Annotated in this window: 53 protein-coding genes (2 of these 53 only partly in view); 33 read left to right on the forward strand and 20 right to left on the reverse strand. The window is 37.4% G+C overall.

Annotated features, from left to right (window positions below; translation table 11 throughout):
* From DI076_RS10885 to DI076_RS10900, 4 genes are all read left to right on the forward strand, one after another.
* Window positions 1–456: the end of a SpoIIE family protein phosphatase gene (locus DI076_RS10885; RefSeq protein ID WP_108959895.1), read on the forward strand. 1,344 nt of this gene lie to the left of the window's left edge; the window shows 456 of its 1,800 coding nt (coding positions 1,345–1,800); the start codon falls outside the window, past its left edge; its stop codon occupies window positions 454–456.
* A gap of 102 nt (window positions 457–558) precedes the next feature.
* Window positions 559–1,944, forward strand: a complete 1,386-nt coding sequence (locus DI076_RS10890; protein ID WP_108959896.1) for an MFS transporter — start codon at window positions 559–561, stop codon at window positions 1,942–1,944.
* Window positions 1,945–1,960: 16 nt separating this feature from the next.
* Complete coding sequence (locus tag DI076_RS10895) at window positions 1,961–3,526, forward strand: adenylate/guanylate cyclase domain-containing protein (protein WP_108959897.1); 1,566 nt, start codon at window positions 1,961–1,963, stop codon at window positions 3,524–3,526.
* Between the two features lie 61 nt (window positions 3,527–3,587).
* The gene (locus DI076_RS10900; protein ID WP_245918385.1) at window positions 3,588–3,863 is read left to right on the forward strand and encodes a hypothetical protein; all 276 of its coding nucleotides are present in this window, start codon (window positions 3,588–3,590) and stop codon (window positions 3,861–3,863) included.
* Between the two features lie 10 nt (window positions 3,864–3,873).
* Here DI076_RS10900 and DI076_RS10905 read toward each other — a convergent pair whose 3' ends face one another.
* Entirely contained in the window at window positions 3,874–4,359 is a 486-nt protein-coding gene (locus DI076_RS10905) for a DUF4468 domain-containing protein (protein ID WP_108959899.1), read from the reverse strand.
* Between the two features lie 261 nt (window positions 4,360–4,620).
* Between DI076_RS10905 and DI076_RS10915 the strand changes: the two genes are divergently transcribed.
* Window positions 4,621–4,911 (forward strand): hypothetical protein, encoded by a 291-nt coding sequence (locus tag DI076_RS10915; protein ID WP_108959901.1) that lies wholly within the window; start codon window positions 4,621–4,623, stop codon window positions 4,909–4,911.
* A gap of 1 nt (window position 4,912) precedes the next feature.
* Window positions 4,913–5,635: a lysophospholipid acyltransferase family protein gene (locus tag DI076_RS10920; RefSeq protein WP_108959902.1), complete on the forward strand. Its 723-nt coding sequence runs from the start codon at window positions 4,913–4,915 to the stop codon at window positions 5,633–5,635.
* A gap of 36 nt (window positions 5,636–5,671) precedes the next feature.
* On the opposite strand, the gene dapF is transcribed toward DI076_RS10920, so the two are convergent.
* Entirely contained in the window at window positions 5,672–6,514 is an 843-nt protein-coding gene (dapF, locus tag DI076_RS10925) for a diaminopimelate epimerase (protein ID WP_108959903.1), read from the reverse strand.
* Between the two features lie 110 nt (window positions 6,515–6,624).
* Here dapF and DI076_RS10930 point away from each other — a divergent pair, with 110 nt between their 5' ends.
* Window positions 6,625–7,476 carry a class I SAM-dependent methyltransferase gene (locus DI076_RS10930; protein WP_108959904.1) on the forward strand — a complete coding sequence of 284 codons (852 nt, stop codon included), beginning with the start codon at window positions 6,625–6,627 and terminating at the stop codon, window positions 7,474–7,476.
* On the opposite strand, the gene DI076_RS10935 is transcribed toward DI076_RS10930, so the two are convergent.
* Window positions 7,450–8,253 (reverse strand): HAD family hydrolase, encoded by an 804-nt coding sequence (locus tag DI076_RS10935; RefSeq protein ID WP_108959905.1) that lies wholly within the window; start codon window positions 8,251–8,253, stop codon window positions 7,450–7,452. The genes DI076_RS10930 and DI076_RS10935 overlap by 27 nt on opposite strands.
* 93 nt (window positions 8,254–8,346) lie before the next feature.
* Here DI076_RS10935 and DI076_RS10940 point away from each other — a divergent pair, with 93 nt between their 5' ends.
* Window positions 8,347–8,562 (forward strand): hypothetical protein, encoded by a 216-nt coding sequence (locus tag DI076_RS10940; protein ID WP_108959906.1) that lies wholly within the window; start codon window positions 8,347–8,349, stop codon window positions 8,560–8,562.
* Here the strand turns inward: DI076_RS10940 and DI076_RS10945 are convergent.
* Together DI076_RS10945 and fliD are read right to left on the reverse strand one after the other, a co-directional pair.
* A complete protein-coding gene (locus tag DI076_RS10945; RefSeq protein ID WP_108959907.1) occupies window positions 8,559–9,521 on the reverse strand; it encodes a DUF8042 domain-containing protein in 963 nt (320 codons plus the stop codon). The genes DI076_RS10940 and DI076_RS10945 overlap by 4 nt on opposite strands.
* Window positions 9,518–11,440 carry a flagellar filament capping protein FliD gene (fliD, locus tag DI076_RS10950; protein WP_108959908.1) on the reverse strand — a complete coding sequence of 641 codons (1,923 nt, stop codon included), beginning with the start codon at window positions 11,438–11,440 and terminating at the stop codon, window positions 9,518–9,520. The genes DI076_RS10945 and fliD overlap by 4 nt, the downstream gene beginning before the upstream one ends.
* Window positions 11,441–11,531: 91 nt before the next feature.
* Between fliD and ppk1 the strand changes: the two genes are divergently transcribed.
* From ppk1 to DI076_RS10990, 8 genes are all read left to right on the forward strand, one after another.
* Entirely contained in the window at window positions 11,532–13,610 is a 2,079-nt protein-coding gene (gene ppk1 / locus DI076_RS10955) for a polyphosphate kinase 1 (RefSeq protein WP_245918386.1), read from the forward strand.
* Between the two features lie 10 nt (window positions 13,611–13,620).
* On the forward strand, window positions 13,621–15,033 hold the full coding sequence (locus DI076_RS10960; RefSeq protein ID WP_108959910.1) for an FAD-binding oxidoreductase: 1,413 nt from the start codon (window positions 13,621–13,623) through the stop codon (window positions 15,031–15,033).
* Between the two features lie 110 nt (window positions 15,034–15,143).
* Window positions 15,144–15,485, forward strand: a complete 342-nt coding sequence (locus tag DI076_RS10965; protein ID WP_108959911.1) for a hypothetical protein — start codon at window positions 15,144–15,146, stop codon at window positions 15,483–15,485.
* A 257-nt stretch (window positions 15,486–15,742) separates the two neighbouring features.
* Window positions 15,743–16,120 (forward strand): hypothetical protein, encoded by a 378-nt coding sequence (locus DI076_RS10970; protein ID WP_100715714.1) that lies wholly within the window; start codon window positions 15,743–15,745, stop codon window positions 16,118–16,120.
* Between the two features lie 97 nt (window positions 16,121–16,217).
* On the forward strand, window positions 16,218–17,636 hold the full coding sequence (locus DI076_RS10975; protein WP_108959912.1) for a TolC family protein: 1,419 nt from the start codon (window positions 16,218–16,220) through the stop codon (window positions 17,634–17,636).
* A 1-nt stretch (window position 17,637) separates the two neighbouring features.
* Window positions 17,638–18,645 (forward strand): efflux RND transporter periplasmic adaptor subunit, encoded by a 1,008-nt coding sequence (locus DI076_RS10980; RefSeq protein WP_108959913.1) that lies wholly within the window; start codon window positions 17,638–17,640, stop codon window positions 18,643–18,645.
* A 1-nt stretch (window position 18,646) separates the two neighbouring features.
* Window positions 18,647–19,396, forward strand: coding sequence for a hypothetical protein (locus tag DI076_RS10985; RefSeq protein ID WP_108959914.1), 750 nt, complete (start codon window positions 18,647–18,649; stop codon window positions 19,394–19,396).
* Entirely contained in the window at window positions 19,389–22,700 is a 3,312-nt protein-coding gene (locus DI076_RS10990; RefSeq protein WP_108959915.1) for an efflux RND transporter permease subunit, read from the forward strand. The genes DI076_RS10985 and DI076_RS10990 overlap by 8 nt, the downstream gene beginning before the upstream one ends.
* Before the next feature lie 72 nt (window positions 22,701–22,772).
* On the opposite strand, the gene DI076_RS10995 is transcribed toward DI076_RS10990, so the two are convergent.
* Genes DI076_RS10995 through DI076_RS11005 form a run of 3 tightly spaced genes read right to left on the reverse strand, consistent with a single transcriptional unit; the run spans window position 22,773 to window position 25,369 of the window.
* Window positions 22,773–24,035, reverse strand: a complete 1,263-nt coding sequence (locus tag DI076_RS10995; protein WP_108959916.1) for a porin — start codon at window positions 24,033–24,035, stop codon at window positions 22,773–22,775.
* 33 nt (window positions 24,036–24,068) lie between these two features.
* Entirely contained in the window at window positions 24,069–24,470 is a 402-nt protein-coding gene (locus DI076_RS11000) for a hypothetical protein (RefSeq protein WP_108959917.1), read from the reverse strand.
* A gap of 20 nt (window positions 24,471–24,490) precedes the next feature.
* Window positions 24,491–25,369 (reverse strand): ferritin-like domain-containing protein, encoded by an 879-nt coding sequence (locus DI076_RS11005; protein WP_108959918.1) that lies wholly within the window; start codon window positions 25,367–25,369, stop codon window positions 24,491–24,493.
* A gap of 64 nt (window positions 25,370–25,433) precedes the next feature.
* On the opposite strand from DI076_RS11005, the gene DI076_RS11010 reads away from it, so the two are divergent.
* On the forward strand, window positions 25,434–25,772 hold the full coding sequence (locus DI076_RS11010; RefSeq protein ID WP_100715721.1) for an MGMT family protein: 339 nt from the start codon (window positions 25,434–25,436) through the stop codon (window positions 25,770–25,772).
* A 1-nt stretch (window position 25,773) separates the two neighbouring features.
* On the forward strand, window positions 25,774–26,574 hold the full coding sequence (gene thiD / locus DI076_RS11015) for a bifunctional hydroxymethylpyrimidine kinase/phosphomethylpyrimidine kinase (protein ID WP_108959919.1): 801 nt from the start codon (window positions 25,774–25,776) through the stop codon (window positions 26,572–26,574).
* A 16-nt stretch (window positions 26,575–26,590) separates the two neighbouring features.
* On the opposite strand, the gene DI076_RS11020 is transcribed toward thiD, so the two are convergent.
* Window positions 26,591–28,654, reverse strand: coding sequence for a sigma-54-dependent Fis family transcriptional regulator (locus DI076_RS11020; protein WP_165780327.1), 2,064 nt, complete (start codon window positions 28,652–28,654; stop codon window positions 26,591–26,593).
* Between the two features lie 302 nt (window positions 28,655–28,956).
* Here DI076_RS11020 and DI076_RS11030 point away from each other — a divergent pair, with 302 nt between their 5' ends.
* Genes DI076_RS11030 through yihA form a run of 4 tightly spaced genes read left to right on the forward strand, consistent with a single transcriptional unit; the run spans window position 28,957 to window position 32,829 of the window.
* On the forward strand, window positions 28,957–30,885 hold the full coding sequence (locus DI076_RS11030) for a SpoIIE family protein phosphatase (protein WP_108959921.1): 1,929 nt from the start codon (window positions 28,957–28,959) through the stop codon (window positions 30,883–30,885).
* On the forward strand, window positions 30,882–31,199 hold the full coding sequence (locus DI076_RS20440; protein WP_108959922.1) for a PP-loop family protein: 318 nt from the start codon (window positions 30,882–30,884) through the stop codon (window positions 31,197–31,199). The genes DI076_RS11030 and DI076_RS20440 overlap by 4 nt, the downstream gene beginning before the upstream one ends.
* Window positions 31,181–32,182, forward strand: coding sequence for a tRNA lysidine(34) synthetase (locus DI076_RS11040; protein WP_108959923.1), 1,002 nt, complete (start codon window positions 31,181–31,183; stop codon window positions 32,180–32,182). The genes DI076_RS20440 and DI076_RS11040 overlap by 19 nt, the downstream gene beginning before the upstream one ends.
* A 5-nt stretch (window positions 32,183–32,187) precedes the next feature.
* Entirely contained in the window at window positions 32,188–32,829 is a 642-nt protein-coding gene (gene yihA / locus DI076_RS11045) for a ribosome biogenesis GTP-binding protein YihA/YsxC (RefSeq protein ID WP_108959924.1), read from the forward strand.
* On the opposite strand, the gene DI076_RS11050 is transcribed toward yihA, so the two are convergent.
* The 5 genes from DI076_RS11050 to DI076_RS11070 form a co-directional block, all read right to left on the reverse strand.
* Window positions 32,799–33,518 carry an RNA-binding protein gene (locus DI076_RS11050; protein WP_108959925.1) on the reverse strand — a complete coding sequence of 240 codons (720 nt, stop codon included), beginning with the start codon at window positions 33,516–33,518 and terminating at the stop codon, window positions 32,799–32,801. The genes yihA and DI076_RS11050 overlap by 31 nt on opposite strands.
* Before the next feature lie 120 nt (window positions 33,519–33,638).
* The gene (gene lsa25, locus DI076_RS11055; protein WP_108959926.1) at window positions 33,639–34,322 is read right to left on the reverse strand and encodes a surface adhesin Lsa25; all 684 of its coding nucleotides are present in this window, start codon (window positions 34,320–34,322) and stop codon (window positions 33,639–33,641) included.
* Window positions 34,323–34,338: 16 nt separating this feature from the next.
* Entirely contained in the window at window positions 34,339–35,826 is a 1,488-nt protein-coding gene (omp85, locus tag DI076_RS11060; protein WP_108959927.1) for an Omp85 family outer membrane protein, read from the reverse strand.
* A 72-nt stretch (window positions 35,827–35,898) separates the two neighbouring features.
* The gene (locus DI076_RS11065; protein ID WP_108959928.1) at window positions 35,899–36,408 is read right to left on the reverse strand and encodes an acyl-CoA carboxylase biotin carboxyl carrier protein subunit; all 510 of its coding nucleotides are present in this window, start codon (window positions 36,406–36,408) and stop codon (window positions 35,899–35,901) included.
* Between the two features lie 9 nt (window positions 36,409–36,417).
* Window positions 36,418–37,854, reverse strand: a complete 1,437-nt coding sequence (locus DI076_RS11070; protein ID WP_108960927.1) for an acetyl-CoA carboxylase biotin carboxylase subunit — start codon at window positions 37,852–37,854, stop codon at window positions 36,418–36,420.
* Window positions 37,855–37,948: 94 nt separating this feature from the next.
* On the opposite strand from DI076_RS11070, the gene DI076_RS11075 reads away from it, so the two are divergent.
* Window positions 37,949–39,949, forward strand: coding sequence for an LTA synthase family protein (locus tag DI076_RS11075; RefSeq protein WP_108959929.1), 2,001 nt, complete (start codon window positions 37,949–37,951; stop codon window positions 39,947–39,949).
* Here the strand turns inward: DI076_RS11075 and DI076_RS11080 are convergent.
* Window positions 39,929–40,243, reverse strand: coding sequence for a 7(1) septoil knot domain-containing protein (locus DI076_RS11080; protein ID WP_108960928.1), 315 nt, complete (start codon window positions 40,241–40,243; stop codon window positions 39,929–39,931). The two genes, DI076_RS11075 and DI076_RS11080, sit on opposite strands and share 21 nt — an antisense overlap.
* A 64-nt stretch (window positions 40,244–40,307) precedes the next feature.
* On the opposite strand from DI076_RS11080, the gene DI076_RS11085 reads away from it, so the two are divergent.
* The gene (locus DI076_RS11085; protein ID WP_245918389.1) at window positions 40,308–42,662 is read left to right on the forward strand and encodes a dual specificity protein phosphatase family protein; all 2,355 of its coding nucleotides are present in this window, start codon (window positions 40,308–40,310) and stop codon (window positions 42,660–42,662) included.
* Here DI076_RS11085 and DI076_RS11090 read toward each other — a convergent pair.
* Entirely contained in the window at window positions 42,659–43,462 is an 804-nt protein-coding gene (locus DI076_RS11090; RefSeq protein ID WP_108959931.1) for a lysophospholipid acyltransferase family protein, read from the reverse strand. The genes DI076_RS11085 and DI076_RS11090 overlap by 4 nt on opposite strands.
* 97 nt (window positions 43,463–43,559) lie before the next feature.
* A complete protein-coding gene (locus DI076_RS11095; RefSeq protein WP_245918390.1) occupies window positions 43,560–44,663 on the reverse strand; it encodes an LIC11274 family protein in 1,104 nt (367 codons plus the stop codon).
* A gap of 151 nt (window positions 44,664–44,814) precedes the next feature.
* On the opposite strand from DI076_RS11095, the gene DI076_RS11100 reads away from it, so the two are divergent.
* From DI076_RS11100 to DI076_RS11135, 8 genes are all read left to right on the forward strand, one after another.
* On the forward strand, window positions 44,815–45,693 hold the full coding sequence (locus tag DI076_RS11100; protein WP_108959933.1) for a DUF2225 domain-containing protein: 879 nt from the start codon (window positions 44,815–44,817) through the stop codon (window positions 45,691–45,693).
* 4 nt (window positions 45,694–45,697) lie between these two features.
* Window positions 45,698–46,492, forward strand: coding sequence for a tRNA pseudouridine(38-40) synthase TruA (truA, locus tag DI076_RS11105; RefSeq protein WP_108959934.1), 795 nt, complete (start codon window positions 45,698–45,700; stop codon window positions 46,490–46,492).
* Entirely contained in the window at window positions 46,464–47,102 is a 639-nt protein-coding gene (locus DI076_RS11110) for a hypothetical protein (protein WP_100715737.1), read from the forward strand. The genes truA and DI076_RS11110 overlap by 29 nt, the downstream gene beginning before the upstream one ends.
* The gene (locus tag DI076_RS11115; RefSeq protein WP_108959935.1) at window positions 47,102–48,409 is read left to right on the forward strand and encodes an LIC11270 family surface protein; all 1,308 of its coding nucleotides are present in this window, start codon (window positions 47,102–47,104) and stop codon (window positions 48,407–48,409) included. Before DI076_RS11110 ends, DI076_RS11115 begins: the two co-directional genes overlap by 1 nt.
* A gap of 77 nt (window positions 48,410–48,486) precedes the next feature.
* Complete coding sequence (locus DI076_RS11120) at window positions 48,487–50,340, forward strand: adenylate/guanylate cyclase domain-containing protein (protein WP_108959936.1); 1,854 nt, start codon at window positions 48,487–48,489, stop codon at window positions 50,338–50,340.
* Complete coding sequence (locus tag DI076_RS11125) at window positions 50,337–52,238, forward strand: FecR domain-containing protein (protein WP_108959937.1); 1,902 nt, start codon at window positions 50,337–50,339, stop codon at window positions 52,236–52,238. Before DI076_RS11120 ends, DI076_RS11125 begins: the two co-directional genes overlap by 4 nt.
* Window positions 52,235–53,344, forward strand: coding sequence for a hypothetical protein (locus DI076_RS11130; protein WP_108959938.1), 1,110 nt, complete (start codon window positions 52,235–52,237; stop codon window positions 53,342–53,344). The genes DI076_RS11125 and DI076_RS11130 overlap by 4 nt, the downstream gene beginning before the upstream one ends.
* A 51-nt stretch (window positions 53,345–53,395) precedes the next feature.
* A complete protein-coding gene (locus DI076_RS11135) occupies window positions 53,396–53,992 on the forward strand; it encodes a hypothetical protein (protein ID WP_108960930.1) in 597 nt (198 codons plus the stop codon).
* Here the strand turns inward: DI076_RS11135 and DI076_RS11140 are convergent.
* From DI076_RS11140 to DI076_RS11150, 3 genes are read right to left on the reverse strand one after another with little or no spacing between them, the layout of a single operon-like run.
* Entirely contained in the window at window positions 53,965–55,062 is a 1,098-nt protein-coding gene (locus DI076_RS11140) for a DUF1574 domain-containing protein (RefSeq protein ID WP_108960929.1), read from the reverse strand. The genes DI076_RS11135 and DI076_RS11140 overlap by 28 nt on opposite strands.
* A gap of 9 nt (window positions 55,063–55,071) precedes the next feature.
* Window positions 55,072–56,550 carry an MBOAT family O-acyltransferase gene (locus DI076_RS11145; RefSeq protein ID WP_108959939.1) on the reverse strand — a complete coding sequence of 493 codons (1,479 nt, stop codon included), beginning with the start codon at window positions 56,548–56,550 and terminating at the stop codon, window positions 55,072–55,074.
* A gap of 1 nt (window position 56,551) precedes the next feature.
* Window positions 56,552–57,052 (reverse strand): NYN domain-containing protein, encoded by a 501-nt coding sequence (locus tag DI076_RS11150; protein WP_282432603.1) that lies wholly within the window; start codon window positions 57,050–57,052, stop codon window positions 56,552–56,554.
* 51 nt (window positions 57,053–57,103) lie between these two features.
* Between DI076_RS11150 and DI076_RS11155 the strand changes: the two genes are divergently transcribed.
* A protein-coding gene (locus tag DI076_RS11155) for an SDR family NAD(P)-dependent oxidoreductase (RefSeq protein WP_108959941.1) crosses the window boundary here: on the forward strand, window positions 57,104–57,671 show its 5' portion. 185 nt of this gene lie beyond the right edge of the window; only the first 568 of its 753 coding nucleotides appear in the window; it begins with the start codon at window positions 57,104–57,106; the stop codon falls past the right edge of the window.

A 57,671-nucleotide genomic window follows, 5' to 3' on the forward strand; every position in this document is an offset into this window, starting at 1 on the left:
TCCAATTTACAAGAACTCCAATTGATTTTTGAGACATTTAATGGAACCATGTTAGTTTCCTTAAGTATGGGTCTCATCGAAGAAAATACTGGAAAATTTTTTTTTCTGAATGCAGAACACCCCATGATTGTACTACTGCGAAATGGAAAAGCCAACTTTTTATATCCCATTGTATCCTATCGCAAACTAGGCACCCTGGGAGCCCTCCCCATAAAAGAAGTCAATGAATTCCAACTCCAGCCCCATGATATTCTCTTCATTGGATCAGATGGAAAAGATGACCTTCTCACGAAAAATGAAGAAGGAGAGTGGGAAGTGCTCTCAGAAGATGAAAATTTCTTAGAAATCGTGGAAAACACAAAAGGAAATTTAGATTCTATCATTAGTGAAATTGATTCTATTGGCCAAGTCATCGATGACATTTCCATCATTCGAATCTCTTATAAAACAGAATGAACAAGTTTGCAAAAGATTAAAAAAGCCTTTACCCTTTACCTCTAAAAGCCAATTTATTTCCCAAAAAACTGGGTTCGGACCGTCCAATACTTGGAAACATGAATGAACCATTCTAAACTAAAACTTCCCATTAAAATGGGATATGGGTTTGCAGAGACTGGCATAACAGCCGTTCAACTTTTTACTCAAATTTATCTTCTCAAATACTATACAGAGATCGTTGGACTCAATTCCAGTTTAGCAGGAATTGCTTTGTCAATTTCAGTAATTTGGGATGCAATCAGTGACCCACTGATGGGACGGATTTCTGACCATACCATCACTCGATTCGGAAGAAGAAGGCCTTATATCTTCATTGGTGGAATTTTATTATCAATATCAGTGCTTTTACTTTTTTCTCCCCCATCCATTTCTTCCCAATTGGGTAAATTTGCATATTTACTAAGTGTTTATCTTTTAGTGAATACAGCGATGACTATCATCTCAGTACCTCATATTGCACTAGGTGGGGAATTAAGTTTTGAACGAAATGAACGGACTTCTGTGTTTGGTTGGAGGTTATTCTTTAGTAACATAGGAATGTTAATTGGAATGATTGTGCCTGCTGCCATCTTACAATCTCTAGGTGATGAAGGTGCTAAGGAAAACATCATCACCTCGCGGACTGTAGCTGGAGAAATTGTTTCTCTCGTTATCCTTGTTTCTTCTATCATCACCTTTTTAGTGACAAAGGGAAAAGATACCATCCAATCTGATAAAACGAAACAACTTCCATTCTTTGTGTCTTTTGGTTCCGTCTTAAGAAACAAAATGTTTCTCATATTATTATTTGCATTTGTCATTGCAACGATTGGTAGAACGTTTAACTCCGCAATTGCCTTGTACTATTATGAATATAGATTGGGATTAAAGGAATCCCAAGTGGTCATCAATATCTTATTGCCGTTTTTTCTTGTACTCATCTTATCCATAGGTTTTTGGGTTTGGATTTCCAAAAAGATTGGGAAAAAAATCCCTGCATTTCTTGGTGTATTTGGTTTAGGACTTCTAACGGTAATCGTGTATCCATTATTCCCTTATGGAGAACTAAGACCTCCTCTCATAGCAGCCTTCTTTGGTGGGATCTTCGCAGGATCCATTCTCATCATGGACTCCATCCTTACAGATGTTGTCGACTATGATGAATACAAAACTGGTGAAAAACGGGAAGGACTCTATTTTGGAATATGGAAGATGGGTGTAAAATTTTCCCAAGCCTTTGGAATCGCACTCACAGGTTTTTTACTCGATTTCATTGGATTTCAAAATGGACTCACAGAACAATCTACTGAAGTTGGATTTCGCTTAGCTATGATTTTTGGTCCCGGAGTTGGATTTTTCTTTATCTTGGGTTCGATTGTTTTTTTATTTTTTCCCCTTACGGATGCAAAACACATCCAAGTACAAAGAATCCTAACAAAAAGAACATTGAAAAAGATCCATCGGTAAGTTATATTTGAACCCCATGGTACCAAAACAGAGACTTCAATTCATTGCCTTCCTGTTGATTTATTTTATAGTTCCTTTTTCGGCCTGCTTATTTACATTACTTTTTGCAAATTACACGAGTAATGTTTTTTTACCAGAAAGGTTTTTAGTATTATTTGAAGCCACTGTTGCAACGCAGGACTTCACCTTGCTTGCGTTAACATGGGGACCATTTCCCATCATTACAGTCATTTTATTTTTTTATAGCCTTCCGGTTTCAAACTACCTCTTCAATAGAAATAAATGTAATTATTTATCGGAAGAAAGAGCACGCCATCGGATTGTCCACTCACCCCTCATCATCAGTTTGTTTGGTTTTATTGGTTGGGAATTATCCACATTTTTATCTGTATATCGAATTGATACTTTATTTCCTTCCTCACCTCCTCAAAGCATCATAACAGTTACTATCTTGTTTGCATTTTGGGGACTCTTTGCATTTGCTTTTTCTTATGCAACAACCAACTACTTAAACCGAAAGTTAATCATTCCTAGTGTATTTCCAGAAGGTGGACTCGGAAAATATGCGAAAGGAAAACAATTTTCTATCGTCACTAAACAAATTATCTTTTGGACCGCTTCTACATTATTCCCGATCATCTTGTTGGTATTTGGATTGTTACAAAGAACAAACCACAATATATTCCAATTACATGAGTTAGTACATACAGATGTTTTGTTTGAAGTGATTGCGATCATGTTATTTTTTTCCTTTGTTTTTTCTGTCACTTTTGCCATAAGCATACAACACCCACTCAACCAAATAGAAGAAGCAACGGAACTCATCAAAGAACAAAAGTTTGATACAAGAGTTACGATTTTTAGTTCAGATGAACTTGGACTTCTCGGTGACGCAGTCAACGAAATGGCAGAGGGACTAGCGGAAAGAGAGAGGATCAAAGATACATTTGGCAGAATTGTTGACCCACGTGTTAGAGATTATCTACTTTCCAACGAACATAGCCTTGGTGGTAAAGTTGTTGATGCCACTATTTTATTTTCAGACTTAAGAGACTTTACGAAACTTTCTGAAAAACGGACTCCCGAAGAAGTATTATATATCTTAAATCGATATTTCCAAGAAATGAGTAATGCGATCGAAGTTCACGGGGGATTTATCAATAAATTCATTGGGGATGCGATCCTTGCTGTATTTGGAACACCTATGCCCATGTTAGACCATGCAGATCGTGCCTTTCAAACTGCGTTGGAGATGCAAAGGAATTTGGAACTTCTCAACCAACAATTTATGAAGGAAGGATTAACAGAACTCAAAATGGGAATCGGCATTCATACCGGAAGTTTGCTTGCGGGTAACATTGGTTCTACCAATCGGATGGAATTTACAGTCATCGGAGATACAGTGAATACCGCATCTCGAGTCGAAGGACTTTGTAAAGGGTTACAAAAAAACCTTCTCATCACAGAAAATACGGCAAACCTCATTTCTCCATCCATCCGCTCTCAATTGCAACTTGAGGGCGAATATGAACTCAAAGGAAGAGAATCAAAGGAAAAAATTTATTCTTATCCCATCCTATAAGTTAGGATAAAATCGGAATTTAGACTTGAATCGTTTTTGAAATGAAGTCAGAATGGTGAATATGAAATTTGCCTTTGGTATACTTTTGATTGGTTTCCTTTTCTCTTCTTGTAACGAGATCAAATTGGTAAACACACAAGATGTACTAGATTTGCTAAAAGATGATGGGAGCTCCAATGCAAATTCTGCATCGAACTCTTCCTCACCCTCAAACAATTCTTCCCTTCCCAATGGGAACTCTCAAAACTTAAACTACTATGGTCTTACTGACTCACCCACGGGAACCAATACCTATGGTTCCACGGGTTCCACAGTGGGCAATCCTCTCGGTTACTAATCCCTATTCTTTATTTGATAAACTCAAAGAAATCATCAAGCAATGGTCGGAAACAGGACCTAATGGTTACCTTCGCCACCTTCTCATTTTTCGGACCATAATTGAGTATGATATCATTGGGATCACGGATGAAGGAAAAGATTTTATTGATCTGCATCTCTGCATGACCATCTTTCACCTTCACGATGTATTCAAATTCATGTTCATTGGCATCAACTTCCCCAATCCCATAGGGAACGTAACACTTAATGAGTCCAATCCCACGCAACTCTCCCAAGTCTTGGTTTTCAAATTCAATTTTGGAAAGTTCTGGGTCTAATTTGTATTCCAACCACTGTTTTGCTTTCAGAAAACTTCTCGTTTTTTGGTAGGATTTGTTGTCCCTTGCATCTTCTGTTGTACGCATTTTCGCAGAAACAATCCAAAGTTTCAAACACATAGAGTTTTGGAACAATAGGAAAAAAGCGAATAATAACAAGACTCGTTTTGGCATCATTTCTAAGCTTCTTTCCCCTCACTCGGTTCGCAAAACAAATCTTCACATAAATGGAAAATTTTCTCCTTATTCGGTTGGACCGGAAATGGAATTACGTTTTTGGGCAAAGGGGATGTGTTCTGGTTTGTTTTTTTGATCTTATGTCTCTTCGACTCGATTCTATCTCTCACTTTATTATTTTCGGAATTGGCCTCCCTCATTCTAGAGTACCCAAATAAAAATTGGATTGAATTTGTTAGGGCATCACTTTCAATCTTGAACATGCCCGATTTTGATCGTATTGATCTAATGAATTATGCCATGTATGGAAATGATTTTGATCCCCAATGGGATGAAATCCGCGCCTTTATTAAGTCCAATGCTTCTGCCCAAAAAGAATTGGAGGAAATCAAACGTACCGTGCCAAGTCCCCATGTTGGGAAAAGACGGATGCCAAATGCTCCCACGAGTGACCCAAGAGAGATGAGTGGTGAAAATCCAAACGCAGAGCCAAGAAAACCAAGTAGTGGGAATGCCACTAAATCTTGGTGGCAAAAAATTTTAGGAGATTGAAATGGAAAATACCGTAGACCAAGTCAAAAAAAACGTCGAGAACATCAAAAAGTTTGTCACTCCGTTTTTTAATTTGGCAGTCAACACAACGGTTTACGGTTACCATAATATCGTCCCAACAGGCAAACTCATCCTAACATGTAACCATAGAAGTGATATGGATCCCTTTGTGATTGGATCTGTGTTTCCTAGATTTATCTCTTGGATCGCTGCCGAATATACCACCAGGATTCCTCTCTTCAAAGACTTCGTGGAAAAAACAGGAACCATTCCGATGGCCATTGATGGAAACATTTCGATGGCAAGTATCAAAAAGGTACAACAGGTCTTCAAAAATGGGGATGTGCTTGGGATTTTTCCAGAAGGACATGATTACATGGTGCAGAATGATTTTTCTGCTCCCCTTGCTAAATTCCACTCTGGGTTTGCTGCTTTTAGTTTGCGAAACAAAGTGGACATCCTTCCCTCTGTCATCATCCCAGAAGAAGAAACCATCACTGATTACCCCATTCCACCGTTAGTGCGCGCCTTTATGGGAATGCCGAAAGAAGTCTGCGACATCAAACGAAGAGTGGTGTATAAAAAGATCAATGTGGTCTTTGGAGAAGTGATTAAGTATGAGAACTATGCTCACCTACCGCTTGACAAAGGTATGTTGGCCGTTTCAGATGAAACAAAACGGCGCATGGGTGAATTACAAAAAGTAGATTATCTCAAAAAGTAATCGAACCCCAGATGGGTTCAATCGTTTGGCAATTCCCTAGATTTCCACTTCTCCCGAAAACACTTCTTTCGCAGGACCTGTCATCATCACAGATCCATTTTCTTTCCAGTCCACATGAAGGGTACCACCTCTTAGATCGATGCGGACAGAACGTCCGGTTTTCCCATTGAGAATGGAAGCAACTGTCACAGCACATGCCCCCGTTCCGCAGGCCAAGGTTTCTCCCGTTCCCCTTTCCCAAGTCCTTTGGTAGAGATGGTCTTTTCCTCGGACTGATACAAATTCAACATTCACTCGTCTTGGGAATAGTGGATGGTTTTCAATAATGGGACCAATTTCTCTTACAGGGAAGGCATCAGCATCATCCACATAAATGACACAATGTGGGTTTCCCATACTAACAGCAGTAAAACGATATTTTTTCCCTTGGACTTCGATTTCTTGGTTGATCACAGGATCTTCCCCTGGCCAAACAATTGGCACAAGTGAAGGTTTGAGAATGGGTTCGCCCATATCCACAGTCACCATATCAACTTTCCCACTCGTTCCTGTTTTTAAATCTAAAGTGAGAACACCTTTCCCCGTTTCGATGGTTGGTTTTTGGTTTTTGGTTAGTCCATGGTCATACACAAATTTACCAACACAACGGACTCCGTTCCCACACATTTCAGAGGAACTTCCATCGGAATTGTACATGTCCATTTGGAATTCGCCAGCATTCGAATTACGGATGAAAATCACGCCATCGCCACCGATCCCAAAATTACGGTCGGATAGTTTTTGGATTTGTTCTGGTGTGAGTCGGATGTCGTTTTTCGTAGCATCAATGTATACGTAGTCGTTTCCGATCCCTTCCATTTTGGTGAAGTTGATTTTCATCTGTTCCTCTCTTATCACTCAATGATTTTTTGGTCAGTGTCCTTGGCAAGTTCTATCAAGGATTTTTAGTTTGACCCTTGTTCCCAAGGATTAGACTGACAGAATCGAACATGAAATCTTGTATCCTTTGCCAATCAACCGAGTCCAAAACTGTTTTTAATGAAAATGGAACTCCCATTTTGGAATGCCAAAATTGTGGCCATGTCTATTCTTCTTATGAACAAGAAGAACACTACGAAGGGTATTGGGACGGCGCAGAACAAACGTATGATTTGGAATGGTGGGACAACGCGCATAGAGCTGTGTATGCTGACTTCATCAAAACCTATTTAGGAGAATCCAAAGGAAATCTTTTGGATGTAGGTTGTGGGTTGGGATTTTTTGTCAAAGCTGTCCTGACAAAAAAACCAGGTTGGACTGCTGTAGGGTATGAGATATCCAAACAAGCAGTCAAGTTTGCCAACGAACAAAATGGTATGAAAACTGTGTATGCAGGCCTTGTTCAGGATTCCAAACTACCAAAAGAAAGTTTTGATATCATTACACTTTGGGATGTGATTGAACACATTCCAAAACCACACTCACTTCTCACTTATTTACATGGACTACTCAAACCTGGTGGAGTTTTATTTTTACAAACACCAAACTTCCCCATCCAATTGGCAAAAGCCAATCTTAAGGTGAAGTTAAAAGGAATGAAGGAAGGTGTGCATTACCTAGAAGCCAAAGACCATGTAAACAATTACAAAATGGCCACCTTAGCTGAACTTGGCAAACAATGTGGATTCACAAAACCAGAATACAAAGTGCTTATGCCCATCCTTTCTGTATCAGGGAGCAAAAGTAAACTGGCAGTGTATGTAAAACTTGCCTATTATTTCTTCACCAAACTTGTGTTTACGCTCAGTTTCAAAACCATCAACTGGAACAATACTTTATTTTTGACCTTGAAGAAACCTTGATCTAGCAAAGGTTAACCCTGAAACGGTATTGGATGCCCTCCAGATTTGATTTGGGCTGGTTTGGCCATCCAGATCCTTCTGAAAAGAAGTTGTTTCGTCTACACCCAAAGGATTCACCTCATCTCCCTCTCCCCACATCTCGGGAATATGGATTCCTGAGATTCCATGGGAGTTGGCTCCCAGAATATCATCTTCCCAACTATCTCCTATGAGGATACAATCCGTGGGATCTTCTCCGGCTCTTTGTAACACATATTGAAAGAACTCTTTTGATGGTTTTTCAAATCCCACTTCCTCTGAAGTGATGAGTGTAAAACGAAACGTATCAGGCAAAAATCCTCGGACCTTCAACAACTGCGTACGAAGGGTTTCATTTGTTGTGAGGTAAATGGGAAATTCCTTTGAGAGAGAAACTAACAGGGGAAATAAAAAAGTTTGGTATCTCTCTTTCTTTTTTTCTTCTGCAAAATACGAGAGAAAATGAAAAAAATACCGATCTTCCATCCATAATACACCATCTATGTCTTGCGTTTGGAACCCATTCCTTTGAGTAGACCTCATCCTCTCCCACATCAATTTAAAACATAACAATCTGAGGCGGTTTGAACTATGGTGTTTGAGTTGGGACTTCACTTGTTTTCTTGCCGCTTCATATAACTCCAAGAAACTTCCACCTAACTTACGCTCGTCCCAATCTTTGGCACATTCTGCGATTGCGTATGCATATGCTTCTTTGGATGGTAAAATGGTATTGTCTAAATCTAAAAATAAAGCCATTACGGAAAGAGAAACGGAAACATTTCCTTCTGTCAACGGTTTGGTTTGGATTTATGGCTTGTCATGTTGTGAAAGTTTGGATAAGATCGTGGGATGATTTCCTTATCGTCCATCCTCGCAACCTTATTCCTTTTACTTGGTTCCATTTTATTTGGATATGGACTCATCACCAATGGTGATCCTATGTATGCAAAATCCCTAGGTTGGAATCTCAATTTGATTTGGGGGAGTGTTGTATTTTGTGTAGGGATCTTATTTGGATTGGGGAACTGGCTTTCCAACCAAATCCCCCAAAACGAAAAAAACTAAACGGTTACTTTCTCTAACACTAAAGATAGAAACGGCACTAACGATTCAAGAATTTCAGGAAGTTCATATTCCAAAATATCACCAGCGTATACAATGTCATTTTTTTCCATTGCAGAAGCAATGTTCGAAAGAGTAGTATTCAATTGGCCAACTAAATCAGAAAGTTTTTTATCCTCAAAAGACAACTCTTGCCAATTTAACTCAGAATGACGAGTTTGGATGGAAACAAGTGCTGACATAAGTCCTGTTAAACGACCAACTGCATCATTTAAAATCTCAGATGCTAAATGATCTTTTCCTGATTGGAAGTTTTCGTTCACTAACATAAAGTCTTTGATTACTTTGTCTTTTTGGTCTACAAATTTAGAAATGATTTCGATCAGTTCGGATTCATCTAGTCGCATGACCGCAAGCCTTGTGCTTAGGTCCATCAAAAACAATTTTACATCACGAAGGTCCTCTAAAAACGATTCGATTGCTTTTGTGGAATCTAGAACGAGTGACCCGTTGTGTAAGGATTCGAGAATTTCTTCTACGTTTTTTCCTTTTCCCATTGGTTGGATGAGGTTTAGATTGAGGTTGAGAAGTTTCGTTGTCGTACGAATCATGGAAATGATCCAAGGGATCCCTTCTTTCAAATCCTCAGCTTCTTTTTCAGTTAAAGAATCCCGACCCACAAGTGTGGAACCCACTTTGTCTACGTAATTGTCTACTTCGACAAGGCTATCTTCAATGACATCCAATTCTTCACCAACATATAAATCCAATCGTTCTGTATCTTCAATGCCAACAGAGTCAAGGTCTGACCTATTTAATTCTTTTCCATTCACGGTGAAATGACGTAGGTATTTTCCATTTGATTCGATCCATTTTTGAATTTGATCGAACACTTGGCCGAGGTTGGTTTCTCCGTCCAATTTAGTATCTAACTGTTGTTCATTGATATAAATATTCATCATTCTCCACCGTTCCCTCTAAACATATTATTCTGTAAATAGTTCCCAACTGATTTGTTTTTTCCTACACCTTGTTCCATGTAGAGAAATCTTTGTTTTAATTTGGCTTCAAAACTAATGAGATGGGATTCATGTTCTTTGATTTTTTTGTTATTTCCTGCAACACTTTCTTCTAAGAGTTTTACCTTACTTGTCACTATACCAGAAGCATATTGGTTATAAGGTTTTAGAATTTCGAGAAGTCTAATCCCAACTCCCTCTTCCATCTTCGCATCATTATTCGGATCAGATGCAAACAAATCCCTAACTCCATCTGGATTTTCAGATAAAACTGCTATGAGTTTTTCTTGGTCGATTTGTAACAAACCATCTTGGATTTTTTCCCAGTTGGATCCAACGGCACCAGTAGAAATTCCAATGTCTGTCAAAACACGGAATCCATTTTCTTTAGTGGCAGGATAATACGAGTTAGCTGTTGTTTTCAAAGAAGCGATGAGGCGTAAAATGGAATTTTCACCAGCAAGAAGCCCGGATTTAGATTTATTATCCCAAAAATCACGAGAAATATCAGCAGCTTTGGAATCATCACTTTCTTTCTTATCAGAAATTTTTCCATTTTTTTCAACTGAAGTTACTTCTTTGGAGAACTTCATCAAATCATTATAAGCATCTACCCATTCTTTGATAAGGGCAGAACCTTTGGCATGGTCGACATGGATTTTTAAAGTAACAGGTTCTTCTGTCACCTTATGTACATTAAATGAAATTCCTTCTAATACATCTGCGATGCCATCATTGGTTTCTCGTGTGATCTCAACTCCATCAATTTTGATTTTGAGATCTTTGGCTTCTTGTAACACTTTCACAGGTTCCGCGGTTCCAGGTGCTTGGGGAGTTACAAGAGTTACCGATTTGATTTGGATAGGTGTTGTGGCAGAATTGGAAACAATGATCCCTGTGAGGTTTTTATCACTCGCAATATCACCTGCTTGGAAAATATATTTTAATTCTGTTTTGTTAATGGGAAGGAATTTATTACGCACACTCCCTTCCTTTTCAAAACTCATCCCCATCTCCATGACAGCAGGACCTTCCCCCACAACTTCCACTTCCAGGTAAGAACGTTCTTTGATTTCGGTAACAGCAATGGGAATTGTATATGCTGTATCTGGTTTTAGAAAAATTCCTTCTTCGGTTTGTACGATTTTTTCAGTTTCTAATTCTGATTTTTTAAATTTTGATAGGTCCCAAACTTTGGCTTTTGTGCCATCGAGGGAAAGAAGTTGTTTCGTGTCTTCTGTAGCGGCTTTATTTTCGCCAACAAGTCCAGCAAGTTTCAAAATTCCATTTGGATCTGAAAACTGAAGTTCGTTTTTTTTACCTGTTTTAACGGATGTTAATGTGATAATAGAAGAATCTTTATCAATTTTGATAATGGAAGTTTCAACTAAACTACCTGCCATATTCTTAATGGCACTCGAAAGTTCAGATAACCCTCCACCTGGGAAAGTCACTGTTTCTTTCGATTTACCAGAATACACGGTAAAACTTCCTTCAGGAAGTCGAATGTCTGTATCAATTTCAACACCAGATAACTGGTGTTTACTTGCCATTTCAATGATTTCAAGTGAGCAATTTCCTGACTTGGCAGCACGGGATGCTTCCCCAGTGATCACTCCTTCCACAGAAGAGGACACGGATTTGGTAGCAAATGGAGCTGTAAACGAAACAAGGGCTCTGGTTTTGGTTTGTAAGTTGGTCGTTAGGTTCTTGACCTCTCCCCAAATCTGAATCTGCATTTTGGCATATTCATTTTCGGTCTCCCATCGTTTGATGGGCCGGCGTTCCAATTCAACCAGTTTTTTAACGATATCGTTTGTGTTTTGCCCGGTCATCAGACCCGGCATGGTGTATGCTGGCATATCGTCCCAAATCCCTCTGAATCTAGTGTCGTCGAATTCTACAAAAGGATTAGGAATTTACAGAATTTTTTCCTTCCCAAATCCTAGAATTATGACTGCTAACCCTACAGAAAAAATAGAAATGGGGAACCAAAATATCTTTTTCGACCGCGAACTTTCCTGGATCGACTTCAATTACCGTGTACTCGAAGAATCCTTTGATAAAGAAAATCCACTCCTCGAACGCCTTAAATTTTTATGCATCACTGAATCCAATTTGGATGAGTTTTTTATGGTTCGTGTGGCGGGCCTACTCAATTTGAAAAATGCGGGAATCGAAGAAAAAAGCCTCAATGGAAAAAGAACTTCAGAAACCATCGCAGAACTTTATTCGAAAGTTGGCCAATTTGTTAAAAAACAATACGAATCTCTCGATGAGATCTTAGTCGAATTAAAACAAAACAAAATTGTGGTCGTCCAAGATCCAAGTGAACTTGCAGGTGATGACATTCAGTTTGTAAAAAATTATTACAAACGCGAAGTATCATCTATTCTCACTCCACTAGCCATCGATCCGTCTCACCCCTTCCCACATATTCTCAATCGAACGCTAAATCTTGGGATCACATTGTATTCAGATGATGACAAAAACAAAATTAAGGAACTATTTGCCATTGTCCAGGTGCCGAGTGTATTACCTAGATTTTTGCAATTACCTCCCAACCGAGAAAGTGATACAAGAAGGTATTTCCCATTAGAAGAAATCATCAAACTCCACTTAGGTGATTTGTTTTATGGAATGAATGTAAAACAAATCCATACCTTTAAGATTGTAAGAGATGCAGATATCTCAATCAATGAGGAACAAAACATTGGTGACCTTCTCACCACCATGAAAAATGAATTAAAAAACAGAATGTGGGGTGATGCTGTTCGTTTGGATGTCCACTCAGGTGCAGGCCATATCAAAGAACTACTCCGTGGTTTATTGGAACTCGAAGAATACCAAGTAATGGAGATCCCCACCTTACTTAGTTTAAACGACATGATGTTCTTCCAAAGTTTGGAAAAAACAAGCCATTTAAAGTATTCCTATCCAGTTCCAAAATCTGGTTTTGCAGCCAAAAAAAGTGAATCTATTTTTTCTGAAATTCGAAAAAATGATCACTTACTCCATCACCCATATGAAAGTTTTAAATCGATAGAAGACATGTTAAAAATTGCAAGCCAAGACCCAAAGGTTCTTGCGATTAAAATGACATTGTACCGAACTTCTGGAGATTCGCCTATCATACAATACTTAGGTGAAGCGGCCGAGAATGGAAAACAAGTAACAGTACTTGTGGAACTAAAAGCTCGATTTGATGAAGAAAGGAACATACGTTGGGCAAAAAAATTAGAAGATAGTGGAGTTCACGTTGTATATGGTGTTGTAGGTCTTAAAATCCATTGTAAGATGTTACTCATTGTTCGTAGAGAAGAAGACAAACTAAACCGTTATGTCCACCTTGGAACAGGGAACTATAATTCAACAACAGCAAGGTATTATACAGACATTAGTTTGTTCACAGCAAATCCCGAGATCACAGAAGATGTGGCCATTCTCTTTAACACAATCACAAGTTCAGGCAAAATGCCTAGGCTCTCTAAAATTTATGCGGCACCAACCTTTCTGAAAGAAGAGTTTTTACGACTCATCCAAAGAGAAACTGACAACGCAAAATCAGGAAAACAAGCTCGTGTCATTTTCAAAATGAACTCACTTGTTGACCCAGATGTGATTTTGAAACTTTATGAAGCATCCCAAGCAGGCGTAAAAATCGATTTGATTATCAGAGGAATTTGTTGTTTACGACCAGGAATTCCAGGTGTTTCCGATCGTATAAATGTTCGTTCGATTGTTGGTAGGTATTTGGAACATTCCAGAATTTATAGTTTTGAAAATGGTGGGAAACCGGAAGTTTACTTAGCTTCTGCAGATTGTATGCCAAGAAACTTCCTTCGGCGAATCGAAGTCATGTTTCCGATCTTACAAGACAAACATAAAAAACGAATCGCAAAAATACTAGAATTACTCCTACGAGACAATACACAAGCGCGAATATTGGAATCAGACGGAAGTTATACGAGACTCACTCCAGGTGATGATGATCCTGCTGTGAACTCACAAATTGATATGGTTGATATCTAAAGGAATCAAAATGGATTTTACAAAAACAAAAACAGAACTAGGAAAACTCATCGGAGAAAAAAAAGTCATCCAAAAAAACGATGGAACCATGGATGATGCCTTATTCGATTCTTATGGAACCGATCGCACAAAAGTATACCCTCCGAATTACCAAGTATTAGTATTCCCTGAATCTACAGAAGATGTAGCATCCATTGTTACTTATGCTTACCAAAATGGAATCTCGATAGTCCCATCTGGTGGAAGGACTGGTTATGCTGGTGGTGCTGTTGCAAAGGACGGGGAGATTGTGATTTCAATGTCCAAAATGAACCAAGTGATGGATTTTGATCCTTTTCTAGGCACCTTACACATCCAAGCTGGGATGATCACAAAAAACCTTCACAAAGAAGCCGAAGAAAGAGGGTTTTATTTCCCAGTAGATTTTGCCGCAACAGGATCCAGCCACATCGGCGGAAACATTGCAACAAATGCTGGTGGTGTTCGAGTTGTACGTTACGGACTCATCCGAGACTGGATTTTAGGACTAACGGTTGTTACTGGAAAAGGGGAAGTTTTTCGTTTTAACGGTGAAATTTTAAAAAACAATACAGGTTATGACCTAAAACATTTATTTATCGGTTCGGAAGGAACTCTTGGTATCATCACAGAAGCTGTTGTCAAACTCACCAAACCTCCCAAAGACATCCGTGTGATTTTCTTAGCAGTCCCAGAATACAAAAACATTTTGGAAATTTTCAAAGAAACTCATAACTTCGATTTACCTTTGTTAGCTTTTGAGTTTTTAACTGATTATTGTTTGGACAAAGTGAAAGAACACTTAGGTGTTCCAGACCCATTTCGAGCACCTAGCAAGTATTATGTGCTCATGGAATTCGAAGTAAACAACGAAACCGATGAAGAAAAACTATATTCGATTTTAGAATCCATAACAGAAAAAGAACTCATCACCGATGGATCCATTGCACAAAACTCAAGGCAAAACGAAACCTTTTGGAAGTACAGAGAAGGAATTTCGGAATCACTTTCTCTTGCTTATACAGTTCACAAAAATGATATTTCCCTTCCACTCCGTAATATGGAGGCTTTTTTAGGGGAAATGAGTGCCCTTCTCACCCAAAAATACCAAGGTTTTTCCATTGCCCTTTTTGGTCATATTGGAGATGGGAACCTTCACTTAAACATTGTGAAACCAAAAGACCTTTCGGATGAAGAATTCTTCAAACAATGCAAACAAGTGGACCCTGAGATGTTCCAACTGATCCAAAAATTCAAAGGATCCATTTCTGCAGAACATGGAATCGGTCTCCTCAAAAAAGACTATTTGGGATTTTCCCGTTCCCAAGGGGAATTGGATACCATGAAGGCGATCAAATTGGCCTTTGACCCCAAAGGGATTTTGAACCCGGGAAAAGTGCTCTAAACAGAGACAAACCACTTCGAATGGATATTTTTTTTGGTCGTTCTGCTTATTTGGTAAGCAATGGTCAAAAAAATGCTAGATTTTAATCAGAGATGGTCTAAACTGTAACTATGTTCAGAAAGATTACATACATCATGGGAGTCACTCTCCTAACAATCTCTCTGGGCAGTGCATTCCTTTCAGAAGAAAATGTTTTGGTACGCGCTCGTGGGGCAAAATCCAGCCGAGTGACAGGAAAATCCCAAGTTTCGGGATCTCATTTCCTTGTGGGCCAAAATACAACTTCAGAAGAAGGGACTGGCACAAAAGATTTAGAAGACATCCTCACTTGGAATGGAAAGGGAATCACTGGATTTTGGACCGCCACTGTCACCCAAGATGCATTTGAAGCCACACAATGGTATTCAAAACTCCTTTCTAACCAGTATCTAAACTTACCTCCACCCGTATAACTCCTCTCTACCGCTTTAACCTGTGTCCCGTTAGGGGCACAGGATGTTTTTATTTTATTCCGTTAGAATTGTTTCTCATTTGCCAAAACTTAACCGACTGTACCAGAGTGGTTTCGCGCTCTGGACAGTCTTTTTTTTCAATCTTTTTCGTCCCATCCACTAACAATTGCGCAGAATGAGAAATCCATTGCACATTCATTAGAATCACCTCCCATTTTAAGATTGAGTACAGAGATCGATAGGAATACGTGGACATTATGACGGGGAACTGGTCAAACAAACTGATTGCATTGCTACTTGTGGCAACCGTAGGTTTCCCATTTGATAGCACCTCAGACGCTGTTTCCCAATATTTTGAAGCAAACCTCCAACACATCAAAAAATCCTATGCCAATGCCTTGGAAACGCCTGAGGACACAGCGATTGACTTACCTCAGATCACTTCGATTGATGATAATGCAACACTCAGTCGCACAAGAGCTGACTTTTTAGATTTTATCAATGATTATAAGAATTATGATCTCTCAGATGATTTAATCATTTCTTACTTTGACTTACTTTCTATCGGGAAATTGATTCCCAACTTACTTTCTTCTCTACTGCTCAACATTCCTCCCCCTATTTCTCTCGCTTAAACCTTATTCGGCACTTACGAATCCGGAAGTAGACCACCTAACAAGTAAGGTATACCTGTATTCGTTGCACTCAAGAATTTTAAAAATTTGGTAACTTATGAACGTTTATTACAAAATCGGCATCTACCTTTCGCTTCTCTTTGTGACATCCATTCTTTCAGAAGAAATGAAAGTCGCACAAGCAAGTGAGGCTCTCAGGAGACAACTAACGGATGAAAACCCAAGGACTTCCCTTGGGGCTACATTGTACCCAGATGACCAAAAATATACCAGAGACATTGATTTAGAAACCGCTGAATCCTTGTTATGGAAAAACAACTTACTCCTCATCGCATCACGTTTCCAAATCGATGTTAAAAAGGCTGGAATATTACAAGCAGGGTTATATGCAAACCCTAACATTGCTATTGACCAAAGTATTTATGCGGAACCTACTCAAAGGTATTTTGATACAACTCGTTCGGGTCAATCTGTTGTCCAAGTACAACAAGTATTTTTGCTCGGTGGTAAAATTGATAAACGTGTTAAAGTTGCTGAACTCAATGCAAAAATTTCTGAACAAGAATTTTATGACTTAACAAGAGCACTCATTACAAAACTCAGAAGGACTTTTTATACAATTTATTTCTATAAGAAGGCTGTGGTTTTTTATGACCAAAGTATTGCTTCCATCGAAAAAACAGTAGAGTCTTCCGAACTTGCTTACAAACGAAGGGCTCTGTTACAAGCAGAACACTTACGCCTTAAAGCATTATTATTCTTTCTGAAAAAAGAGAGAGAAGACTTAGCAATTAAAGTCTACGAAAGAGAAGCTGAATTAAAAGTACTACTCAATGATGATATGTATCGAGATGCTAGGGTTGAATTTTCTCCTAAAATCAATGAAAAACAATTAGATTCCATTGTTCCAAATAATGTAAAACTCGAAGATTTAGTTGAGATTGCTCGTGAGAATCGACCTGACCTTAAAAAAGCATTACAAACATTACGTTATGAAGAAGCAAATCTAGAACTCCAATACGCAAATGCAATTCCTGATTTATCCTTTGGTCCTGTATATAACAGAGGTGGAACAGCATTTCAAAATTATTGGGGGGTAACTGCACAGTTAACAGTTCCATTATTTGATCGTAACCAAGGGAATATCCAAGCAGCAGAAAAAGCAATTTTAGTTCGTAAACAAGAACTAAAGAACAATATCTTAGAAGTGGAAAACGAAGTAGCGGTTGCTTACCAATCGGCTCGTATCAAAGACGCTTTATACAAACGATTCATTGATGCTTATATCAAGGATTACGGGAGTTTATCTTTGGATATGATTATGAGTTATGAAAAGAAATACATCACGATCCTAGAGTTCGCTGACTTCTTTGAAACATACCGATCCAGTGTTGTTGAGATGTTAAAACTCCAAACGGATCGAATGGAAGCCATTGAAAATGTAAATTATGCAGTGGGAAAAGGAATCTTTATCCCCAAATCCGAAAACCAAACTTATCCAAAATCTGAGGAATAAAATGTTAGTTACCTTAAAATCGTTAAATCAAAAAGCAAAAATCCTCCTGATGTCCGGAGTTATATTAATTGTAGTCGCTGTTTTGTTTTTGGTATTTTCCAAAAGTACAAAACCTGTTCACAAACATCCTGAAAAGGCTGAAGTATTTGATGATGGATTGCGAATTGAATTTAAACCCAATAGTCCAGGCCTTGAGATCGTAAAGTCAACAGTCATTGGTGGTGGCGGAGAGTTTGTAAGTTTAGAAGCACCTGCAAGGCTAATCGCATCCACTTCTCCATCAGTGAGTAATGGCTCCCGAATCATTCTCTTCGAATCAGCAGAGTTAAACGATTTGTATGTCGGTTATATCCATGCAAAGAATAAACTCCACAGGTCCAATAAAAACCTAAATCGTATCAAAGATATGTTTGTTCACCGAGTAGCGACAGAAAAAGATTTGGTCGAATCTGAAACTGATTCTGGTAACGATGCAGCAGAACTTGCAGAATTCGAAGGAAAACTTCGAGCGCAAGGATTAAATCCAAGTGAATTAAGCACTGCAGGAAGTTTAAAAGCTTGGATCATTACGGATGTTCCTGAATCACAAATCTCTACCTTAAAAAAAGGAAGAAAGGTAAAAGTGGTTTTTGCTTCTTTCCCTGATGAAGAGTTTATTGGAACTGCGGAAGCCATTGGGGATAACGTGGACCCATTAACGAGAACTGCAAAAATGCGTATCATCGTGGTGAATGAAAAGTACAGATTAAAACCAGGTATGTTTGGTGTTGTAAAATTTCCTGAACAAACTGGTGGAGATAGTGTTGTATTACCTTATACTGCAATCGTAACTGTTGAAGGTAAAAACTATGTGTTTGTCGAAGAAAAGCCATTAACATTCAAAAGACGAGAAGTTGTTTTGGGAATCTCAACAAAAGAACGAGTGAATATTATCGAAGGACTTTCTCCTGGTGAAAAAGTAGCGATCCAAGGTTCCATATTATTAAAAGGTCTCAGTTTTGGTTTCTAAGATGAAGCATATAATTCTTAGTCTTTTATTACTTACCGTTCTAGGAACTAATTTATATTCTCAAACTTCTCCTTATCCAAAGGATAAAAATGGGAATGAAATCAAACCGGAATGGACTCCTTCTAAAGCAAATGAATCTGCATTTGGTGAAGATGAAAAACTGAATCAAAATAGTTTAGATGAAAAACGATTACCTAAAACGACTAATTTTTGGGTTTATGGTGCCTCGATAGGTTCTCCAGCGAGTATTAATTTTAATTTAGGCTATTACTGGAAAGATATCGTATTACGAGGTTCTGGTGGTGTATGGGGACCACAATGGAAAGGTGGCCAAATCGATTTAGGTTATACCTTTTGGAAAACACCTGTAATCACTCACAGTATCTCAATTGTAGGTGGTTATTTTGAAGTAAATCCATTTGCTCCCGAAGTGGGACGTGGTGGTCAATCCTCATACCCAACAGGAGTCAATATTCCCGGATACAATAGACGAGATCCAACACAGGAAGATTTGCTCATTCGTTCCTATATTAATTCCATCGATTCCAATGTGGCTACATATCTTGAATACGAAAGTAGAGAGAGACAAAGAGTTCATTTAACTCAAAGATATATTGGAGTTACCTACGACTTTTTACTTGGAAACTTCTTCCTTCAGTTAGGTGGAGGAATTGGCCAGGGCGATTATAGAAACCCTCAGCTTTTGCTACAAATGGGTTACCTCTTCAATACGAGGGAGTATCATGATTAAAGATTTTATTGAAACAGCACTTAAAAATCGAATTACCACAATCATTGCAGCAATTGTTGCTGTATTATTTGGAATTTGGGCATGGATAGACATTCGTAAAGAAGCCTATTCCGACATCGCTGACACACAAGTTCGATTGATTGCTAAATTTCCTGGGAAAGCAGCAGTAGAAGTGGAAGAAAGGGTAACTCTTCCCATAGAACGCGTATTAAACGCCATTCCGAAGGTTGCAGTGCGACGTTCAAGAACGATCAATGGTCTCGTTGTATTCCAATTTGTTTTTGAAGATGGAACTGATGATTATTTTGCACGTATGAGACTTATGGAACGTGTCGCAGATGCTGACATTCCAGAAGATGTACACCCTGCATTAGGACCCATGAGTTCACCTGTAGGTGAGATTTATCGATATGTTTTAGAATCTTCCGAGAATCACACCCCAATGGAATTACGAACCATCCAAGATTGGATTGTTATGCCTAAAATGTTACAAATTCCTGGGATTGCGGATGTTGTTACATTCGGTGGATTACCCAAACAATACCATGTTGTCACCTCACCTGACAAACTGATTCGTTTTAAATTAACAATCGGTGATGTGATCAAAGCCATTCAAGAGAACAACTTAAATACAGGAGGAAATTTACTCCTCCAGGGGGAACAAGGTTTTCCTATCCGTTCTCTAGGAGCCATTCGAGATCCTAAACACATAGAAAACATCGTTGTAAAAACTGTGAATGGGGTTCCTGTGTTTATCCGTGATTTGGGTTCGGTCGAAATTTCTCATCCGATTCCAAGTGGGGTATTGGGTTATACAGTCCAAAACGAAGAAGAAGGTTTAATTGATGTTGACTCATCTGTCCAAGGTTTGGTGGCGATGAGACGTTGGGGAGATCCCAATGAGATGGGTGAACGTATCCGTGAAAAAGTCAAAGAAATCAATGAAAACTACCTTCCAAAAGGAGTTCAACTTCGTAACACTTATGACAGAACGGATTTAGTAAATTATACTCTTCGAACAATTGGAAAAACATTGGTTGAAGGTGTTGTTGTCGTAAGTTTAGTTTTAATTTTCTTTATCGGAAGTGTTAGGGCAAGTCTTGTCGTTGTGGCAACCATTCCATTTGCCATGTTGTTTGCATTTTTACTTATGAACATGTCTGGAATTCCGGCAAGTTTACTTTCGTTAGGTGCAATTGACTTTGGTATTATCGTTGATGGTGCCGTCATCATGGTGGAAAATATCATGCGACGTTATCGCGATGCCACACCTGAAGAAAAATCACATGGAATCCTTGCATTTACAAGAGATTCTGCATCTGAAGTTGGAACAGAAATTCTATTTTCAATCTTAATCATCATCTTAGCATATCTTCCAATTTTCTCATTTGAACGTATCGAAGGTCGATTATTCAAACCAATGGCGTTTACAATTTCCTTTGCGATTTTAGGAGCACTCATCTTCGCAATGGCAGTGATCCCTGTGATCATGTCGATCATCTATAAAAATTATTTTGAATCGGCAAATCCTGGGCCAATCGAATGGCACAATCCATTTTATGATTGGATCGAAGGAAAGTACAGACGTCTTATTGAATTCATTGTCAATCGTTCCAAAAAAGCAGTTCGTTATACTTTCAGTGTTGTGACCATATTCTTAGCCATTGGTATGTTTTCGTTAGGAACAGAATTTTTACCTGAGATGGACGAAGGTGGATTCAACATTCGTATCTTTTTTCCAGTAGGAATTTCACTTCCAGAAGCTAGAAAGTTTATGCCAAAGATCAGGCAAACGATCTATAAAAACGAACAAGTCAGCGTAGTAATCTCCCAGTTAGGTAGGAATGATGATGGAACAGATCCACTTCCACCAAACCGACTCGAAGTATTGATTGGTTTAAAAGACTATAATAAGTGGAAAGAAAAGATCACCAAACAAGAATTATTACTCAGAATGAAGAATGATCTGGAAGCCACTTTACCAGGTGCAAGGATCAGTTTTTCACAACCGATTATGGACAACTTGTCCGAAGCAATCATGGGTACAATTGCCGATCTTGCAGTGTTTGTATCTGGAAATGATTTAAAAATCATGCGTGGGATTGGTAATGAAGTTCTAAAAGAAATCAAAGAAATGAAAGGTGCCAGTGAATATGGTATCGAACAAGAGGCGGAAAGTCCACAGTTAACAATCAGCATCAATCGAGAAGCTGCGGCTCGTTTTGGTATCAATGTAATTGATATCCAACAAATGATTGAGGCCGCGATCGGGATGCAAAGAATTAGCACTTTGTATGAGGGTCCATCTGACATTCCGCCAAAAACTCCAGCTCGTTTTGGAATCGTAGTGCGATTTTCAAAAGATTACCGTGCATCAAAACAAGCGATTGAAAATATGCCAATCATCTCTCCCAAAGGAGAAAGGATCCCATTATCTCAGTTGGCTGATATTGAAGTCATTGATGGACCAACAATGATCTTCAGACAAGAAGGCCGTCGGGTTGTAACTGTTAGGACAAACATTAGAGGTCGAGACCAAGGTGGATTTGTTTCTGAACTCCAAAAACGAGTTAAGAAAAAAATCAAACTGCCAGACGGTTATGAAATCCGATTTGGGGGACAATATGAAAACCTTTCTAGGGTTGGGAAAAAATTAGCAATCGTCATTCCCATTACAATCCTCATCATATTCGGAGTATTGTATTTGTTGTATCGTAACCTAAAGTATGTCTATGTTGCACTTGCTTGTATTCCTCTTTCCTTACTTGGGGGAATTTATGCACTATTACTTCGAGGGTATTACTTCAACGTATCAGGTGGAGTTGGATTTATTTCACTCTTTGGAATTGCAACCATGGCAGGGGTGTTATTTGTTTCAAGGACCAACCACCTTCTAATCGAGGAACCAGATATTTCAACGAAGGCAGCAGTAAAAAAAGCTGCAGTCATTCAGTTACGCCCAATGCTTATGACAATGTTACTTGCGTTACTCGGTTTAATTCCTGCAACTTTGGGAACAGGAGTAGGATCAGACGTACAAAGGCCATTGGCAACAGTGATTGTAGGCGGATTATTTTCAGCTATGTGCCTTGTTTTAACCATCCTACCTTCTCTTTACCTAGTCGTAGTTGGAGAAAGAAAACCAGATGCAAAAGAATTAGAAGAAATGAGTCACAAAAAACATATTCCATTTCTAGATTTTGTGAACGAACTGAGTGAAGAACCTTTAGAAGAAGATGATGACGACAATGATTCTCCTTCTAAGAAGAAGAAAAAACCCGCTAAAAAAAGGAAAAAAACTTAAAAAAAGAACCGATCATAAAAAAGTAAGTAGAGTGTAGAACTAACCTCTGGAAACAAATTCCAGAGGTTTTTTTTATATCCTAACTGTTGCCGCGACCACAAACAATCGCTCTACTCTAGTCCTTTTGTTATTATCTGTTTCAAAAACAGGATCCATCGATTCCCTTTGGATGGCTTCAAGTCGTAAAAGTCCAGGTAACCAATTTAATAAATCAAAAGTGATCGTATACCCATTAGTTAAAAAACCATTTCGTGTATATGTGGGAGCTAACACTTGTTTTGGATCATAAAATCGTTCTAAACGAAAACTAAGCCTAAAAATATCTTCATACCGAAAACTTGTCCAGAATGTACCGTGATACCATTGGTTATAAACTCGAGACTCTCGACTGATGTACATTGGCAGTACAGGATTGATTTCTTTCCACCATGGTTCATAGGATAATGATTCTTTTGTCTTTTGTGCTCCAATGTCCCCAGACATAGCAAATGACAACCAATCTAAAACTTTCCATTCTACAATTGTATTATTGTATAACCTGGTCTGTTTTCGTTCATAGTCTGGTGCTTCATTCCCTACAAATTGATTCGCAGTCAGAATCAAATTAGGAGTAAAATGGTATTTAAATTGAGTTCCTACAGATTTATCTTTGTTTTGATCGGTAATGTTTTGCCATCCATTCATCACATGAAATTGGAATTGGAATTTTTCACTAAACTTAGTTGTTAATCTTACTCCTGACGAATAATAAGGAACATAGTCAAGTGCAAGTGCTCTCGTATAATTCCAATTATCTGAAGAAATCCAAGATTCATGTCCAATATGACCGAAATAAATCCCAGCATCCAGCCATGTGTTTTTGGTTAACTTAAAACCAACATAGGCTTCTTGGATGTGTTTGACAGCATTTTGATTCGAACTGACATCTTTACTCACTTCTGCTGCATAATTTGTATTCACAGAAGTTCCAAACTGCAATGCAATTCTACCTCGGATTTTTTCTTCCTGCCACTTTGCATCGACAAATCCTAAATTGATATTAAACTCATCATTCCGAACCGCTTGTGTAGTATAGGCACGTTCTTTTGAGCGAGGATGATTTGCATTATGCGAATAGTAAGTATCAACGAAGGCGCCGAATTTTAAACTTTTAGGCAATACAATATGATTCTCTTGAGTTTGATTGGATGACTCGTTTTGGTTCTTTTGGACGATTTGATTTGTATCTTTATTTTGAGTTGTTTCATTCGTTTCCTCAGCAAATAGATTTCCTGAGAACAGGAAAATAATGGAAAGAATGGAGAGTAATGAAAGAAATTGATTCCGTGTTGGCATGTAAATCCGCTCATCACGAGCGGAGTTTAAAACTTATTTTTTAAGAAGTTCTTTGATCTCTTTTGGAAATGGTAGTAACTCTTCAGGAACTTGGATTAACTTTTTACGATAGTTCTTCTTGTACTCTTTCTTAAATTTTGTATGGCAAGATTTACAAGTCTCATCTGGTTTTCCCACAGCAAGTTTGGAGTCGATCATTTCTTTCCATTCTGCTTTTTGGTCTTCGGGAGCCATGTCTGGAACTTTTGCGAGAATTTTATTGAGATAATCAGCATTATCCTTTTTGTCATACAACTTCGTCGCTGGCTTTGTATACTCTTCCATAAAATCATGGAGATTCATCTCAGTGACTGACTTTGTTTTTTTTTCAGCGTTTAGTACAAACCCGAAAGAAACAAAAACCATCACCATACTCAAAAGTAATTTTAATTTCATATCTACCTTCTTGCGAAATTCTAAAGTCGATTGGTAAGAGAATCAAGTCTGTTTTTACGCATCAGTTCTGATCCAAGACCAAATTTTTTGACTGATTCCAAATTGACCCGGCCTGTATATTTATCCTCATAATTGGACAAATGGTTCACAAAATCTTGGTCCAAACCTGCGAGGTATCTTGTTTCAGGAAAAAACAAATATCCTTTTGCACGTCTTGGAGTGAATGGAAATTGGATGAGAGTCAGATAATATTCCCAAGAGTTTTTTTCGGGAGGAATTGATTTCTCAAATGCACGCACTCCTCTTTTGACGTGTTTCACTTCATCTTCAAAGATAGTGAGCATGATTTCGGAAGTTTTTAAATCTCCGAAATAGGAGAATACTTTTGCATACACTTGCGAATAATCTAAGTTAGCTCCTTCAAAAGACAATGACATAACTGCTGAAAATGACTCTAAGGTGTGAAACTGTTCTAGTTGTTTCCAAAAAATATAATTTAACGGGATATCTCCAAATTGAACTCCAAAATCATTCATCCTGTTTATGTACAATTTAAGATGGGTTTGTTCTTCTTCTATCGTTTTCACCCATCCATTTCGGATGGATTTTGGAGCGTTTGGAAATGCTAAAATTGCCCAGGCAAACAGTTCGATTGCCATGAGCTCATGGTTTGCAAAATGATGTAGAGTAAGTCCTTTATTGGATTCTAAATTTAAATGTTCAAGTCGTGGAATTTTCACTTTTTTATCAGAAAACTGAATCAAATGACTTCTTCCAGGTTTTTGAATGCGAAGGGGTTTATCGTCTATTTCTTCATCCCAATGTTTTGCAGGAGTAAATAATTTATCTTCCAAATTTGGAGCAAGTAACAGATGTTTTGCGTATTCGGAAAGTTTCATACAATGATACTAAGAAAAGGGATTTACAAAAATCCATTTTCATTGATAGATAAATCCAAATTCAATGACCACTTCCAATTCGAAAAGTCCGAATTTTTACGAATCCGTTTATAACATCGTAAAAAAAATACCTAAGGGAAAAGTGACTACGTATGGACATATCGCGTTATTACTGGGTAACCCAAGAGCAGCCAGGGCCGTTGGGTATGCATTGAATTCACTCAAAAAAGATAGGGAGTCAAAAATTCCATGGCAACGAGTGATCAACCGCCAAGGGAGGATTTCTTTTAAAGGAGATAGTTTTCGCGCGGATTTACAAAAAAAAATCTTACAAACAGAAGGTGTTTTCTTTGATTTAGGTGGTGATCAATTGGATTTTGGCAAGTACGGATGGTTTCCATAAAATGAAAAAAGATTTCCCAATCACACTAACGATCGCCGGTTCGGATTCGGGTGGTGGCGCAGGAGTCCAAGCCGATCTCAAAACGTTTTCATCCTTAGCGACATTTGGAACCACCGTATTCACTTGTTTAACAGCACAAAATCCTGATGGGGTTTCTGGGATTTATGAAATCTCACCTGATTTTGTTTCTTCCCAACTACAAGCTGTTTCCAATTATTTCCCGATCAAATCTGCCAAAACAGGAATGTTATATTCTAAGGACATCATCAAAGCCGTTGCGGCATTCTTTTACGAAAACCCAGACATACAATTGGTTTTGGATCCTGTCATGGTGGCAACTAGTGGTGCCAAACTACTCAAGGATGATGCAATTCAATCTCTCATTGAAGATTTAATTCCATTATCGAAATTAATCACACCTAACCTAGACGAAGCCTCGCTTTTGTTAGGTGAGACAATCAACCAGTATGATCAATTAGTGCCAATGGCTAAAAAATTATACAAAAAATTCAATGTGCCAGTTTTACTAAAAGGCGGTCATTTGCCAAATGCTATCGAAGCAATTGATGTTTTATTTGATGGAAATTCCGTTTACGAATTTTCAAAAACCTTTCTCAAAGACAAACATACTCACGGAACTGGATGCACTTATTCGGCAGCGATCACTGCCTTCTTAGCGCATGGTAAAAATTTAGCAGAAGCTGTTGGGTCCGCTAAAGAATACTTACACTTAACATTGGAAGATGATATTGTTACAGGACCTATCCATCATTTAAATCACTTCCCGGAACCAAGTAACTAATCGACTCAATATATAATTAATACTCGATATTGAGTTCTTTGATTTTTTTATCCAATGTGTTACGATTAATGCCTAAAAATTTTGCAACTCTCGTTTTGGTGTAACGAAACTTTTTCATCGCATATTGGATCAAACGAGACTCAACTTCACTCACAACGATTTCCATAGCTCGCCCATCCAATCCATCCAGTTGCCCTGAGGTCAATCGACCAGATCCTAAATCCAATGGTTCCATTCCGGAAACTGATTCTACGTGATTTGTATTGGATACTTCTACTGTACTTTCAGGCAACTCTTCCATGTTCGAAAGAATATCAGAAAAATCTTCTTCATTCAATATCTCGTCTTGGGCAAGAACAACAGCACGTTCAATTACATTCTCTAATTCTCTAACATTCCCTGGCCATCTGTATTTAAGTAACAGTCGGGATGCTTCTCGTGAGATTCCTTTGATCGCTTTATTATTATCTTTTGTGTATTTTTCTAAAAAGTGATTCATTAAAAGTGGAATGTCCTCAACTCGATCACGAAGTGGTGGTGTATTGATTTTGACAACATTCAAACGATAAAACAAATCTGCTCTGAATTTTTTTTCAGCAACTAACTGTTCTAATTCGGCATTTGTTGCAGCAATGATCCTTACATCTACTTTTTTAGCCTTGGTTGATCCAATGGCTTCAATCTCACGTTCCTGTAAAACACGCAGTAACTTCGATTGTAAATTTAAATCCATTTCACCTATTTCGTCTAAGAAAATTGTACCTGTATCTGCAAGTTCAAACTTTCCTTTTTTATCGGTCACAGCTCCAGTAAAAGATCCCTTTTTGTGTCCAAACAATTCACTTTCGAGTAAATTTTCAGGAATTGCTGCACAATTGATTTTGATGAATGGATTTTCTGAACGAGAACTATTGTAATGAATTGCATTCGCAATCATTTCCTTTCCAGTTCCAGATTCTCCAGTAATGAGAACAGAAGCTCTTGAATCAGCAACTAGTTGGATTTTTTCAAACATCTTCTCCATACTTGCAGCTTTTCCAATGAGTGATCCAAATTTATATTTATTTTTGAGTTCTCTCTTTAATTGGATGTTCTCTCGAGAAATTTCCTTTTTGGCTTCTTCCACAAGATTTTGAATTTTAATCGATTGTGAAATGATTGATGCAACAACTTGCAAAAAATCTAAAAAAGATTTTAAATCAGTATGTTTATTTTGGACAATAAAAGCATTCACTACTCCGAGTGTAGTTTGTTCACTTAATATTGGCGCGCACAATAAACTTACGTTATGTGGGTCATGTTTAAAATGAGATAAATAACCAACTCGGTTTAAAAAATCAGGATGTGATGCAACCGATTCAATAATGATTGGTTCCCCTGACTCATATACTTTTCCTGTGATACCTTCACCAGGTTGGTAGGTACCTTTTTCAATTTCTTCGGGAGATAAACCTGATGCAGCTACAATGCGTAATAAGGCTTCTTCTTTATTGAATAAGACAATACTACCCTTTTCCAAACGAAGTGATTTCTCCATTGTCACCATGATGGAATCAAACACTTCATTTTGGTCTAATGTGGAACTGACAACCTTAGAAATTTCGATGAGAGTTGCTTGGATTTTTGTTCGTTGTTCTAGGGAACGAATGGTTTGTAAGTTTTTAAAGATCTGACCCGCTTGGTTTGCAAGGACACTTACAATCTCCAACATATCCGGTGTAAATGCATTCAATCGATTGGAATCGAGTGAGATCACACCAATGATATCATCTTCTACAATCATGGGAGCCACTAGTTCTGACTTGATTTCCTCTTTGACCTGAATGTAATCCGGATCTTTGGAAACATCATTAACCAATTTTGCTTTTCCAGTGGAAGCAGCCATCCCCGTAATCCCTTGGCCAATCTTCAATTTGGTTTCCCTGAGTAATTGTTGGTTCATACCGCGAGAGGTAACAGCATCAAGGACACTCTGTTTCTCATCGATGAGCATGAGAGACCCCGATTCTACCCCACAGATTTGAATGCAACGGTCCAAAATGAGTTCCAGAAGGCCATCGGGGTCCTGGGTGGAATTCATTGCCGTAGCTACTTCGTGGATGGATTGGATGGGATTGAATTTTTTCGCGCTCATAGGTTTTGCTCTTTGTTATTACGGATTGCTGGAAAGGAACACAGATTCAATTTGCTTATTTTATCATCACAATGTACGGTAAGCAAACAATTAAACGATTTTTTCAACATTTCACTTGCCTTCCTTTCGATTTCAGCAGAAAAAACAACATTTGCTTATAGATTAAGCACAAATCGTACCAGGTTTCTTGGATCGACACGAAATTCTTGTAGCAGACGAAAAAAGAAATCGGATACCCTGGCTCTGTGATGAACGAGGAATCGGATTTTGAAAGGATCTGTCTGTTATGCGCCGAACCTCGGGTTCCCAGTGGACTCACCCAAAGAGGCCGTTTTTTTTGCCAAACATGCCAAAGGGAATGGATCTTAGAAAAAAGGAAAATCCCTCGTGTTGGAAAAAATGTTCTCAATTCTGAAGAAAAAACAGAATTCCTTTTAGAAAACCTTTCCCTCTTTAATTCATCACTTGGTTTAGAAGACCTAATGTTTCGATTTAGTGAATTGATCGCAGATCGATTAAAAAAAGATAAAATCGCAATATTTATCACCAATCTAGAGTTAGGTGAAATTAAATTAGCACATTATTACTCAAAACAGAAATACTTACAAAGAGCTATCAAACGTTTTACCCTAGATTATGATTTGAGTTATGGAATCCTAGTAGAAGCAATGGCGAATCGTGAGCCATGTTTTTATAAGTTCAGTGACCAAACTCATCCTTTTTATTCCTTTTATTCAAAACTTACAGGAACAAAGTCGCAATTAGTATTACCAATCTTATATGCAAATATAGCTGTTGGGATGATTACAATTGACTACGATGAAGAGGATCCAACCGAATACATCGAAGATGAGGAAATACTAAAAATTATTGTCGGACAATTTGCCGTATCTCTCAGAAATTCTCTTTTATTCTCCAAATCAAAAAATCAGTCAAAACATTTCAGAAGTTTACATACAGCTGCTCTTACACTAAGCCAACTGTATTTAAACAATCATAATGAAATGATACGTATGATCCTACTCACCTTGTCTGGGATTGTAGACTCTTCTATTTCCTGTTTAATTGAATTTCCAATTGATAGTGCTAAGGTTAAAGTATTTAAAGTCTATCGAGATCTGGATAATTATGAATTAAAAACTCATACAGAATCCATTGAATCAAAAGAATTAAATTCAATTTTACAAACAAAAGAAATTATGACAATTGATCCTATTAAGATTCCAATCTTAGAAACATTAGGTATCGTTGGGAAAGAATCAATGATTGTTCCAGTCAAATTAGAAAATGGAACCATCTGTATTTTCATATTAGCAAAACAAGATAGTAGATTTCCAAATGAAGAGATCGAAGCCTTAAATGCATTTGTTTCCCTTGCTCGAATCACAATGGAAAATTCCAATTTGTACCAAAACCTTTCGAACAAAGAAAGATTGGAAAAAGAAATTGAAATCGCAAAAGAAATCCAAAGTAATCTTTTGCCCAGAAATACTCCTGAAGCGGAAGGTTTTTCCTTTGGTGGATTCATGGTTCCTGCTCGTGGTATTGGTGGTGATTATTACGATTTTATCCTTTCACCGAATCGAAATGAATTATTTGTGTGTATCGGAGACGTGAGTGGTAAAGGTGTTGCTGCAGGCCTTGTGATGGCGACTGTCCGAACCATATTACATTCGCTTGTGAGAGTCAAAGATTCACCTTGGGAAATTTTAAACGATATTAACAATTATCTCTATTCTAGTTATAAAGAAGCTATTACACCTAGATTTATGAGTATGATTTTGATTCGTTGGAATTTGGTGACCGATGAAGTTGATGTGTCTGGTGCAGGTCATGGAAATTTTTACCATTACCATGTGAACCAAAAGTCTTTACAATCAATTGAAACAGGTGGAGTCATTTTAGGAATTAGCCCCGATATTTCAAAATTCAAAAATGAATCTAAATTACAATTCCATGCAGGAGATACAATTTTACTTTTTACAGATGGGGTAACGGAAGCACTCAATGCATCGGAAAAACAATACGGTGAACCGAGTCTAGAAAAAAGTTTCCTTTCAAATATAGAATTAGAACCAAAAAAGATACTGGAGAATATCTATTTGGATTTAAAAGAATTTGTCAAAGAACAGGAACAACACGATGATATCACTATGGTGGCTGTGAGAAAAATATGAACCTAGAAATTCCGGTCTCCATTTCCACCCATTTTGAATCAATGCTCAAACGAATGGGTAACAATCTTCCAAATCATTGGGTTTCAAACAAAACTAGATTTTTACTTTCCTATTCTGGTGGAAAAGACTCCAGTATCCTTCTCTTATTTCTTAAATACCTAAAAGACAAATACAAAATCGAAACTCCTCATCTGTTTTATCTCTCACATGGAATCAGAGAAATCCAGGATGAAGAAAACGAAATGTTAGTTTATTTAGAAAACTTTGGTTTTCCATTTTCGTTTGTAAAAAAAAAATCCCAAATCTCGCCTTAAAACTAAAAAAAGGACTCGAAGAAACTGGTAGATTAGTCCGCTACCATGAACTTAAAAAAATTTCGCGCACAAACCCTTCAGTAATTCTTACAGGTCACCATTGCAAAGATTACACCGAATCTATTTTCTTACACCTAACAAGAGGTGGTGGGAAAAAATCATTTTATACACTTCCTCCATTTGATGGCGAACGATTTTTACCATTAGTATTCCTAGAAGACCAAGAACTAAGGGATCTTTATGAATATGTTTCAACTCATATGCGAATTTTTGAAGATGAATCAAATTCAGACCCCATTTACAAACGAAATCGAATCCGAATGGAATTGTTACCCATTCTCGAACGAGAGAAATGGAATTTCCATAAAACATATTGGAATTTCCATGATCGAACACAACTCAATATCCAATTTGATGGTATAATGAGCCCAAACCAAACGATATCTCCCAAAATGTTTCGGATCCCACATGAAACATGGATGAGTTTAAATTTATCTGCAAAAAAAGAATTAATCGACTTTCATTTAAAGCTGATGGGAATGTATCCACTTTATAAATCTGGATTTGAAAATTTTCATCTACAATCCGAAGGGGAAAGAGCATTTTTAGAAAACAAAAATTGTTATTTATACAAATCAAAGTTTGGTGATCTTTTTATCATTGATAAAAAGTCTTCCGCATTTAAAAAAGCAATCTCTTATCGTGAAGGAAACCAACTTACGATTGAATGGAATCAAAACCAATTTAGAATCAAAGACCCTGAAGAAAGGTATTCACTTGGATCATGGCATCATGGGCAAAAAATTCAAATTCGCTCAGGAAACAAGGAAATTTCGGAATGTATGCGGGAGAATGGTATTCCATTTTTCCTTAGAACTTTTATTCCCATCCTTTATTTTGAAAATGAACCGATTCAAATTTTATTTTCGCTCTTCTCCAAAAACGAAAAGAATTATCCCAAACGAATCTATTTGGAAAGGTGATCTAGATGCACAAATATTCCAAAGAAATTCCTTTTCCTGAAACCAAATTTTTCACTTCTATTGCCAAATTGGAAGAAAAGGAAGATTTAGACTCGGTTCAATCCATTGCATTTATGGGAAGATCCAACTCTGGAAAATCTAGTTTGCTCAATGCGTTATCCAATCATAGAGGTCTTGCAAAAGTATCAAAAACTCCTGGAAAAACAAAACTAATCAACATTTTCAGAACCAAAGTTGGCTTTAATTTGATCGACTTACCAGGATTTGGTTATTCGAAAGCATCTCACAAAGAACATAAAGATATGATGAATCTTTTAGAAGGATTTCTCAATTCATGGAAACAACTTAAAGTTTTATTTATACTATGTGATTCCCAAAGGGAGTTCCCAGAAGAGGAGTTGTCTACAATCGAAGTAGCAATGGAAAAAAAAATTAAACCCGTTGTGATCAGAACGAAAATTGATAAATTAAATCAAAGTGGACAACACAAAGTGCGAACAGAAATGGAAGATGCTATGAATGAGATAGGAGTTCCGTTTCGAGTATTTTATATTTCTGCAACAACGGGAAGAGGAATAGGAGAATTACGAGAATTTATATTAGAAACACTTGGAATTCAAACGAAGGTATCCAAAGTGGAACCGTAATTTGAATCCATTTTATAATTGAGCATTCCAAATACATTAGAGGCCATCATCTTACGAAAATCAGTAAGTAGTGCAAAGGTTTCTTTTAACTGTTCTTTGATTCGAAGCAAACGGACTTCTTCTTCTAATCGTTTTTTTTCAGATTCCAATTCTTTTTGACGTTCTGTCGAAGTTATATCAGAAGTTTTTTTACTCTTTTCAGATTCTAAACGAGTTTCCAATTCTTTGATTTTTGATTCTAAGTTTTTTTCATAACTTCGTTTTTGGATTTCTTTTGGATTATTTCGATCAACTTGATCAGAAGATTTTTCTTTTGTCTTTTTCTCTTCTTCTGCTTTTTGTTGGAACAAATCTTGTACAGATTTCCCATCTGAATATGGTTGTAAACTTGGATCGTCTTCTTGTTTGGAATTTGGTTTTGTCACAGCATGTGTTTCACCACTGACAGCAACCATTCGACCATCTCGAAGTTCATAATTGATTTTGACTTGAACTGATTGAATTTCTCTTCCTTCTCGGAAGGCTTCATTCTTAAATTCTTGGGCGTGTCCTAATTCATGCGAAATGACATGTAAGGCAGACATTGTTTCAGGAGCACTTTCTAATTGGCCATGACCGACATAGTTCACCCTTCGATCTCTTAGGAGATCTACATTCATTCGGCTGAATGTGGATTCTTCTATTCTCATGAAAACCTAACCACCTAATGGGTACTTCGGTCTGAATGGATAAAAGTTTAATATGAAATTGATTTTTTGAAAAGTAAAAACTCTCCTAAAATTAGGAGAGTTTTTGAATGGTTTGAGAAATTAAGGACCCTGTCTCACACAACGGACATAATTCCTTTGTGTTTTTACGACGGAACGTTGGACTCCATAGGATTGACGGTCAAACGAAATTGCAAACGCAGTTTCACCTGGTAAATCGTCTTGGTTAGACCAAGCAGTCCAATAATCTTCCTCTTGGGTGGATGGAAAAAATTGTAAAGTTGCTGCACGTCCAGGAATCACCAATCGTTGGTATTCAATGGGAGTTGGAACTCGCCAAGTATGCCCTAAAAAGTTACTATTTTGGCATGCTGCATACAACTCACTTGTTCCTTGGATACTGATGGATGAAAATCCTTGGATCACTTGAGGGAAGTTGATCGAATTACAAGCATGCGTTTTGGAATCACAAAACGCAACTTGGATTGCACCAGCTCGACTGGAATCATAAGGGTTGTAAATGGATCCTTGAGGAGCCCCCAAACAATCATTAAATCCCGATCGGTATATTTGACCGTGTGAACATTTTTGCCAAACCAAATTGGAAATTGCGTCTGTCACGGTTCCATTTCCATTATCACGCAAACTCTGATTTGCCAAGAGTCCTGCGAAAAGTTGGTTGGTTTCTTCTGGACTTAATCCAAAGACATCGTCTACAGGTTTCATTTCGCAGTTGATGAATAAAGAAATTGCCAAAAGAGCAAAACAGTAATGAAGTTTTTTCATAATCTTAAAGTGCTCCCTAAAATATGTGATTAAAGTTAATAAAGGTCTGTCTATCTTCATTTGAAATCGCATGATCAATGTAGATAACTGTTGCTTGGTTCCAAGGAATTCTTAGACCAATACCTCTTGAATGTTTGTAGTTCTTTAAGTTGGCATCTTGAGTTCGATCCCAAACTCGCCCTACATCATAAAATGGCACTAATTGGAAATCAAAGTGTTGTCCACCGAATTCAGCTTCGGCAAATTTCCATCTAATCTCAAAGTTTGCATATGCCATTGTTTGGCCAACAAAACGATCTTGTTTGTAACCACGAATGGTTGTTCTACCACCAAGACCTGATTGGTTCACTTCCGTTCCCCACATATTACGGTATTCGTAAAATGGTGCATCTCCGTTTGTTTGGATCATTGCACCACGTGCAGCTAACACAAATTTCTCTAGAAGTTCAGGAGGTCTATTGGTAAACCAAGTGACTGGACTTAAGAAAACACGGCCGGAAACTAAGTTTTTGTTAAACTCATAGTTAGATCCAATTGCTTTTGTGGAACGTTCATGAGTGTATTCTAAAAACAATCCTCTGTTTGGATCTGGTTCAAAATCTCGTGTATCATAAACAATACCAGCACGAATGGTATTCGTATAACCACCGTTTATACCCAATACTTTTCCATCTTTAGCATCACGCGTCAGTTTTGTTTCCCCTTGCGGAGTTGTGATGGTTCGATCGATGTCTAATAGCCCGAGGATTCCATCAGCAGGTCCGAGGTATGCATTGTTATTTGTACCATCAAATCTTCGAATGATTTGTTTTGATAAACGAACTCCTGTTACTGTTCTGAGTGTTCCGCCAAAGAACGAGTATTCCCCCGAAGTACTGAAGTTAGGATTCTCAATGTCATAACGGTTGTATTTATTATCACTGACAATTGGAGATTCGCCGACTCCAGCATCACCTGGCCTTCTGAAACTTAAATTGTCTTCGTAATCAGAAAAAGGTGCATTCCTACGGATCCTTCCATTTGGATCATTTCTTTCTAAGTAAGAAAGAGGCTGGAGTGTACCTTCCCCAATGCCAAAATATAAGGAGTTTGGATTTCTTTCATAGACTGCATCCGCACGTAACCGCCATTTGGTGTCGAAAATATAGGGTGCATCTAAACTTAACTGGTGGTAAGGAGCACTTTTTGTCGTATTAAAATACTGAGCAAAAATCCTCACACGGTAAGGTGTGTATTCAAACATGGGAGAAGTTCGATTCCCATTGTAAAAATACAAAACACGAGCACCATACCCAATCCCTACGTTCGGATCGGAGTTGATGAGAGGGAGTCCAGTGAAGTAACCTCCCTCTTTTTTATTCTTAAAATCACGCTCACTCAATCTCTTCTTTTCAGAGATTTCGAACGGAAGGTCGGTTCGCGGTGCTCTCTCCTGTGCAAAAACACTCGATACCATGGAAAAAAATAACAGAAGTATAAAACTTCTCAAAATAGAATTGTACATTCTCTACCTATTCGCCAAAGAAACTGCCTTATGGTGGGAAATTTGCAAAATATGTCAAATAGATTCGAAAATTTATGTTTTTTCCACTTCGATTCTGTGTAAAATTAGTAGTACCTCGTCCTGTTGGACAAGTTCCCCTTGCTGTTTTCGGATTTCCTCCACGCTGCAAGGGTAAGGGGCTTTGATGGCATTTTCCATTTTCATGGCTTCCAAAATTAACAACGTTTCCCCTAAACCGTGTTCGCTTCCAACTGAAGTAGAGATTTGCACTACTTTTCCTGGCATGGGGCTTTTGATCTCAGGGGAAGTTTGGCCTGCAACTTCATAGGACCGTTCTGCTAATTTTACATTCCAAGATTCCCCTTTCCAATGGAAAAAAATTTCATTCCGAATCTTTAGAAATTTAAGCAAAGAACCATCTTTCATCTGGACCGTGACCAAGTTTTGGTCTTTGGGTTTCAAACCTTCTATCAGAGAATCTGTATCAATGGTATAGGTTTGGTTTTCCAAACGTACACGAATGCGATTGCCACTCACATGTACGGATGTTGGTTTCGATTTTGTTTCAAATAAAAAATCCATACTGCTACCTTATGTGATCCAAGGATCTACGTTTTGTTTTGATGAGAAAAAAAGACCCGCTAACGCAAACTTGAGTTCTTCTTTTGTATTCTCTTTTAATAATTCCACTTCATGGTCTGCAATATAATGAGTAGAAACCTTACCTTGGAAAAATTCCTTAGTTGATACCAATTTTTGCAAAAACTGCAAATTCGTTTTGGGGCCAAAGACAATCGTTTCAGACAAACATTCTATAAGTCGCTGAATGGCTGTTTCACGGTCCTCTCCCCATACAATTAGTTTTGCGATCATGGGGTCATAATACATTGTAATTTCGGATCCCGTTACCACTCCTGAATCGATCCTTAAGTCTTCTCTTGTGGGAAAGGACAAATGATGGATTTTTCCAATTGAAGGCAAAAAACCTTCTTTTGGGTCTTCTGCATAAATTCGCACTTCAACCGCATGTCCTTTCTGAGGAGGAGTTTGCAGAATTGGAAGTGGTTCTCCTTGGCAAACTCGAATTTGCCATTCCACTAAATCAAGTCCTGTTGTCATTTCTGTGACAGGGTGTTCCACTTGTAACCGAGTGTTCATTTCTAAAAAATAAAACTCACCACTCTCGCCTAATATAAATTCTACGGTGCCGGCACCTTCATATTGAACAGCTTTGCCAGCCAGGACAGCTGCCTCTGCCATTTTTGATTTCAGAGAGGACGGAAAATTTGGAGCTGGTGTTTCTTCGACAACCTTTTGGTGTCTTCTTTGTAAGGAACAATCCCTTTCGTGAAGGTGGATAATGTTTCCTTGAGTATCACCAAAAATTTGGAACTCAACGTGCCTTGGATTCACTATGTATTTTTCTAGTAAAATACGATCATCACCAAAAGCAGACATCGCTTCTCGTTTAGCAGATAAAATTCCTGATTCTAACTCTTCCGGTGAATTGATACGACGCATACCTTTTCCACCACCACCAGCACTCGCCTTTGCCATGACAGGGTATCCAATTTTATCCGCTTCATTTTTGAAAACAGACATCTCTTGGGAATGGCCTTCATAACCTGGAACAACAGGAACTCCACTTTTAGCAACTAATATGCGTGAGCCGATCTTATCACCCATCGCTTCAATCGAATGAGATTTAGGTCCGATGAATCGAATACCGTTTTGTTCTAATTTTTTAGCAAAGTCCGTATTTTCGGATAAAAATCCATAACCAGGATGGACTGCATCTGCACCTGTAGCCAAACATGCTTCGATCACTTTTTCCACATTTAAGTAAGAAGAACGTGCATCTGTTCCACCTAAAGGATAGGCTTCGTCGGCACTTAAAACGAACAAACTTTGAGAATCGGGATCAGAATAAACAGCTACTGTTTTGATCCCCATTTTTTTTGCAGTGCGTATGACTCGTACAGCAATTTCACCACGATTGGCGATGAGTATTTTTTGGATCGGCTTCATGTGAGTAGGATCAAAACTATAGAATAGCAAAAATAAATCAACAGAAAGATCGTAAGTGAATTGACCATCCCAATCATTCACAAATTCTTTTTTTATGCTGAAGTTGTTTTTTAAACCTAGATTTTCAGACCGTATTTTTTTAACATATGTAGGCTTCGGATTTTTAACTCTTTTCCTTCATCGAATTCTATTTTTTTATGTATATTCCTACCGTTTAGAAAAAATCGATTTTCTCTTAATTTTCAAAGCATTCCTAATTGGCTTCCGCTTCGACCTTGTGACAGTCTCCATCGTGTTAATTGGATTTTATCTTTTATCGATTTGGGATTATGCTTCAAAGTTTAGGTTTTATAAAAATCTGTGGCTCGTAACACCTCTCATCCTTTTTCCAATTGGAGTATTACATCTTTTTGCTGATTTACTATATTTTGAAAATGCAAATAAACACATTGGTTATGAAGCCATTGTATTTTTGGGAGATTTAGATGTGTTGGTTTCTTCTGCCTTTTCGGAAGCTCCTTTCAAAATTTTATCTTTTCTATTCTTCATAGGTGCTTATGTATATGGAATTCGGTTTTGGTTTCTTAAGAACAAAATTGGTTACCAAAGCAATGAACCTGAACCGAAACGTTATTCAATTTCAAAGTTGGTCATTTGGCTATTATTCTTTTTTATAGGCTTACGTGGTGGTCCACAAGAATCACCTTTAAGAGCCAGTGAAGCTATCATTTCTGATGACGCTCTCATCAATCAAATTGCATTAAATGGAATTTATACCACTATTAATGATTTCAAAAGCCAAACCATTCCCAAACATCTCAAAATGAGTGAAGCAGAAATGCTTTCGATTGTGAAAGAGGAAGTTCAATTTGAAGGTTCTGAATTTGTGAATGATGCAAACTTTCCATTATTAAGAAAACTAAATGAAATTCCTGGGAAAAAACCAACCAATGTTGTATTAGTGATCCAAGAATCTTGGACTGGTAAATTTGTTTGGCCAATGTCGGATGGTATATTTTTAGGAAAGGAAGTCACACCGTATTACAATCAATTGGCGAAAAAAGGGCATAGTTTTAAACGTTTTTATGCCAATGGGGGACGAACAAGTAATGCGTTATTATCTGTCTTAACAAGTATACCCGACAGACCAGGACTAACAGCCATTCGTACACCACAAATTCTAAGTAACTTTTCTGCTTTAGGAAATATTTTCTCAGAATTAGGTTACGAAACTAGTTTTATCACTGGTGATGATTTGAAGTTTGATAGTTTGGCAACCATTTTACCCCATTTTGGATTTAAAACTTTAATCGGAAAAGAAGACTTCCGTAAAGAAGGAAAATACCAAATAGGTGCGTGGGGGTATGATGATGAACATCTTTATACCAAAGCATTGGAAACAATGGATTCATATGAAAAAGGGAACAAACCTTTTGTGATCACGATCCTTACCATGACAACCCATTATCCTTATAAAGTACCAGACAAAAAATATGAAATTTTTGATTCGAATGTTACAGACTATGATTATTTAAATACCTATCATTATTCTGATGCTGCCTTAGAAGTTTTTATGAAGGAAATGCAGAAACGAAAATACTTTGAGAATACCTTATTCGTATTTGTTGGCGACCATACCCACCATCGTTATCTATCTTATTTTGAGGATCGAATGGTGCCCTTCTTATTATATGCGCCTAAGTACATTAAACCAAGGTTAGACGATAGGATATCTTCCCAACTAGATGTATTACCGACAATATTAGGTGCCATTGGTAAAAAAACGTATTTTGCTGGATTTGGTAAAAATTTACTCGCACCCAATGTAAAATCAGGTAGCACTTATTTTGCTTATGGAAGTGCTTGTGGTTGGATCGATGAAGAAAAGATCCTTTACCAAAGTGTTGATGGAGACACACAATTTATATTCCAAATGGTGCCTCCTTATGCAGAAGATCCAGCTTGCAACCCAAACCGAACAAATTGTACGAAACAAACCTTAAAAGCAAAAGCCTTTTTTAATTTGTCCTTGGAGTTAATGAATCGGAATTCAATTTATCCATTGGAAGGTAGTTTACGGTACTCCAGGAAATGAATCTACATACTTCACTTTAAAGTCCGGAAAACTGGTTACAATTTGGACTTTAAAATCAGGAAAGGATGTAACTTCTTGCCACTGCCCGCAATCTGATGGAAAACTAGTTACCTTTTTTACTTTGAGGTCAGGAAATGAATCCACCACTTGCACCTTAAAGTCGGGGAAACTTGTCACAAACTGAACTTTGCCCGCTAATTTTTTTCCTTTGAATGTACAGTCAGATCCAACTTCACCTGCTGAAATACCAAAAGTCATCACAACACCTAGTAAAAATACCAAAACAAGTTTCATAGTCCCTCCAAAATTTAAGAAATAAATTCTCGATTTATTTTTAAGGATGTCAATCCTTTTGTTCATGAATTCAGAATCGGCAATTTTATTTACCCAATGTTTACAAAATGATTTCACTTCTCTTTTGGATAAATATGATCCACTTCCCAATTCATTACACATTGGGTATGCAGAAGCCAATCGATTATTAGGCGAAATGGTGGAAGACGGTCCTGTTTTTTCTCTCATGGACTGGGCATACGAATCAAATCCAAAACAATTAAAGATAATCCATATACGAGATTGGCATGACCCAAACGCCAAATCACAAGAGGACCATCTAATCCAGTTTGGATACCATTGTCTAAAAGATACAAAAGGAGCAGAATTTGTATTTCAAAATTGGATTGAATCTGATCCCAATCGCGCAGAGATCATCAATGCTTCTGGATTAAATGACTTTGTAGGTACGAATTTAGAATCCGTTTTACAACCTTATAAAGGGAAACCATTAAAAGTGGGGATCACAGGTGTTTGGACAGAAGCCAAAGTTACTTTTTTATGTTATGACTTAAAAACAAGATACCCAGAATTTGATATTGCAGTTTGTTCAGCGCTCACTGCTAGTTCCTCTTTATCAATGCATTTTATCGCTTTAGACCAACTTAAACAAATATTAGGTGTGAAAGTGTATTCATCTATTGGTGCGTTTACTGAATTTTTAACAGGTGAACAGCCAAATTTACAAAAACGAATTTCAACCAATGCAAGAATCTCAAGTGATAAACTAAAATTGGATCCTAAATATCCGATTTCAGAATTAGACAAACAAATCCTACTCTACCTATTCCGTGATTGTAAAGATGTTGAATTCAAAACTTTGGATGGTGGTTTTTCAGGCAATGTAGTTTTAAAATCCAAATCTATAGATCACTTAGGACATGCTCAAGTGCCTTGTGTTGTCAAAATTGGAAATCGTGATTTGATAGCAAAAGAAAGAACTTCCTTTGAAAGGATCCAAGAAGTTTTAGGAAATAATGCTCCTTCCATTGTTGATTTCTGCGAATTAAATGATCGTGGAGCAATCAAATACCGTTATGCTGCCATGTTAGATGGAAACGTAAGGACATTCCAAAAACTTTATGGATTGATGCCAGATGGCACCGGCCTTGATCGAATCATTGACATAGTATTTGGAGAACAACTTGGACGTTTGTTTGAAGCGACTTCCGCAGAAAAACTAAATTTACTCGAATATTATGATTTCCAATCTAAATATGCAAAATCAGTTCGAAATAGAGTAGAATCTCTATTAGGTGGTCCACAACAAACTGATACAATTTCAATCTTCCCAGGCTATGAAGTCACCAATCCATGTTCCTTTTATGAGAAGGACCTTTCATCACTTAAAGAATACAATGCAATCACTCATAATACTTCTTATGTACATGGTGACTTAAATGGAGCGAATATCATCATCGATGCCCAAGACAATGTTTGGATGATTGATTTTTTCCATACCCACAAAGGGCATATTCTCAGAGATTTATTAAAATTAGAAAACGATGTATTGTATATTTTTTGTAAAATAGAATCTGAATCTGAATGGAAAGAGGCGATTGTTCTTACCAATATTTTACATAACCAAGAAGATTTAGGAATTCCACTTTCCTTTGATCCACCAAAAGAACTTTCCAATGAAAAACTTCGGAAAGCCTACCGGGTGATTGCCAAACTAAGATCATATTATCCAAAACTTGTCAAACTAGACAGAGACCCATACCAAATGCATGTAGGTGCATTACGATATGCGATGCATACTCTCTCCTTCGATGAATGTAATGATTGGCAAAAAAAATGGGCTTTGTATGTGGGGGGACAACTCATCAATAAAATCAAATCATACATCCAAAAATCAAAGGTATTACGCATTGATTATTTAAAACCAATCAAGAATCAAAATGAAATCATTACCAAGATTGGTCTTACCATTTTACCAGGAAGAAAAGACCGAGGAAGAGTATTGTTAGATGATTTAAAAACCATAAAAGAAGAAAGTATCACACACATTCTCAGTCTCATTACAGAACAAGAATACAATCAATACGGAGTGAATGAGCTAAAAACTGAAATCCCAAAATATGGTATCGAACAGAAACAAATTTCAATCTTAGACCAAAAGGTTCCTAGTATGGAACAAATGAAGGATATCGTGAATTGGATGGATACGATTCTCTCCAAAGATCAAAAAGTGTTAATCCATTGTGTTGGTGGTCTTGGGCGTTCTGGAACCGTTGCGAGTGCTTATTTAATCTGGAAATATAAAATGGATTCTGAATCTGCGATCCAAAAAGTGAGAGAATCGAGAAGTGAACGTGCAGTAGAATCACACGAACAAATCCGATTCCTAAAAGAGTGGGAAAATTTGTATAAAGATTAAGTAGTCTGAAGTTTATTTCGTTCCACTTCTAACATTCCATCTAACTCAAGTTTTTTGGAATGCATTACTTGATATAGATGGTTTTGGAATTCTTCCCAGCTGGAAAAATCATTTGGATGATGGATGCCAAGTCCTAAATAACCTACCACATTTCCTTTTTGGTATTCTTGGTATGTGGTAACACCTGATTTTATTGCCACAAAAACTGGAATTTTTTGGTCAAAAGCAATTTTCACCATTCCCTTTTTTAATGGTTGGATTTCCTCACTATATGTGTTTTTCCCTTCTGGATAAACGATATAGGAAGTTGTTTTTAATCCCTCGATTAGATTTTTAACAGAGACTGCAATCGACATTGCTTTTGAGTTATCAAATACTTGTGAACCCATGGCAGTCATCCACCAGTAGGCAAACCATGCTTTTTTAATGACTTGGTTTGCTAAAAATGGTTTTCTGATCACATAACAATCGTAAGGAAAATCCATTTCGTTCACGTGATTCAAAAAAATCATATGTCCTTTTTCAGGAACAGTAAATTGATTGAAGACTAAAACGTTTGTTTTAGTAATTTTTTTGACATCTTCGGCCCAAATTTTAGTGCCTTCTAAAAATTCCTTAATTCTCTTTTCTTTGTTCCCTGAAATTGAATGATACAGGCCACGAATTAAGTATGGACTCGCTTTTCCGAATACCAACAGAGTGATTCGTAAGTATACTTTCATCACCAAACGCCCGTAGTGAACGCTTAGTCCGTGTAAGTTTTTTTCAATTAAGTTATCTACAACTGGAATTTTCGCCATAGCAACAATTAGACAAAAGAGTGGTTTCTATGGATATAAAAAAGCCCAAGAAATTTCTTGGGCTAATGCATTCGGAAACAGTGTTAGATATTGTTTCTTATTGTTGCGGAGTGGTAGTGCTTCCTTGGGCTGGTTTCGCAGGCACATTCAGAGCTTTTTTACGTTCTTGGTCGTATTTCATGAACACCATATTATTAGAGTCCAATTCATAAACACGTCCTCTTACATCTGCATGGTCCACACGGTATTCTTCCGGCACTCTTACATCAAACATTGCTTGGAGTCTATGGTCATACTTAACATAAGGGTTTTTTGAAAAGTCATAAGTTACTCCATCAATTTTAACTGGTTGGCCTTCCACAGTTGCACCAGTTTCATCTTTAGATGCTTCTGTTTTTGCCTGTGAGTTATTGAGGTAATAGTTATCATAAGGGTATTTTAATTTATAGATATTGATGGCATTGGCTTTCGAATCACGTGCCAAGTTGATCGCACCAAAATACAAATCAATACGATACTTTCTGTGTGAAGGTTGGAGTTTCTGGTGTTTCTCAAGATTTTTTTCCACCTTTAAAGCATTGGCTCTCGCTTCTTTAGCAAGTCCTAAGTGTTTGTAACCAAGCTCCATATTTTTTTCAATGTCGTACTTATTGTAACTATAATGTGCTTCTTTTGGGTCGTACATCCTTCTTTGGTAAGGTGCTTCCCGAGGAAGGTCCATTACGTCTTGGCGGAAGTAAGATCCTTTTCCATACTCAATGGAAATATCAAGGAGTGCCTTGTCCATTGGGTTGTTTGGATTTTTGCGTTCCATTGCCGTTTTCATCATTTCTTCGGCACGGAGGATGTACAACTGGGAAAGTTCTTCTGTTATTTTTTCAACTCCCAATTGGCATTCTAAGAACCTTTGGTAGGCAGAGGGGAAATTACCTTCAAAATGGTATTGTAACCCTTCTTGGTAAATGCGTTTGGCTTCTAAGTATTTTTTCATACGGAAGCCTTCCTTCCCTTCTGGAGCATTTAGCTCTGTTGGTTTTCCTTCCGCATCTTCACCACGAAAGTTTTTGACGATTGGCTCAAGCTCACGGAGGTAAGTCAAAAGCTCGATACGTTTTTGATAGGATTTACTAGAGACTGATTCTGCAAACATAGGTGCTTGCATCACGAGACTCATCATGAGAATAAGAAGGGATTGTTTCATTGCTCTGCCATTCATTCCGTTTCCGTACTTTCCTTCGTTAGAAGAATCTTACAAGTAATTTCAGGGTGTCCCCTGTGAGTATTATCGGAGATTTATGATATTGGATTGACAGATTGTATTTTAAAATTGAGCCTTTTCCTAGATTTTTCCTATGTCCCAAGCCGCCGCCCAGTCAAAAAAAGTATCTTTTCGTGCCAAAGAGTCTACAGCTTGTCCGATTTGTGATGAAAATCACCAAAAGGAGCAGATGTTCCAGGGGGGTGGACGACTCATCGCTGGGAAATTAGCCCAAGATTTACGCCGTTTGTATGAAAAAAATAGAAAATTTGGTCGTGTGAGTCCACTCGATTATGTCATGACCGTCTGTCCACGTTGTCTGTATTCTTCCTTTCCTAAAGATTGGAACGCACTGAACCCAGCAGACAACGAAGCCATTCGAATGGCAACTGACGCTCGCCGTAGTTATATCGAAAAAATCCTTGGGCCACTTGATTTTACTCAGGACCGCCAAATTGTGTTAGGTGCTGCTTCCTACTTACTCGGAATGGATTGTTACCAATTACGAGGTGTGAGTGTTGCCCCTACTCCTAAAAAAGCAGTTTGTGCTATACGGGCCGCTTGGTATTTTTCTGACTTACATGATGAATTCCCAAATTTAGGGTATGACAAAATCAGAGACCTACTCTACCAAAAAGCTGCAGTAATTTACGGATACACTTTAGAACTCATGCAGAATGGAAACGAACCTGTTGACCAAGCGGCAGGTATGCTTGGACCTGATACCGATAACAACTGGGGATTTGATGGTGTTATTTATCTAAATGCATTTCTAACAAAAAAATTCAAGGACCAAATGGCTCCCAAACCAGAAGACCAGGTTTTACTACTATCACGTGCCAAACGAACACTTGCTAGGTTGTATGGATCAGGAAAAGCAAGTAAAGGAAAACCAGGCCCAATTGTCGAAATGACACGCGAATTGTACGACGAATACAACGCTATCCTCGAAGCAATGGGAGGCGAGAAGTAAGGGTTTGCCCAATTACGCACTTCTTGTCGAATATGATGGCACTCATTTTTATGGGTGGCAAAAACAAAAAGACCTTCCTACGGTCCAGTTTTCGATCGAATCTGCACTTGAGATCATCTTAAGAAAAAACCCCGCTTCACGTCTGTCAGTTGCCGGTAGAACGGATACAGGTGTACACGCCCTAGGAATGGTTTGTAATTTTAAAACAGAATTTCCAATTCCCAATTTTCACAAATTATTAGTCTCACTCAATGCGTTAACACCAACTGGTGTTTCGATTAAAAATGTAGTCGAAGTTCCACCCGAATTCCATGCAAGGTTCAGTTGTACAGGAAGAGAGTATATTTATAAATTATACTATAGTAAATATGAAAGCAGTTTTATACAAGGCCGAGCGTTTTGGGTGAAACACCATATCGATTGGGAATTGGTTCAAAAACAATTAGATGTCTTAGTGGGAGAAAAAGATTTCCGATCCTTGGCAAAAGCAAAATCGATGTCGGGGAAACGATCCATCCGGGAGATTTTGGCCATCAATTTGGAACAATTGACTCCCGATTGGTACCAAATCCGGATCCGGGCCAATGGATTTATGCACAATATGGTGCGAATCACAGTTGGAACTTTACTAGACATCGGAAAGGGACGTTGGGAATCTAGATCCATAGACTCCATATTGGAAGAAAAGAACCGTTCGCGAGCTGGGGTCACTCTCCCGCCGGATGGACTCTATTTTGTCCGTGCGTATTACGAAGATCATCCGGAAATTCATGAATTGTACAAAATCCCTCTTCCTTAGTATCCTTTTATCACTCACTCTTTTTTCTGGACTCCTTTCCGCTCAAACCCTTGAAGAGTACAACAAACGCCGGTATGAGATCGGTGGTTGGGTAGGCGCGGCAAACCCAATGCCTGGAACCCCTACCGTGCGTGTCCTAGAAACCACACTTGGTGGAGGATTTTATGCAAGAATGCCTTGGCCATGGATCTTTTACACAGAAGTGGGTGGTTCTTATGCTGTATTTTTATCCCGGTCGGAAAGAGCCCTCACAGCGATGCCCTTATATGCTGCCTTAGCGTATAAAATCCCACTCGAACTTCCCATTCAATTTTTTCTAAAAGGTGGTGGCGGATCGTCGTATGTTGTGGCACGTCCTGCCGATACCGCTCGTTGGAACCCTACCGCCTTTGCTGGGTTAGAAGCCAGTTTTATTGCTGGTCGTAGAATTCGAATTGGGGTACGATTGGATTATTATAAGATTTTTGAAACCCAAATGGACATCCCTAACCAATATCGTTATCCATTAGCAAGCCCATATGATGATCCACGTTTGCAAAATCCTTCGAATTATACCTTACAGAATGTTGATTTTTTCTATTTTGGTCTAACAGTAGGAGTATTGTTCTGATGAAATCTAAATTCCTACATACTTGTTTTTTGATTCTTTTGGTATCCATTCTGATGGACTGCAAAACCAAACTTGATTTAGGTGATGAAACCAAACTCCCAGTTATTTCAACTCTTTTCAATAATAGAATGTTACTGCTCCTAAAAGGTACGTATGCAACTGACAATCCACTCGATTGGAATGAATTGAATAACGGTACTGGTGATTTGTATGTTGATTCCCAAGGGGAAGGTCTCGACCCAACGATGACTTTAACAAGTTTACCAAAAGCTGGTAATTTACCCATCTTTTTGGACATAGGGGAAGTTAGAATTTCCAGTAAATACTTAAAAGGTTTAAATGAATTAACACAAATTAGAGATACAGTAGATTCAAATAAATTTTGGGATTACATTGCTCCTAACCGACAAGTTTTTTGTACCGTCACTTACTCATTTGATAACAATACCTGTACAGAAAGTAACGGTATTTTGAAAGCAAATGATTTTTTCAGTGGGATTGGTGCCCAATTCCCATCGAATGATCCCTCGTCTGAAACTCTTAGTTGGGAACAAGCATATGCATCTGGCCAACCTTGGTTAGGAAGAGAATACTACTATGCCGCTATTTATTTTAGATCACTAGTGACTGGTTATGCGTTAGATGCAGGTATACCAGTGAGAGGAAGATTTGATAATAGAACAATTGTGAATGGATTAAATATCGTTCCAAGAAATAATTACGTAGCTGGAACAACCACTGCAGAAAAAAGTAATATCGTACCAAAATTATTCCCCGCATTGTTCACTCAATTGCCAACGCAATCGGTTCAGTCTGATATGAGGATTCGTGATGGATTTGATCCCTACATTTTAGAAGTCAGAATCAACTTAAAAGAAAACTTGATGTTACATTCATACACCTCAAGTAGATCAACTACTGTCACGTACGTCGGTGTGAGTGATATTTTTGCTGATCACAAAGGTGAGGGTGATGCTGGTGGGAATATCTTAACTAGAGCAAGGGTCATTTACCCAGAGGTTGCTTCTAGTTTAACGATCAGCGGTGGAGGGAATTCTCTTTTACACTATTATGGGATTTTCCGTTTCCAAGAAACCGAATACCTCAATGTATTACCTCTAGCAGCAACTCCCGCAAAACAAAACGCAAAGATCAAATACTTAAATCCAGGAACTTACAAAGTTGTTTGTTTGGGAGATTTGTCAAAAAGAGACGGATATCCTGATACTGTTGTAAGAGAAACCGCTTTTACAATTCCTGATTATCCGTTCCGACAAACGTATGACATTGCTTTGTCCTGCCCTTAGGAAAAAAATAGTTTCTTACTTCAATTTTACTTTTTCTCCCTAGAGTTTTCGATTGAATTGGTAAAAGTACCAATGATATGAAAACGATTTTGATCAAACTAAGAAACTTTTTCGGGAATCCATCAAATACACCTGGCGAATTTCAATTCCCGATTCGTTACAAACTGCTGTTAATCACTTCCATTGTACTTTTGATTTCAATGTCAGGAGTAATTTTTCTAGCTTCTTACTTTTTTCGCAAAGATAGTGAAGTAAGAGTAAAAGAAAACAATATCAAAATCAATGAAATCCTTTCCTTGAAGGTAAAATCTGACTTACACTCTATTAAACAAGATGTACACATTACAGCTTCAGCTGTATTAAGAAGTACACAATCAGCAAATAGCATTGCAAAAGAATTATTTGAAGAAGATCAAAACTTTGTATTTATTGGTGCTTTTGATTCTAGTTTTAATCCAAAATTTGAAGTCGTAAATGATCAATTTTTAGAGAAGTACGATTACCAAAAGACGGAAGTCAAAAGTATAATCAAAAACATCCAACCTAAACTGAAAAAATCGTTTAGTGGAACAACTCTTATATGGAACATCAGTCCATTTTTCCGCAATCCCATCTTATGTATTAGTTTTCCTCTATCAGAAACCAAAGATACACATACCATTCTTGTCACATTAGTAAAGTTAGATAGTTTATTAGATGCATTTCAAACTTCAGGTCCAGTTGAAACTTTTTTAGTCAGCGAAGATGGAAGTGTTCTTGCCCATCCTGATGCAAAAGTGGTTCTTTCTGGTATCAATCTAAATGATTTACCTATTGTAGATCGAATGAAAAAGTCAACTGTTGATAATGGACAATTCCGTTATGAAAACAAAGATGGAGAGTCTTACCTTGCAGCCTTTAAAAAATTAGGATTTGGTGGGGTTGGTGTTATATCACAAGTTCGTGAGTCAAAAATTTTCGAAGAAGTAAACAATATCCAAAAACGTAACGTTTACCTACTCATTGTTTCATTATCTCTCTCTTTTATTGTTGTTTATATTTTTGCAAAATCACTCTCCACTCCTATTCTAAAATTGGTAGATGCCTCAGAAGAAATTAGAAGGGGAAATTATCACATCACTCTTCATGCAACGACTCACGACGAAATTGGAACTCTCACAAAATCATTCGTTAGTATGGGCCGTGGATTGGAAGAAAGAGAAAAATTAAAAGATTCATTTGGTCGATTTGTTAACCAAGATATTGCCGAACTTGCCGCCAAAGGGAAGTTATCAATTGGTGGTAAAAAGAAGTATTGCACCATCTTTTTTTCAGACATCCGTAGTTTTACCGCCATCTCTGAAAAACTGCAACCAGAAGAAGTGGTTGAGTTCTTAAACCAATACATGACAGAAATGGTTAAATGTGTTCAGGAAACGGGTGGCACAGTAGATAAATTTATTGGTGATGCAATCATGGCAACTTGGGGAGCCCTTCGAGATCACAAGGATCATGCAATTGCTTCTGTGGAAGCAGCTTTACGAATGCGCGACAAACTAATTGAGTTTAATCAAAATAGAGGCACTGCGAAAAAACCCATCATTAAAATAGGATGTGGAATTAACACGGGATATGTGATCGCAGGCCAAATTGGAAGTTCCGACAAAATGGAATACACCGTCATTGGAGATTCAGTGAACCTTGCTTCCAGAGTTGAGTCTTTCAATAAAGAAACACATACTGATATTTTAATTACAGAATCAACTTACCATGAAGTAAAATCAGAGTTTAATGTTGTGAGTATGGGAGAAATTGAATTTAAAGGAAAATCCAAAGCCCAAAAAGTTTATGCAGTTTTAGGTAAAAAATCAGATTTAAATGCTCCTAAAAATTTGGTTGAGTTACAAAAATTAGTAGGGATTGAAGTCACCACTAAAAAGGGAAAAAAATGAATTTAGACAAACGGGATTCATTTGTTTTACTTGGCCTAACAAGTATTGCGCTTCTTTTTAGCGTATTATTTTACTTAGATTTGAATCGAAAAATTGATATTGGTGATCGTGAAGTTGTAGGAACGATCTATTTTAAAAACAACATTGTCCAACGTAAATTTGAAGATGAAGTAATTTGGGAAAAACTAGAAAACAATAGTCCACTCATTAATAAAGACACAATCCGTTCGGAGGCATTTTCTGATGCCATCATTCGATTAAAAGATGGAACGGAAATTAACATTGATGAAAATTCTATGTTTAACTTAGATTTAACGGGTGAAGATCCAAACTTAGAATTTTCAGAAGGATCATTACAAGTAAAAAAGAATGATTCCAATGCAAATCAAATTAAAATCACAAGTTCAGGTAACGAAATCAATGTTGATTCCGGAAATGTCAAAATTGAAAGAGCAAAAGACCAAGAGTTAAGTTTATTTGTAGAAAAAGGCAAAACGACTGTTAAACAAAACGGCAAAGCTTTAGATGTAGAACAAGGCAAAAAGGCTGAATTTAAAAAAAGCGGAATTGAGATTAAAAAAATCCCAGTTGTACTCATCTCACCTCCTTCCCAAAAATTATTTTATGCAGAACCCAATGAAGTGAATGTGTCTTTTACTTGGAAAATGGAATCAGGTTATGAGTCGCCGATTTTAGAAATCTCGAGATCTCCCAATTTTAAACTTAGATTTTTTTCGGAACCGGTTTCAGACAGCAAAACTGTTGTTAGCCTAAAAGAAGGGACATTTTATTGGCGAATCAAAGTCAAAAATCAAAAAACAAACAGCATTGAATCAAGTGAAACAAATAAACTTTTTGTTTCAAAACTAGAATCTTTTTTGGGAGAATCACCTAATCATGGCAACGTAATTCCCTTTGTGCAATTATATCCGTTGGTCACTGTTTCTTGGACTAAATTGACTACAGCAAATTCCTATCTCTTTCTTTTATCTGATAATAATAGTTTTCAAAATCCAATCAAACGAATGGAAACTTCTGCGAATCAAATTTCATTTGATGATTTAAAAGAAGGAACTTATTATTGGAAGGTTATTGCAAAATCATCCTTTCCTGATACGAAAGACCGCGAAACAAAAGTTTATTCCTTTTCTATTAAAAAACAAAACACAATCCCAGCACCTAAATGGCAAAGACCAAATCCAGGTGCCGAAATTAGTTTAGAAGAGATTAAATTAAACCAAGCCATTTTAATATGGGAAGGAAATGCTGAAATTCAATCTTATCATGTAAAAATTGCTAAGGATTCTAAACTTTCGAATGTGCTGATTGGTACCGAAACTAAATCAAATTTTTTAGTTCCCAATTGGAGTCAACTTGGACTAGGACAATTTTTTGTTACGACCACTGGTAAAACAAAGGAAGGAAAGGAAACGGAACCTTCTGCGATCCTTAGTTTTACCATTATAGATAAAAAGAAAAAACAGGACGCGATTGTAAATATTGAAGAAAATAAAAACCAATCTGCGCAAGAAACAAAATTAGAAATACTTTCACCAAATGGATCTGTCATCCAAATGAAAGGGAAATCGAGTTTAGACTTCCATTGGAAGTTGAGTGGCATCTCTGCTGACAAATTTGATTTGGTATTGTACCAACATTTCCCTGAGAAAAAAATTGCAATCTATAAAACGAGTACAAAGGAATCCCATTACCAACTTAAAGATTTAAGCATATTGGATGAAGGGAGTTTTTCCTGGGATCTGAGTGTTTATAAAGATGGAAACTTTGTTTTGTCTCGCAAAGGAAATTTCATTTTGGCATTGGACCAATTAAAATCACTAAAGCCAACTGATATCGAATTTATCTCTCCGAAAAGACTCTATAAAGAAAAAAAATGATTCGATTTAACTTTAAAATATTTGTAATACTTTTTTTGTTTGTTTCCTCTTTGTTATCACAAGAAGGAACAAAACTCATCGCTTGGAAACCCATTGCCGAAGCAAATGGATACCAAATTCAAATTAAAGACAAAACAGGAAAGTTGATCCTGGATAAAAAAATCGATACCGCCTATCATTCAATTGAAGAGTTACCTTCTGGAATTTACATGGTACGTACTGCACCTCTCAATTTATTCAAAAAACCTGCTGTTTGGTCAATATGGAAAGATCTAGAAATCATCATTTCGGAACCTCCTCAAATTGTGAAAGAAGTTGAAAAACCAATCATACTTCCAAAAACCGAATCCAAAAAAGAAAAAACGATCTCTCCGATTTCTATTGAAGGAGAACATTTCTTAGAAGCCACAAAGGTAGATTTAAGTAAAAAAGATGACCAACTACCAATTGTTAGTAAAGAAGTTAAGTCTTCCGAACGCATTGAATTAAAGGTTGATACAACTGAGGCAAAAACCGGTCCTTATGATTTAACTGTAACAAATCCATACCAAAAACCAAAAGTAGTGAAAAATTTTGTGCAAGTGGAAGTTCCAAAATCGGAATCAAAACAAGAAAACCTAGAAGAAATCAAAAAAAACGAAAGAGTCAAAACTGTTCCAGAATCTTCAACGCAAGTTTCAAATAACCAAACAATCAATGGTAACAATTCGAACACTCAGAAACAAAAAGTTACTCTTCCAAAAGGAAAACCATTTCGAGATTTTTCATATGAAGAAATGATGTTGTTTTTAGAATCAGATGTTGCAGTGAATTGTAAAAACACAAAAATCCCAGCATTCACTTTAAGTGAGTGCCACAAAACATATGTTATATTAAATTTTTCAAGCGAAGATAATCAATCGGTTTTTGAGTTTTACAAATTAGTTAGCGAAAACGAAACCAATCGTATCAGTGCCTATCGATACTTTTCAAGTCATTGTAATCCAAAATTCAGACCTGCCATCGAAAGGATGGAACTTCAATGGAAAAATAGAACCAATTTGGATCCAGAAGAACGCCAATCACTGGCAGAAGAATTACCAAAATTTCGTTCTTGTTCGAGATAAAATAGATATCTTTTGCTTGTAATGAATTTATTTTTTAGTCCAATGAAGGCAATGAGACATTCGTTTTATCTACTCCTCGGAATTTGTTTTTTAAGTTTGCAAACTTTACATTCCGAACCTTCAGTCCTAAGCCAAAATGTGAAGGAAGTAACCACTCGCATCCAAGACTTAGCACTTTACCCCACCCTTTCGAAAAAAAGACTTTATGGTGCGGTTGCAAAAGGTGGCGCAATTCGATTTGATCTGAAGGCTGGAGAATCTTCGCCCCAATCCATAGGAATCGGTGTAGCAACTGATGGTAAATTGAAAGAATGGGTATTAACAGTTTATTCTGGAAATGGACAAAGTGAAAACTCGGCAATTCTACGCAAAGAGAGGATTGAAGGAGAGTCCCAGTGGGTGTTTGAATTACTCGCTCCTCCCGATGAAATTACGATCGAAATCCAAAATGCCAACTCAGAAACACCAGTGGCTGTCGTAGAAATCATTCATGGTTATTATTATGGTTATTCAGTTGATAAGGAAAACCACAACAAACCACAATCCCAAAATCCTACAAAACCCAACCCAACAGAACCGGAAAAACTCTCTCCGAATGACATTCAGAATCGTACTGAGTTTTACCGAGCTCCCATCACCAAAGACTGATTAAGGTTTTTAAAAATATAGTCAGTGTAATCATTATAACATGATGGTGACATGTGACCTGCATCGCTAAACTCGTTGCAGGTGTATGTAGGATCATCATTCATATTCCAAAATGGGATTCCATTTTGTTTGTGGTATTCCACGATACGAGGATACCAATCTTCATAAACGGTTCCCTCTTTATTCTCCGCTACTGATACTTTTAAATTCCTTATGTGATCCATATAAGGCAAAGATAACCTAACCCAAATGACAGCAGAAGGAACATTTAACTGTTTTGCTAATTGTAAAGATTGATCAGTGAAACTCAAAATATTATCAGAAAATCGAAATGGAACTAAGTAAGAATGAAAATCGCCAATTGCTGATTTTTTTAATAATTCTGGTGGGAGGACTGCTTGGTGTGTCCCAGGTGTCATTGCAGAACCTTTCCCCTTTTTCAAATTTGCCATAAGGTTATCTCGCAAACTTCGATAAGGATATAATAAAGTGTCTTTATTTTTGGCTCTTGTGATGATAACTTCCAATTTAGGACGGTATTGATATGCACGGAACATACGTTTTGCGATCAATGTTGAAATATCATCTGTTGAAAATCTGGAAAAATGTTTTAATACAAATGAAACATTGAGGCCATTGGTTAAGGTTTCATCTACTTTTAATGTAGCAGCAGAGTTAAACATTTCTACAGAATGATCGAATAAAAAGAAGTCTGGTTTTACTTCATCTTTTGCAAACTGCTCCATCCATTGTAAAACGTAATCTGGTTTCCCGCCGGGAACAGAAAAATTAAACATTACCCAACCAGGGTACTTTTTATGAATGTATTCGTTATCAAAAAGTAGAGCTCTTGAATTTCCAAAATAGACAATCACCTTATCTCTATCTTTGAGATTTAAGTATTCTTTTAAGTCTTCGTATAATTCGTTTTTTTGGATGTAATTGATATCTGATAAAGATTTTGAAAAATACGTATGAACATTTTCCAAAACCAATAATTTATCTAGACAAAATGTTAAGAAAACAACTAAAAATGGGACTAACAAATAACGATTTCGTATTAAATCCACGGTTTCCACCTAAAAGCGATAATAAATAAACTCGCCACCATCTTGTGATAATGTGGCTAACAAAAAGATTGTGATGATACCGAGTGTTGGAACCAACCAAACATCATGTTTTCGAATTTTTTCCCAAAATTCAGGAAAGTATTGTAGATGATGAAAAAATAATACAGCAAACGAAGTATAAAAGATACGTTCCAAGTTTTCAATATGTAAGTATTTAAAAGAAGAACCTTCACCAAATAAAGAAGTGGCAGAAATAAGCCAATGATTGGAAGTTCCATCTAACAATCGCTCTAAACTATGAGAAAAATGTGTGAAAATTCCATAAAAATGATCCACCATATTCGTTGCATTGTTGGATCGAAACATGAGTCCGGAAATGGAAAACAAAACAAATACAATCATTGCTTTCAGTACAATTAAAACTTTGTTTTTTTCAGGTGTTAACTTGAGCCCTAATTTCCCTTCTAAAAACCGTTCTCCTGCTAAAATCACACCCCAATAAAATCCCCAACAGATAAAAGTATAATCTGCACCATGCCAAAATCCACCCAATGTCATTATGATAATTAAATTTAGATATGTTCTGAGTTCACCTTTCTTGGACCCACCTAACGGAAAATAAATATAGTCACGTAACCAAAAAGAAAGGGTGATATGCCATCTTTTCCATAACTCCCGCCCAGACGTTGAGAAAAAAGGTGCCTTGAAGTTTTCAGGAGTTTCAAACCCTAAATACAATGCAACTGACCTTGCCATATCGGTAAGACCTGAAAAATCACTGAATACTTGAATGGAATAACAAATACCAGCAATGAACAATGAAAAAGAATCATAATCTGAAGGAGAATTAAAAACAGGTGAAATTGTAAGAGACATTGGATCAGCAACTAACACTTTTTTAACGAGACCTGACATCATCAAATACGATGCTCGATACATCTTTTCTTTGCTAGGTGTGAGTTTGTCCAAGTTTGGAAAAAAATCTGACATTCGCATGATTGGTCCTGCAATTAGGACAGGAAAAAATGCGACAAACAAAAAGTAGTCTTCCACTTTCACAGTGGGAACATTCGGATTTCGATAGGTGTCTACTGCTGCTGCAATGACTTGGAAGGTATAAAAACTGATCGCAAGCGGAAGTGCAATGTGGATAAGATTTGGAACTTGTTGGAAAAAAGGATAACTTGTTAGATCAGCAAGTACCTTACTAAAAAAGTAAACATACTTAAAAAAACCTAAATTGATCAAGTTGAGTGAAACAGTAAACCCCACCCAAAAACGAGTCGGCGTCGATTGGATCTTACGATACAGAAGGTAATTGACCGTTATGACTACAACGAAGTGAACCGTAAGTGCCAATGAAAAATATGCATAAAAGCAAATCCCGGCGAATAGAAGAAAACCCTTACGAAATTCTTTGGGGATGGCCCAATAAAAAAGGTAAACAACAGAAAAGAAGATTAAAAATGGTATTGAATTAAACAACATATCAAGGAAGGAATTGTCTCTCCCAGTAATCGCTTTCCGAACTAGGTGTCAATCCTTCTTTCAGGTGGTTAAATTCAGTTTCATCTACTTCTGTTTCCCGTTTGACCCATTCGGCATAAAACTCTTCAGAAGTTTTACGTTTTACCCGTAACCTTCTTGCATAACTTAATATCTCTTTGTCTGAAGTTACCACCAAACATTGAGAAGGTACTTGACAATAGTTTAAATAGCCAATGATGAGTTCGTCCGCTTTTTTTTCATGACTGTAATGGATGGAAAATCCTTCCCATTCCTCGGAATAACATTCAGAAAGTAACTCCTTCTTCCCGTCAAAAAATATGATCACTTTCCGTTGGTTTAGGTCGGGAAAATGGCGTTTTAAATGAACGAGTAGTCCGCTTCTGGCATCTTGGAGACGGTATTCCCCCAAAGAAAATGCCAGGTCAGGAAATTTATACATCAAATTCATCCCGTCGATCAGGATTCTCTCATTTACGGGCACAACCCTATTGAAACCACTTGCCAGATTCGATTAAACCAAAAAAACGTAAACATGGGGAAAAAAATAATCGTCGTCGGTGCCTCGAGTGGGATCGGAAAAGCCATTGCTGAACAAGAATTGAACGCGGGGTCCTCCGTGGTCCTTTTAGCGAGAAGGGAAAAATCCCTAGAGTCCATTGCCAAAAAAGCCAATTCCTCCAAAGAGAAACGTGCCTTCCCTTTGGTCTTTGATGTGACTAAATTTGTTACAGCAGAGAAAACCTTCCAAAAAGCTGTCTCACTCCTTGGAGGTGTGGACGAAGTGTATTTTGCATCTGGTGTGATGCCGGAGATTGGAAAACAAGAATACAATGTAAGTAAAGATTTAGAAATGTTAAATGTAAACCTTATAGGAGCTGTTGCCTTTTTAAATCCTGTTGCTACTTTTTTTACCAAACAAAAATCAGGAAAGATCATTGGAATCTCATCTATTGCGGGAGAAAGAGGTAGGAAAGGAAATCCTGTTTATAACACTTCCAAAGCGGGTCTCAATACTTATTTAGAAGCACTTCGAAATCGTCTATCAGAAGTAAATGTCCAAGTAACAACAATTAAACCAGGATTTGTCAAAACAGAAATGA

Source organism: Leptospira ellinghausenii (genome assembly GCF_003114815.1).
Taxonomy (GTDB): domain Bacteria; phylum Spirochaetota; class Leptospiria; order Leptospirales; family Leptospiraceae; genus Leptospira_A; species Leptospira_A ellinghausenii.

Bases quoted from the DNA above. Each gene is read 5' to 3' on its own strand.
- DI076_RS10890 (WP_108959896.1), top strand. From the start codon at position 559: ATGAACCATTCTAAACTAAAACTTCCCATTAAAATGGGATATGGGTTT.
- DI076_RS10895 (WP_108959897.1), top strand. From the start codon at position 1,961: ATGGTACCAAAACAGAGACTTCAATTCATTGCCTTCCTGTTGATTTAT.
- DI076_RS10900 (WP_245918385.1), top strand. From the start codon at position 3,588: ATGAAATTTGCCTTTGGTATACTTTTGATTGGTTTCCTTTTCTCTTCT.
- DI076_RS10905 (WP_108959899.1), bottom strand. From the start codon at position 4,359: ATGATGCCAAAACGAGTCTTGTTATTATTCGCTTTTTTCCTATTGTTC.
- DI076_RS10915 (WP_108959901.1), top strand. From the start codon at position 4,621: ATGCCCGATTTTGATCGTATTGATCTAATGAATTATGCCATGTATGGA.
- DI076_RS10920 (WP_108959902.1), top strand. From the start codon at position 4,913: ATGGAAAATACCGTAGACCAAGTCAAAAAAAACGTCGAGAACATCAAA.
- dapF (WP_108959903.1), bottom strand. From the start codon at position 6,514: ATGAAAATCAACTTCACCAAAATGGAAGGGATCGGAAACGACTACGTA.
- DI076_RS10930 (WP_108959904.1), top strand. From the start codon at position 6,625: ATGAAATCTTGTATCCTTTGCCAATCAACCGAGTCCAAAACTGTTTTT.
- DI076_RS10935 (WP_108959905.1), bottom strand. From the start codon at position 8,253: ATGGCTTTATTTTTAGATTTAGACAATACCATTTTACCATCCAAAGAA.
- DI076_RS10940 (WP_108959906.1), top strand. From the start codon at position 8,347: ATGATTTCCTTATCGTCCATCCTCGCAACCTTATTCCTTTTACTTGGT.
- DI076_RS10945 (WP_108959907.1), bottom strand. From the start codon at position 9,521: ATGATGAATATTTATATCAATGAACAACAGTTAGATACTAAATTGGAC.
- fliD (WP_108959908.1), bottom strand. From the start codon at position 11,440: ATGCCAGCATACACCATGCCGGGTCTGATGACCGGGCAAAACACAAAC.
- ppk1 (WP_245918386.1), top strand. From the start codon at position 11,532: ATGACTGCTAACCCTACAGAAAAAATAGAAATGGGGAACCAAAATATC.
- DI076_RS10960 (WP_108959910.1), top strand. From the start codon at position 13,621: ATGGATTTTACAAAAACAAAAACAGAACTAGGAAAACTCATCGGAGAA.
- DI076_RS10965 (WP_108959911.1), top strand. From the start codon at position 15,144: ATGTTCAGAAAGATTACATACATCATGGGAGTCACTCTCCTAACAATC.
- DI076_RS10970 (WP_100715714.1), top strand. From the start codon at position 15,743: ATGACGGGGAACTGGTCAAACAAACTGATTGCATTGCTACTTGTGGCA.
- DI076_RS10975 (WP_108959912.1), top strand. From the start codon at position 16,218: ATGAACGTTTATTACAAAATCGGCATCTACCTTTCGCTTCTCTTTGTG.
- DI076_RS10980 (WP_108959913.1), top strand. From the start codon at position 17,638: ATGTTAGTTACCTTAAAATCGTTAAATCAAAAAGCAAAAATCCTCCTG.
- DI076_RS10985 (WP_108959914.1), top strand. From the start codon at position 18,647: ATGAAGCATATAATTCTTAGTCTTTTATTACTTACCGTTCTAGGAACT.
- DI076_RS10990 (WP_108959915.1), top strand. From the start codon at position 19,389: ATGATTAAAGATTTTATTGAAACAGCACTTAAAAATCGAATTACCACA.
- DI076_RS10995 (WP_108959916.1), bottom strand. From the start codon at position 24,035: ATGCCAACACGGAATCAATTTCTTTCATTACTCTCCATTCTTTCCATT.
- DI076_RS11000 (WP_108959917.1), bottom strand. From the start codon at position 24,470: ATGAAATTAAAATTACTTTTGAGTATGGTGATGGTTTTTGTTTCTTTC.
- DI076_RS11005 (WP_108959918.1), bottom strand. From the start codon at position 25,369: ATGAAACTTTCCGAATACGCAAAACATCTGTTACTTGCTCCAAATTTG.
- DI076_RS11010 (WP_100715721.1), top strand. From the start codon at position 25,434: ATGACCACTTCCAATTCGAAAAGTCCGAATTTTTACGAATCCGTTTAT.
- thiD (WP_108959919.1), top strand. From the start codon at position 25,774: ATGAAAAAAGATTTCCCAATCACACTAACGATCGCCGGTTCGGATTCG.
- DI076_RS11020 (WP_165780327.1), bottom strand. From the start codon at position 28,654: ATGAATTCCACCCAGGACCCCGATGGCCTTCTGGAACTCATTTTGGAC.
- DI076_RS11030 (WP_108959921.1), top strand. From the start codon at position 28,957: ATGAACGAGGAATCGGATTTTGAAAGGATCTGTCTGTTATGCGCCGAA.
- DI076_RS20440 (WP_108959922.1), top strand. From the start codon at position 30,882: ATGAACCTAGAAATTCCGGTCTCCATTTCCACCCATTTTGAATCAATG.
- yihA (WP_108959924.1), top strand. From the start codon at position 32,188: ATGCACAAATATTCCAAAGAAATTCCTTTTCCTGAAACCAAATTTTTC.
- DI076_RS11050 (WP_108959925.1), bottom strand. From the start codon at position 33,518: ATGAGAATAGAAGAATCCACATTCAGCCGAATGAATGTAGATCTCCTA.
- lsa25 (WP_108959926.1), bottom strand. From the start codon at position 34,322: ATGAAAAAACTTCATTACTGTTTTGCTCTTTTGGCAATTTCTTTATTC.
- omp85 (WP_108959927.1), bottom strand. From the start codon at position 35,826: ATGTACAATTCTATTTTGAGAAGTTTTATACTTCTGTTATTTTTTTCC.
- DI076_RS11065 (WP_108959928.1), bottom strand. From the start codon at position 36,408: ATGGATTTTTTATTTGAAACAAAATCGAAACCAACATCCGTACATGTG.
- DI076_RS11070 (WP_108960927.1), bottom strand. From the start codon at position 37,854: ATGAAGCCGATCCAAAAAATACTCATCGCCAATCGTGGTGAAATTGCT.
- DI076_RS11075 (WP_108959929.1), top strand. From the start codon at position 37,949: ATGCTGAAGTTGTTTTTTAAACCTAGATTTTCAGACCGTATTTTTTTA.
- DI076_RS11080 (WP_108960928.1), bottom strand. From the start codon at position 40,243: ATGAAACTTGTTTTGGTATTTTTACTAGGTGTTGTGATGACTTTTGGT.
- DI076_RS11085 (WP_245918389.1), top strand. From the start codon at position 40,308: ATGAATTCAGAATCGGCAATTTTATTTACCCAATGTTTACAAAATGAT.
- DI076_RS11090 (WP_108959931.1), bottom strand. From the start codon at position 43,462: ATGGCGAAAATTCCAGTTGTAGATAACTTAATTGAAAAAAACTTACAC.
- DI076_RS11095 (WP_245918390.1), bottom strand. From the start codon at position 44,663: ATGAAACAATCCCTTCTTATTCTCATGATGAGTCTCGTGATGCAAGCA.
- DI076_RS11100 (WP_108959933.1), top strand. From the start codon at position 44,815: ATGTCCCAAGCCGCCGCCCAGTCAAAAAAAGTATCTTTTCGTGCCAAA.
- DI076_RS11110 (WP_100715737.1), top strand. From the start codon at position 46,464: ATGAATTGTACAAAATCCCTCTTCCTTAGTATCCTTTTATCACTCACT.
- DI076_RS11115 (WP_108959935.1), top strand. From the start codon at position 47,102: ATGAAATCTAAATTCCTACATACTTGTTTTTTGATTCTTTTGGTATCC.
- DI076_RS11120 (WP_108959936.1), top strand. From the start codon at position 48,487: ATGAAAACGATTTTGATCAAACTAAGAAACTTTTTCGGGAATCCATCA.
- DI076_RS11125 (WP_108959937.1), top strand. From the start codon at position 50,337: ATGAATTTAGACAAACGGGATTCATTTGTTTTACTTGGCCTAACAAGT.
- DI076_RS11130 (WP_108959938.1), top strand. From the start codon at position 52,235: ATGATTCGATTTAACTTTAAAATATTTGTAATACTTTTTTTGTTTGTT.
- DI076_RS11135 (WP_108960930.1), top strand. From the start codon at position 53,396: ATGAGACATTCGTTTTATCTACTCCTCGGAATTTGTTTTTTAAGTTTG.
- DI076_RS11145 (WP_108959939.1), bottom strand. From the start codon at position 56,550: ATGTTGTTTAATTCAATACCATTTTTAATCTTCTTTTCTGTTGTTTAC.